Here is a 54,718-nt window from a genome sequence, read left to right as displayed (position 1 = left end):
CCTTCTTCTTCGGCAGCGAGATCACCAGTCCCTGCGGCTTGCTCGAGTTGTACTCGTGCGGGCCGAGCTCGATCGTCTTGGTCTGCCCCGCCTCGACCTTCACGTGGTCGAGCCAGCCGAGCTGCAGCTTGTCCCAGGTGCCGAGGTCCTGCGGCTTCAGCCCGATGCCGAGGTCGCCCTTGGCGCCGGACCGCGACTGCGCCATCACGCTCCACCAGTTCACCGGGTTCTGGCTCGGCTGCCCGGAGGTGTCGTAGTGGTCCGGCAGTCCGAGGTCGTGCCCGTACTCGTGCGCGAAGACGCTCAGCCCACCGTTCTCGGGCTGGATCGTGTAGTCGCCGATCCACAGACCGGTCGTGCCGATCTGGACCCCGCCGAGCTTGTTGGTGGCCGGACCGCTGGTGGTGTTCTGGTTCGCGTACCAGCGGTGGGACCAGATCGCGTCCTCGCCCTGGTGCGGATCGCCGTCGGCCTGGTCGCCGCCGGCGTGCACGATCTGGAAGTGGTCGAGATAGCCGTCCGGCTCGTTGAAGTTGCCATCGGCATCGAAGTCGTAGCGGTCCCACTGGTCGTAGGACCGCAGCGTGTCCCGGATCTGCGCGTCGGTCCGGCCGGCCCGCCGCTGGTCCTTCACCCATTGCGCGACCGCGTCGGTGATCAGCGCCCAGGTGTTGCTGCAGATCGAACCGTCGCACGGCGAGCCGTTGGACCGGCCGTACCGCGCCTCGTTGTAGGGCACCTTCACCCAGTCCGACACAGAGCCCTCGACGCTGTACCGGCCGGACGACTGCTTCTCGTAGTACGTCTTCACCGACTCGCCGGACCCGAAGTACAGGTCGCGGTAGTGCTGCGCGGAGTAGTCGGCCTGCCAGACCGTCGAGTTGTCGGTCTTGCGGTCCGGCGCAGGGATCGCGTTGTGCAGCGGACCGGCGAACGTCGTCGGGCCCGGGGTGTCGGGATCGGTGTCGCGGTCGGGGAAGTCCGGGTGCCGCTTGGTGCCGAACTCGGCCAGGATGACGAAGATCTTGTCGGTCTTTTCCCGCGCCAGCTCGACGTACTGCGCCTTGCGGTGCTCGGCGATCTTGATCCGGCCGCGGCTGTCCCGCGTCGCCGGTACGGCGACCTGCCGGCCGACCTTGACCACCTTGCTCGGCCCCCGCTGCTCGGCCTTCACCGAGCCGCCGAGCACGCCGGCCAGCGCCGCCTCGCGCAGCTCACGCCGCTTCTCCTCGAGCGGGTTGGCCAGCTCGTCGGAGTGCAGGCCGGCCGGAAGCGTCTGTCCTGTGGCCGGAACCGCGGCGGTCGCCCCGGCTGCCGGTACGCCAGTGATGTCGGCGACGGCCTTGCGCGGCGGAAGCTGCCCGATGCCGACCGCGACGGCGGCGGCCAGTCCTCCGACCGCCATGGTGCGTACGGGTGAGACGCGCACGGGTGCTCCTCCTGGTGGCCAACGGCAACTACCTCGGCAGACACTGTATGAGCACTGTCGGTGACCTCGGAGGCTGTGAAGCAACAGAGCGCCGACCGCAACACGATCGCCATCTCGCCGCCCGGGGACTATCGTCGGCGGATGAGCACCCCGCCCCCGGTGACCCTGCGCACGATGACCGACGCCGAGTACGTCGGCTGGCAGGACCGCAACGCCCGGTCGTTCGCCGCCGGGATCGGCCCGCTGCGCGGACTCGACGGCGAGGCGGCGATCGAGGTCGCCCACGCCGAGGTCGACCGGTTGCTCCCGGACGGTCTCGGTACCGACAAGCATCTGCTGTGGACCGCGTTCGGCGCGGACGGCACCGCGGTCGGCAGCCTGTGGATCAGCGTGCGGACACCGGTCCCGTTCGTGTTCGGCGTCGAGGTGGAACAAGCCCACCGCGGCAAGGGCTACGGCCGCTCGATCATGCTCGCCGCGGAGCAGGAGTGCCGTCGGCGCGGCTACGCCCAGCTGGACCTGAACGTCTTCAGCAACAATCCCCCCGCGATCAGCCTGTACGAGTCCCTGGGCTTCGAGACGGTCAGCCAGATGATGCGCAAACAGCTCTGACCCCGCCGCCAGGCCGAGGATCAACCGTGAGGAGCCGCCGATGAGAGCGTCGGAAGCCGCACCCGAACCGGAGCTGACGCCCGCTCGCCCGAGTGCCGCGGCGAGCGAGGCACCCGGCTGGTGGTTGCTGCACGTCGACATGGACCAGTTCATCGCCGCGGTGGAGATCCGGCGGCGGCCCGAGCTGCGCGGGGTGCCGCTGGTGGTCGGCGGGTCGGGCGATCCACAGCAGGCCCGGCAGGTGGTCGCGACCGCGTCGTACGAGGCGCGCGCGTTCGGCGTGCACTCGGGCATGCCGTTGAAGGCGGCGTACCGGAAGTGTCCGGAGGCGGTGTTCCTCCCGTCGGATCCGGCCGCGTACGAGGCGGCGTCGACGGAGGTGATGGACACGCTGCGGTCGTTCCCGGTGGTCGTCGAGGTGTGGGGCTGGGACGAGTGTTTCGTCGGCGCGACGACCGACGATCCGGAGCAACTGGCGGGCGAGCTCCGGGCCGCGGTGGTGGAACGGACCGGACTGACCTGCTCGATCGGAATCGGCGACAACAAGGTCCGGGCCAAGCTCGCGACCGGTTTCGCCAAACCCGGTCCCGACCAGCGCGCCGGCGACGGCGGGACCTTCCGGCTCACCCAGGCGAACTGGGCCGAGGTGATGAACCACCGCCCGGTGCGCGATCTGTGGGGCATCGGCGCCCGGATGTCGCAGAACCTGAACGAGCTCGGCCTGCACACCGTCGCCGACCTGGCCGCCGCGGACGGCGACCTGCTGCGCGAGCGGTTCGGGCCGAAGATGGGCACCTGGTACCTGGCGCTCGGCCGGGGCCTGGGCGACACCGAGGTCACCGACGTACCGCGGGAGCCGGTCTCGCGCAGCCACGAGGTCACCTATCCCGAGGACCTGTCCGATCCGCTCGAGATCCAGGAGAAGGTCCGTGAGATGGCCGAAGAACTGACCCGGTCGGTCGTCGCCGAGGGCCGCTGGGTCCAGCGGGTCCACGTGAAGCTGCGGTTCGTGAACTTCTACACGCCGATCAAGTCCCGCAAACTCCCCGCACCCACGCAGGACCCCGCCGTCGTCGCCGACGCGGCTCTGACCGTGCTGGCGAAGTTCGAGCTGCGCCGCCCGGTCCGGCTGCTCGGGGTCCGCGCGGAGTTCGCGCCACCGCCCGCGACCTGACCCGAACTTTCCGGGCCCTCCCGGCATCAAACCGCCGCCACCATCTCGGAAAGGCGGCCATGCCTCGCACCGTTTCCGCCCGTCGTTCCCGGACGCCGCTCGCCCTTGCCGCTGTTGCCGGTCTGGTCGTGGTCGGCACCGTCGTCGCACTGTTCTTGATCCAACCGAGCAACTCGACGGCAGCACCTGACGCCGCGCCTCCTCCGGGGCAGCCCATCTCGAGCCCCACTCCATCGCAGGTCCTTCGCCGCGCGGAGCCTCCGCTGACCACCGCAGGCCTGTCGTACGCCGCCCGTCCGTGGGGCGACCCGAAGACCGAGCTCGGTGTGATCGTGCCGATCCCCAGCACCTGGACGATGACTCGGTTGTCGACCTTCGAGTCGCGGTTCACCAGCCCGAACGGTCTGTGGACCCTGCGCGTCAACGGCGTGATCAACGAACCGCAGCCCCGCGCCGCCGTGGTCACCAAGAAGCTCGGCGAGCTGCGAACCGCCCCGGGCTTCCGCCTCGTCTCCCGCGTGGAGGGTTCGGTGAAGGCGGCCGGCCCGGTCTTCGCCGGTCTCACCTTCCAGCAGACGACGCTGACCTACACCCACACCGATCCCGCCCGCGGCACCCGGCTGGTGGTCAACCGCTTCGTCACCGTCGACGACGCGACCAGCACCGCCTTCGAGGTTGCCGCCGCCGGCCGCCCTGAGGACCTGGCGGCCTTGCAGGCGATCACCGACAAGGCCACCGCGGGCTACGCACGCGTTCCCTGATCGACCTCTCCAGGTCTCCCGGATCGCGCGGACGGCAAGATTCCCCCGGAAACAGGAAGTAATCCGCCCGTTCCGGTGCTGTAGTACTCGATCCTTCGTCCAGCACCGGGAGACACTTGATGACCAGCAAGGCCGAAAGCGCCATCGGCGCCCTTCGCACCGGCTATGACACCCTTGCCCGGATCGTCGGCGGGCTCCGGCCCGACGACCTGGTCGGCCCGTCGGCCGCGAGCGACTGGACCGTCGCGCAGGTGCTCAGCCACCTCGGCAGCGGCGCCGAGATCAACCTGGCCGCGCTCGAGCGGGCGATCGACGGAAGCGGTGCGGCCGCGCCGGACTTCAACACCTCGGTCTGGGCCCGCTGGGACAACATGACGCCCGCCGACCAGGCAGCGAACTTCCTCACCGCCAACGAGAAGCTGATCCAGCGGTACGAGGGCCTGGACGACGCACAGCTCGCCGATCTGCGCATCGACCTCGGTTTCACGCCGGAGCCCGTCGACGTCGCGTTTGCCGCGGGCATGCGGCTGAACGAGTTCGCCCTGCACAGCTGGGACGTCCGCGTGGCGCTCGACCCCGCCGCCACGGTCGCCCCCGAGGCCGTCGACCTCCTGCTCGACAGCGTCGGCGGTCTGCTCGGCTGGGCCGGCAAGGCCGACCAGTTGGACGGCAAGGCGACCCTCACCGTCCACACCACCGATCCCACCCGGACCTTCGGCCTGGCGATCACCGACTCGGTCGAGCTGGTCGACGCGCCCACCACCGACGACGGCACACTGACCGCCCCGGCCGAGTACGTCGTCCGCCTGCTCACCGGCCGCCACACTCCGGCCCACACCCCGTCGTCGGTGACCCTGACCAGCGAAACGGTCACCCTCGACGACCTCCGACGGGTCTTCCCGGGCTACTGAGTCACCTGGCCTACAGGTGGTAGGTCCGGCGGGCCGTTTCGCCGAAGATCTGATCGCGGTCGGCTGGAGTCAGCCCGGCGGTCAGGTCTTCGGCGGCCTGGACCACCTCCGCATAGGTCGCGGCCAGCAAGCAGACCGGCCAGTCGGAGCCGAACATCACGCGATCCGGGCCGAAGGCTTCCAGCACGACATCGGCGTACGGCTTGAGGTCGGCAACCGTCCAGTCGGTCCAGGACGCTTCGGTGACCATGCCGGAGAGTTTGCAGGTGACGTTGGGCTCGGCGGCCAGAACCCGGATGCCGCTCGCCCAGGGTTCCAGGTCGCCGCCGATCTCCGGTTTGGAGATGTGGTCGACGACGAAGGTCAGCTCCGGCAGCGCGCGGACCGTGTCCAGCGCGGCCGGCAGGTGCGGAGTTTTCGTCAGCAGGTCGTACACCAAGCCGGCCTCCGCGACCACCGCCAGCCCACGCCGTACGTCGGGACGGTTGAGCCACTCGACGTCGGGCTCGTCGTGGACCTGGTGGCGGATTCCCTTCAGCCATTCGCCGTCAGGACGGTTCAGCAGACCGGTGAGGGCGTCCTCGACGTCGTCGGCGGTCAGGTCGACCCAGCCGACCACCCCGGCCACCAAGTCGTTGCTCTCGGCAATGGCCAGGAACTCCGGGGTCTCGGCGGCCAGGCCGACGGTCTGGACCAGCACGGTCTGCGTGATGTCGGCGGCCGCGGCGAGCGGAGCCAGGTCGTCGATCAGGAAGTCGCGCCGGATCGGGTCCATCGCGGAGCCGGCCATCCAGCTCTGCTCCCGGACGCCCAGGTCCCAGACGTGGTGATGCGCGTCGACCCTGCTCATGCGGCTCCTTCACCTCTCGTACCGATCATGCGACCGCCCTCTCCGCGTGGATCAGGCGGATGACCTGCTGGCTCATCCGGTCGTAGTCGTGGTCGTTGGCGACCTCGCCCTGGACCCGGTGGTCGCGCATCACGACCACCCGATCGGCCAGTGTGATCATCTCGGGCAGGTCCGAGGTGATCAGCAGGATGGCCAGGCCGTTGGCGGCCAGGTCCCAGATCAGCGTGTGGAAGGCGTCCTTGGTCCGGACGTCGATGCCGACCGTGGGTTCGTCGATGATCAGGATCTCGGTCTGCGCGGCGAGCCATTTGGCCAGCGAGACCTTCTGCTGGTTGCCGCCCGACAGCGTGCCGGCCAGCTGGGCCGGCGACGCGATCCGGATGCCGAGCTGTTCGACGTACCGGGCGACGAGGGCGGACTCGGCCTTGGCGGGGACGTAGCCGAGCAGTTTGCTCAGCCGGTCCCAGATCGTGACGGCGATGTTGCGGCTGACCGACTGCTCGAGGAACACGCCTTCTTCCTTGCGGTTCTCGGTGACGTAGCCGATCTTGTGATTGCGCAGCGCATCGCGCACGTTCTTGATCCGGACCGCCCGGCCGCGGATCCGCACCTCGCCGGCAGTGATCCGGTCCAGCCCGAGCAGGGCCTTGGCCAGCTCGCTGCGGCCGGCGCCGACCAGTCCGTACAGCCCGACGATCTCGCCCGGCCGCACCGCCAGGTCGATGTCGGCGTGACCCGTCGCGGTCGAGACGCCGGACAGCTCCAGCAGCGGATCGACCGACCGGTCGACGGTCCGCGGCGGCAGGCTGAGCGCCTCGTGCACCCGGCCGACCATCAGGTCGACGACCTGGTCGCGGGTCAGGTCGGCCAGCGCGCCGGACTCCAGCACCGACGACCCGTCGCGCAGCACGGTGACGGTGTCGCAGATCTGGAAGACCTCTTCGAGCTTGTGGCTGACGAACAGCACCGCGCGCCCGTCGTTCTTCAGCTTGTCGACGACCCGGAACAGCCGGTCGGCCTCGTTCGGCGTGATCGACGCGGTCGGTTCGTCGAGCAGCAGCACGCGGCTCTCCACCGACAGCGCCTTCGCGATCTCGACCAGCTGTGCCTGCGCGACCGACAGCTCGGTCACCGGCTGATCCGGATCGATGTCGAGATCGAGCTCCGCCAGCCACCGGGAGGCCTCGGAGCGGATCGCCGCCCGGTCGACCAGCCCGCGGGAGGTCGGCAGCTTCTGGAGCAGGATGTTCTCCCCGACGGTGAAGCCCGGAATCAGGTTGCGCTCCTGGTGCACCACGCCGATGCCCGCCGCCGCGGACTCGTGGGGCGATCCGAAGGCGACCTCCGACCCGTCCAGGAGCAGCTTGCCGCCGTCCGGCCGGTAGAGCCCGGTGATCACCTTGATCAGCGTCGATTTGCCCGCGCCGTTCTCGCCGAGCAGCGCGTGCACGGATCCGGCCTCCAGCGCCAGCGTCACCCCGTCGAGCGCCCGGACGCCGGGAAACAGCTTGTCCACCCGCTCAGCCACGAACAACGTCATGACACACGTCCCGCCACCGCCGCGTCGGGCGCCTTCACGACCGTACGGCGCGACTGCCGGCGGGTCCGGACCTGTCCGAGCACGACCGACCCGAGCACCACCGTGCCGACGACGAAGTTCACCCAGCTCGGCTCGAGCGAGAACTCAGCTCGTGCCGTGTCGACGAACCGGACGATGAAGGCCGCCAGCACGGTCCCCAGCACCACCGCGGACCCGCCGGTGAGCAGGGCACCGCCGATGATCGGCGCCGCGAACGACGGCAGCAGCCAGTCGCCGCCGATGCTCTTGTTCACGCCCGGCGAGGACGCGACGGTCAGGATCGCCGCCACGCCGAGGATCGCTCCGGACAGCGTGTGCGCGAGGACCACGGACCGGTCGTTCGAGATGCCCGACAGCCGGGCCGCGATCGGATTTCCCCCCGAGGCCAGCAACTGCCGCCCCGGCACGGTCCGCCGCAGCATCACCGACAGCAGCCCGGCCACCAGCAGCGCGACCAGGAAGATCAGCGGCAGGACACCGAACACGGCGTACGACCCGAAGCTCTTCAGGCCCTGGGGATACGCGTCGACCGTGCGCGTGCCGACCAGTCGGTACTGCACGCCGAGCAGCACGGTCATCGTCGCCAGCGTGACGATGAACCCGTTGATCCGGGTCAGCACGACGAGCAGCCCGTTGGCCAGACCGGCCAGCGAGGCCAGGACGAAGCCGATCAGCAACGCCAGCGGCACCGGAACTCCGTGATCGGCCATCATCACCCCCATCGCGACTGCTGCGAATCCCCCGACGGCGCCGACCGCCAGGTTCAGCTGGCCCACGGCGAGGACCACCATTTGAGCCAACCCGATCAGGATGGGCACGGCAAGGAACTGAAGCAGCACTTTCAGGGAATTCGCCCCGACCAGGTCGCCGCCGGAGGCGATCACCAGGAAGACGAAGAACACCACGCAGATCACCAGCAAGGTCATCTCGGTCGTCTTCACGAAGCGCCTCATCGTTGTCGCACCTCCTGCCGTTCCGACAGCACGGTCCGGATCCGATCGGTGCTCAAGGCAACCAGCAGGATCAGGCCGAGATAGATGTTCAGGCTCTCCAGCCCGACCCCGAGCAGGTCGAGGCCCTTGCGGATCACCGACGTCAGCGCCGTACCGAGCAACGTGCCCCAGACCGAGATGAACCCACCGGCCAGCAACGTGCCGCCGAGGATCGGCCCGAGGAACGACGGCAGCATGAACTCCTCGCCGATCGTCGCCTTGATCGACCCGGTGCTCACCGCCAGCATGAACCCGGCCAGCGCCGCCAGACAGCCCGACATCGCGTGCGCGGTGATCACCCGCCGCGCGGTCGGAATGCCCGACAGCTCGGCCGCCTTCACCGACGTACCGGTCATCAGCAGCTCGCGGCCGAGCTTGGTCCGGCTGTAGATCCAGCCGACCACGACCATCGCGATCACCGCGAACAGCGCGAGCTGCGGCACCGCCGGGGAACCGCAGACGTTGCCGATGCAGATGTCGGCGAGCGAGTAGTTGCGCATCTCCCGCATGCCGTCGGGTTTGGTGACGAACGCCGCGTTGTCGGTCAGCCCGGTGTAGACCAGCGGGATCAGGCCGAGCAGCAGGAAGTCCAGCGCGAGCGTGACCACGAACGAGTTGACCCCGGTCCGCGCGATCACCCAGCCGGCCAGCGCACCGATCGCCGCGCCGGCGATCAGGCCGACCAGCAGACCGGCATACAGGCTGAAGTGCCACAGGTCGTAGGAGATGCCGGTGATCATCATCGAGAACGCGGCCATCCGCCCGACGGCCAGGTTCATGTGACCGATCGACAGCACGCACAGCTGCGCGAGGCCGACCACCGTGAACATCGCGATGTCGCGCAACAGCGGGAAGACCACCAGTTGCTGGTTGAAGAACGCAGGCCGCAGTACGCCGAACAACGTCGCCAGGAGCACCACCAGCACGAGCAGACCGATCCGCTGGTTGGCCCACCAGGGAGTCTTGCCGCCTCGCTGTGCAGGTGGCTGGTCCGGTTCCTGGAGGGCCGCGGTGGCGGTCTCCGAGACCGGAGCACTCACGAGATCCGCCGGTCGTCGATCGCGTCGCGGTCCCAGTCGATGCCCAGCCCCGGCTCGTCCGGCGCGACCGCGTGCCCGTCGGAGATCTCCATCTCGGTCCGGGTGATCGCCCGCAGCTGCGGGATGTGCTCGATGTACCGGCCGTTCGGTACGGCGGCCGTCAGGCTGACGTGCAGCTCCATCAGGAAGTGCGGGCAGACCGCCAGGTTGAAGGTCTCGGCCAGGTGCGCCACCTTCAGCCACGGCGTGATCCCGCCGACCCGGGCCACGTCCACCTGGACGATGCCGGCCGCGCCCGCGGCGACGTACTCGCGGAACTGGGAGATCGAGTACATCGACTCGCCCACCGCGACCGGGATCGACGTCGACTCGGCCAGCCGGACGTGCCCGGTCAGGTCGTCGGCCGGCAGCGGCTCCTCGAACCAGCTCAGGTCAAGCGGCTCGAAGGCCCGCGCGCGGCGCTTGGCCTCCGGGTAGGTCATCGACTGGTTCGCGTCGACCATGATGTCCAGCGCCGGACCGACCGCATCCCGTACGGCGTGCAGGCGCTCCAGGTCCTCGTGCACCCGCGGCTTGCCGACCTTGAGCTTCACGCCGGGCCAGCCTGCCTTCTGCGACGCGAGTGCGCCCGCCACCAGCTCGTCGGTCGACAGGTGCAGCCAGCCGCCTTCGGTGTCGTAGAGCGGCACGTTGCGGCGGAACCCACCGGCCAGCCGCCAGAGCGGTTCACCGGCCCGGCGGCAGCGCAGGTCCCACAGGGCGGTGTCGACCGAGGCCAGCGCGAGCGAGGTGATCGCACCGACCGTGGTCGCCCGGGTGGAGGCGAACAGGTCGAACCAGAGCCCTTCGACGTTGCGCGCGTCCGCACCGACCAGCCGCGGCAGCAAGTGGTCGCGCAGCATCGCCAGCACCGCCGTACCGCCGGTGCCGATCGTGTACGAGTAACCGAGTCCGGTGCCGCCGTCGGACGTCTCCAGCTCGACGAAGATCGTCTCCTGCTTGAGAAACGCCTGGACCGCGTCGGTCCGGACCGTCTCGACCTCGAGGTCGACCAGGAACGCCTCGGCCCTGGTGACGAGTGGCCCGGTCACTGGCAGCTCAGCTGGCTCGCGAACTCGGTCTGGAGCTCCTTGGTCTTGGTCTTGCGCTCGTCGTCGTAGGTGTCGACGTTGTCCTTGGTGACCACGAACGAGCCGGAGTCCACGATCACGCCGGGCGATTTCATCGTGCACTGCTTGGAGCCCAGCAGCGCGAGCAGCCAGCCGCCGACGTAGGCCTGACCGACCGGGTTCTGCGCCACCGTGGCCGAGACCCCGCCGGACTTGATCCCGGCCAGGATCTTCGCGTCGTCGTCGATCGCGACCACCTTGATCGGCAGCTTGCTGCCGGCCACGCCGTCGGCGGCCGCGACCGCCGGGTTGTACGCCGTGGTGACGATGCCCTTGATCTCCTTGCCCTTGCTGGCGAGCAGGTCGGCGACCGCCTTCTGCGCGGTCTGCAGGTCCTTGTCGATGTCGGTGACCACCGGCAGCTCGGTCACCTTGCCGCCGGTCTCGCCGACCGCCTTCTTCACCCCGGCGATCCGGCGCTGGGTGTTGGAGTCGACGTTGTTGCCGGTCAGGTGCACGATCGTGCCCTCGCCGCCGATCGCGTCGATGGTCGCCTTGGCCGCCTTGTACGCCGCGGCCTCGACGTCGGTGGACAGGCAGAAGTCGGCCGAGTTGGTGTTGCCGGCCGGGCAGGAGGCCAGCGAGCCGACCGCGAAGCCCTTGGCCTTCAGGTCCTCGAAGGTGGTGTTGATGTCGGTCGGCGACACGCCGAAGATGCCGAACGCGTTGAAGCCCCGCGCGGCCAGCGAGCTGATCACGTTGTTCTGCTTGCTCTGGTCCCATTCGCCGGTCTCGTCGAAGGTGACGTCGCCGAGCTTGAACTCGGTCTTGTCCAGCTCGGCGGTGGCCTTCCACGGCTGGAAGTAGGGGTGCGCACCGCCCGGGATCAGCGCCAGTTTCACGCTCGAGCCGTCCTTGAGGGTGACCGGACCGCCACTCGAGCCCGTCGACGCGTCGTCGCCGGCCGGATCGGCGGTACTGTCGTTGGAGCTCTTGGTGCTGCAGCCGCTGACGGCCAGGGCGACCACGGCCAGGCCGGCGACGGCTGTCCTTCGGTACCACAACGCGGACTTGGGCATGGGGCGCTCCCTCAAAGATCCTATAGGATATTGCGAACCTGATGCTGCCCCTTCACACTGGTGGCGTCAACCCTTGCCCGGGTAACGACTGAGCACGACCTGCCGGGCGGGCAGAATGAAGGCTTCGGGAGGAGCGACGGTGACGGATGCGCATGTGGGTCTGGCGGGGCAGCTCACGCGCCTGCCGCAGCGACAGGTACTGAGCGACGACGTCTACGAGACGGTCAAGGGCCTGATCATGGACAGCGTGGTCGCGCCGGGCACCCGGCTGAACATCGACGCGCTGACCCGGGAGCTGGGTATCTCCCAGACCCCGATCCGCGAGTCGCTGGCCCGGCTGGAGTCCGACGGCCTGGTGATCAAGGAACCGCTGCGCGGCTACCGGGTCTCCTCGACGCTGACCCGGGCCGAGTTCGAGGACCTGTTCGAGTACCGGCTGCACATCGAGCCGTGGGCGGCCGGCCGGGCCGCCGAGCGCAGCTCCGCCGAGGACCTGGTCCGGCTCAAGGACGAGATGCTCAGCTACACCGACGTCCCCGAGCGGCCCGACTACGACTCGTACAAGGCGATGGCCGGGCACGACCAGCGCTTCCACGACCTGGTGCTGGAGCTGTCCGGCAACGAGACGGCCCGGCAGTCCTTCGCCCGGACACACTGCCACCTGCACCTGTTCCGGCTGTACTACGGCGGCGGCATCGCCACCCAGGCGCTGCGCGAGCACAAGGCGGTCGTCACCGCGGTCCGCAAGGGCGACCCCGAGCAGGCCGCCGCCGCGATGCGTTCGCACATCGAAGCCTCCCGGGCGCGGCTGCGTCCGGTGTTCGACCAACAGTGATCCCCCTCTGAAGGAGATTTCGTGGAACTGCTGCGCCTCGGCGCGGTCGGTGCGGAGCGCCCCTACGTGCGCGGCACCGACGGCACCACCTACGACCTGAGCTCCGTCACCGCCGAGATCGACGGCACCTTCCTGGCCGCCGACGGGATCGCCCGGGCCCGCGCCGCGCTGGAGGCCGGCTCGCTGCCGGCCGCCGATGTCGAGGGCCTGCGGGTCGGTGCCCCGATCGCCAAGCCGGCCGCGGTGGTCTGCATCGGCCAGAACTACGCCGCCCACGCCGCCGAGTCCGGGGCCGAGCCGCCGAAGGAGCCGATCGTCTTCTTCAAGCACCCGAACACCGTCGTCGGCCCGTACGACGACGTGCTGGTGCCGCGGGACAGCCGCAAGACCGACTGGGAGGTCGAGCTCGCGGTGGTGATCGGCAAGACCGCCCGCTACCTGTCCTCGGACGAGGAGGCGCTGGCCTGCGTCGCCGGGTACGCGGTCTCCAACGACGTCTCCGAGCGCGCCTTCCAGCTGGAGGTGTCCGGCGGCCAATGGTCGAAGGGCAAGTGCTGCGAGACGTTCAACCCGCTCGGCCCGGCGCTGGTCCCGGCCGACGAGGTCGTCGACCCGCAGGCGCTGGACCTGAAGTCCTGGGTCAACGGTGAGCCCCGGCAGGACTCCAACACCCGCGACATGATCTTCTCGGTCGCCGCGCTGATCCGCGACCTGTCGCAGTACATGACGCTCGACCCGGGCGACATCGTCAACACCGGTACGCCGGAAGGCGTCGCGCTGTCCGGCCGCTTCCCGTACCTGGCGCCCGGCGACACCGTCGAGTGCGAGATCCAGGGCCTCGGCAAGCAGCGCCAGACGCTCCGCCAGGCCTGATCCGCAGCCGGCTGCCCGCCCAGCCGGTCCGGCGTCCGCCGTCGTTACCGCCCCGCCGCCGATTTTCCGGTGGCGGGGCGGACTGCCGTACGGCATCGTCGAGGACATGACCTCGACGGTGAGAACAGTGACGTTCGACGCGGCCGACCCGTACGGGCTGGCCGGTTTCTGGTTGCAGGTGTTCGACGCGCAGCGGCCGGCCGACGACGCCCCGGACGACAAGTACGCCGCGGTGGACACCGGAACGGTGAAGCTGCTGTTCGAGCGCAACCACGACCAGAAGCGGGCGAAGAACCGGGTGCATCTCGACCTGGAGCCGGACATCCCGCGCGACCAGGAGGTCGAGCGGCTGGTCGGGCTCGGCGCGACGATCGAGCACGATCACCGCGAGCCCGACGGCACCGGCTTCGTGGTGATGCTCGACCCGGAGGGCAACGAGTTCTGCGTGCTGCGATCGGCCGCCGAACGCGCAGCCACCAGTTAGCCGGTGATCTCCGGGGTCTGACCGGACAGGGTGAGGCGCCACTCGCCGTCCCAGCCGTGCACGACGATGCCGAAGCCGTCGCGGTTCGCCGACGCCCGGTGGTGCCCGCTCTCGACCGGCTGGACCTTCGCTTGCCAGCCGCGCTCGGTCAGCGCGGCAACGGCCGCCGCGACCTGGCCCTGCGGGTCGACGACCGCCGGATCGCCGTTCTCGACCGTGATCAGGCAGACCGTGGCCGGCCCGCTGCCGTCCTCCAGCACCCGCGGATTCACCGGCCCCACGTCGTGCGTGACGACGCCGTTGTGTCCCGGTACGGCGGCCGCGGCCACCGCGAGCAGTTCCTCGCGCAACAGGTCGCGGGCCTGCGTCAGCGTGATCATCGAGTGGGTCCTTCCGGTCGTTTGCTGACTCCTGGGCCCGGTGCACGCCGCGCCCGGACTCCGTCGGTGACAGGCCGCGGCGGCGGGCTGCTGATCTTCCCGAGCGCCCGTACGCCGTCGAACACCTTGGCCAGCGGTACGGCGGCCGGACTGGCCGCCGCCTGGCGCAGCGGCTCGGCCCAGGAGACGCCCGGCAGCACCCGGCTCTCCTCCTCCGCCGTGGTGCTCGTCCGCGTCACCGCCGCCAGGTCGCCGCGGATGATCCGGCCGATGTTCCGCAGCGACTCGCTGTCGTACTCGAAGTAGCTCAGGTGTCCGCGCACGGCCACCGTGCCGTCGTTGGTCTCGAACCGGATCGCGTCGGGGAACGACGCGGGGTCCGGCCCGTGCGGTTCGGCGTACGAGATGTAGTCGCCGGGTGCTCGCGCGACGAACAGCTGTACGCCGGGCGGTACGAAGTCGGCCGCGCTGCGGACGCCGGGATCGATGCCCGGGCAGCCGGTCAGGATCACCCGGTCGAAGCGCACCTGCTCGCGCAGCATCGCCTGGCCGGCCACCTGGCCACCGTAGCTGTTGCCGATCAGGGTCCGGTCGGTGCCGGGCGCCACCTCGGTGTCGAGCCCGGCCGCGAACCGGGCCAGCAGTGGCGCCGCCTCGATCGAGCGCTGTTTCGACATCGCGGCTTCGAGTCCGAGCGGAGCGTCGTACCCGAGCCAGACGATGGTCGCCGACCCCGGTCCGGCCTCGGTCTGCAGGTCCTGGGCCCGCGCCAGCTGCGAGCGGACCTTGTCGAGGTCGTTGTTCATCCCGGGCACCAGGACGGCGACCTGCTCGGCCCGGGCGAGATCGCCGAGCACCTCGACCATCCGGCCCTGTCCCTCGGGCTGCACCAGCAGGAACTGCCGGTGCACCGGTACGACGATCCGGTTGCCCTCGGCATCGACGTCCAGCCGCTGACCGACCGGCTGCAGCATCTCGGTCAGCGTGTTGAAGCGGAGCACCTCGTCCCGCGACGCCCGTCCGCCGGCGATCCGGTCACGCAGCCTCTCCCGCGCGGCGACGAGTCGCAGGTGGTTGGCCTGGTACCGCAGCTCGGCCGGTACGCCGTCCAGCCCGCCGAGCCGATCGGTACGGCTGGTCACGAGCGCCCTGGCCGCCGGCTCCGGCAGCGTGCTGAAGTGGGCCCGGACCTCCCGGGCCGCCTTGGCGGGCGGCAGGCTCGCCACCCGCGCGACCAACTGGTCGAACTGCGGTTCCGCGTCGGTCATCGTCATCCTCAGGGCGTCGGGATGCTTTGCCGAACGATAACCGGACCGGGTGCCATTCGGCAGCGTCCCGGCGTGGAGGAATCAGTGCAGGTTGAGTGACCAGGAGGTGGCGTGCGCGGAAAGGGTGACCCTCGCCAGCGGCCGGACGTCGACGTGCCGCAGTGACTCCGCGGGAGCCTCCAACGCGTAGAGCACCGCCGCCCGCACGACGGCCGGGTGCACCACGGCGACGACCGTACGGCGTACCGCGTGGTCGGCGTCCGTGGTGAGGTCGCCCAGCCAGTCGGCGACGCGGGCGATCAGGTCGTTGGCCGTCTCGCCGCCCGGCGGCGCCGTGTGGGGCCGCTCGAGCCACGCCGAGACCGCATCGGTCTCGGTGGCCAGCAGGTCCTCCAGGTCGCGGCCGGTCCACTCGCCGTACTCGCGGTCCCGGAGTGCGCCGAGCACGACCGGCTGGAGCCCGACCGCCTCGGCGGTCAGGATCGCGGCCGGCTCCGGCCCCGAGTACGCCAGGTCCGCGGTGATCTTCAGATCCCGGGCGGTCTCCAGGCTCGCCTGGTCGGGCGCGGGCTCGCCACCGAGAACGAGTCCGCGCAGGCCAGGCGTCAGCGCGTGGGCGACCAGGGTCAACGTGGTCACGCGGCGGCGCTTTCCGCCGGGGAGGTGACCTGGGTGCGACGATCCACCAACGCAGCGTAACCGATCAGGTACGCCGCGACGACGGTCGCCACTCAGCCGCGGGTCCGCCGGGCGGCGAGCACGCCGAGCAGCGCCAGGGCGGCCGGCAGGCCGAAGGCGGTCAGGTATGCGGTGGTCGGCGCGTGCGGCTCGATCGCCGCGAACAGCGAACCGCCGATCGCCAGCACTGTTGCTGTCAGCAACGAGTCGCTCAGCTGCAGCGCGGAGCTGTTCGCGCCTTGCTGCTCCAGGCTGGAGTGCTCCAGGACCAGCACCGACAAGGTCGGGAAGACGGTCCCCATGCCCAGGCCGGTGAGCGCCCAGCCGAGGATGCCGACCACGACCGGCACCCGGTCGTCGAGCGTGGCGGCCGCGATCGCGATGCCGAGCAGGATCGAGACCATGCCGGCCTGCAGGAAGACATGGGGCTCGAACGGCTGGTTCGGCCGGCCCCGGTACCACGACGCCGCGGTCCAGCTCAGCGCGCTGACAGTCAGCACCAGCCCCGCGAACGCCGGGGACAGACCGCGCTCCCGGGTCAGCATCAACGGCAGGAACACCTCGGCGCCGAAGCCGGCCGCCGCGACCAGGCCGCGCAGCGCGATCACCGACGGGAGCCCGGCGCGGATCGTGAAGGTGCCCTTCGGCAACAGCTTCGGCGCGAACGCGACCACCGCCGCCAGGCCGACCGCGACCAGGATCAGCTGAACGGAACCGTGCTGCTGACCGCCGTAGTGCAGCAGACCAACACCGAGCGCGGCGCCCACGGCGTACCAGGCCTGCTGGCTCCAGAGCTTGCCGGACCGGGCCACGTGCTCACCCTTGGACAACCCCGGCCGCATGATCAGCGCCGCCGGGACAGCGAGCACCGGTACGGCGAGGAAAACGATCCGCCAGTCGGTGTGCTCGACGATCAGCCCGGCGATCGCCGGCCCGACCAGCGACGGAACGACCCATCCGGTGGCGAAGGCGGCGAAGATCCGCGGCCGCAGTTCCGCCGGGTAGAGGTGGCCGACCACGACGTACAGAGCGACAGTGAGCAGCCCGGCGCCGAATCCCTGGATCACCCGGCCGACAACCAGGACCTCCATGGTCGGCGCGAGCCCGGCGATCACCAGACCGGCCAGAAACCAGCCCGTGCCGTGCCAGAGCGGCCGGGTCGGCCCCTTGAGGTCCGACCAGGTGCCGGAGACAACCATCGCGACGACTCCGGAGGCGAGCGGTCCGCCGAACGCCAGCGCGTACAGCGACAGGCCGTCCAAGGCCTGCGCGACGGTCGGCATCGCGGTCGTGACCGCGAGAGACTCGAACGCGACCAAGGTGATCAGCGCCACCATGCCGACGGTCAGCGCGCGGTACTGCGGGGCGAGAACTCCGGGCGGACGAGGTGCCGTGGTCGTCGTGGTCATGCCGAGTAGCGTCGGAGATGAAGTGCACTTGAAGTCAACCCGGCGGCTTCGAAGTCTTGATCACAGGACAGCGGCGAGCACCAGGGCAAGCAGCGGCGGTACGGCCTGGATCGCCGCGGACCGGGCCATCTGGCGATCGGAGCCGATCAGCACGAGACCGGCGCCGAGCATGCAGGCGCTGGAGAACAGCGCGATCGCGTGGCCCCGGTCGCCACCCGCGATCAGGCCGCCGATCGCGCCGGCCGCCAGGAACAGGTTGTAGAAGCCCTGGTTGAACGCCCACGGCCGCGCCGCCTGAGCCTCCGCCTCGGACCTGACCCGGAAGCGCTGCTGCACGCTCGGCTTGTGGAACAGCAGGCTCTCCAGCGCGAAGAAGACGAGATGCAGCACGCCGGCCAGGCCGACGAAGAGCTGCGCGACGGTGTTCATCTGCGCACGGTACCGCTCAGCAGCCGGTCCATCCGGTGAGCTGCGCGCGAGTCCGCGCCGTCATGTCCACGTGGTGGCGAAGGCTCGAGCCGGGTTGGCGACGAAGATCAGGTCGACGACGTCCGGCCCGAGGCGTCGCGTGAGCCGCGGGCGGAGGGTGTGCAGCAGGTACGGCATGCCCGGCCCTTCGCCGGTCGCGACGCGGGCGCGGGCCGTCGTCGTGTCACCGCCGACGAGCAGGCGGTCGGCGTACCCGGTCTCGGCCAGTGCGGCGAGGCAGTCCACCATCCGCCAGTCGGTGGCGTGGTTGGCCCGCGACGGTCCGTCGAAGGCGAGAAACGCGCCGCGGGCCGCCAGTTCCTGGTGCACCTGATGGTCCGGGAACCGGTTCAGATGCCCGAGCACGATCCGGTCGAGCGCGACCCCGTGTCCTTCGAGGCGATCCAGTACGGCGTCCGCGCCGGTCCCCAGCTCGTGGTGGATCGCGATCGGCGCGCCGGTCGCCTGCTGCGCCTCCGCGGCGGCGTCGAGGAACCACCTGGCGTGCTGGTCGAGCCCATGGAAGCCGCCGGCGATCTTGATCAGCCCGGCCCGGACCTCACTGTCGCCGATGCCCTGGGTGAGCTCTTGGACGAACAGCTCGGCCAGGTCCTGCTCCGGCAGCGCTGGGTAGTGCTCGGCTCGGTGCAGTCCCGTCGCGGCGACCACGTGAACACCGGTCTGCTGCGACAGCTCGGGCAGCAGGTCAGCGCGCCGGCCGAGCCCGTGCGGAGTCCACTGGACGACCGTCCGTCCGCCGGCCTCCGCGAACAGCGTCGCTTCGCTGACAGCGGCGTCGAAGTCGTCCAGCTCTTGCCCGGGCAGCATGACGCTGCGGAAGAAGAGGTGGTCGTGGGAGTTGCAGACGCCGAGCTCCTCAGGCGCCACATCCCCCAGCACAGTCCGTACGACAGCCATCCACACTCTCCCCTCAACGTAACCGAGCCCAGGCTGCCATGGGCTGCCTGGGCTCGGTCTGTGGGGTCAGTGGGTCAGCGACCGCGGCGGGCGCCGCCCGCGCGGGTGCCGGCCGAGAAGGCCGCCGCACCGGCCGGGCGACTGCTGGTGCCCGGCGTGGTCGTGGTGTAGCTCTTCGGTGCGCCGCCGGAGCCACTCCGGCCGCCCGAACCGCCGCGGCCGCCGCCACCGGAGCCGGCGCGTGCGCCACCGCTACGAGCTCCGCCGCCGGATGCGCGGCCGCCGCCGTTCGATCCGCCGCGAGCGGCGGGGGCGGACTGGCCCGGCCCGGACGCGCGCCGGCCGCGGCCGCCACGTCCCCGTCCGGACGACTCGCCACCGGTACGGCGAACCTGGTCGTTCTCCGACTTGGCGGGCGGCTCGACGAAGATCCGCTCACCCGGGGCGAGCTCGGCCAGCAGCGGGTCGCCGACACGCAGCTTGGTCACCTTCGGCGAGATCCCGGCCTTGCGGGTCAGGTCACGCACGTCGCTGACCTGGTCGTCGGTCATCAGCGTGACGACGGTGCCTTCGGCGCCGGCCCGCGCCGTACGACCGGAGCGGTGCAGGTATGCCTTGTGCTCGATCGGCGGGTCGGCGTGGATCACCAGCGAGACGTCGTCGACGTGAATGCCGCGGGCCGCGATGTCGGTCGCGACCAGCGTCCGGGCGGAGCCGTCCGAGAACGCCTCCAGGTTCCGGGTGCGGGCGCCCTGGGACAGGTTGCCGTGCAGCTCGACCGCGGGCACGCCCTGGGCGATCAGCTTCTTGGTGAGCGACTTGGCGCCGTACTTGGTGCGGGTGAAGACCAGCGTGCGGCCGGGAGCCGCGGCCAGGTCGACCAGCACCGGGAGCCGGCTGTCGGCCTGCAGGTGCAGAACGTGGTGGGTCATCTTCGAGACCGGCGACTGCGCCGAGTCGACGCTGTGCGTGACCGGGTTGCGCATGAACCGCTTGACCAGCACGTCGACACCGGCGTCCAGCGTGGCCGAGAACAGCAGCCGCTGGGCGTCGGCCGACGTCGCCTCGAGCAGCCGCCGGACGGCGGGCAGGAAGCCGAGGTCGGCCATGTGGTCGGCCTCGTCGAGCACGGTGATCTCGACCGCGTCGAGCTTCGCGTGCCCGGCCTTGACGTGGTCCTCGAGCCGGCCCGGGCAGGCGACGACGATGTCGACGCCCTTTCGCAGCCCGGTGATCTGCGGGCCGTGGCCGACGCCGCCGAAGATGGTCATCGTGCGCAGACCGAACGCGTCGGTCAGCGGCGTGATCGAGGCCTGGATCTGGGTGGCCAGCTCACGCGTCGGCGCCAGGATCAGCGCACGCGGCTGGTTCGGCCGGCGGCGGGTGCCGCTGGAGGCGAGCCGGGCGATCAGCGGCAGCACGAACGCGTAGGTCTTGCCGGAACCGGTCCGGCCGCGACCGAGCACGTCCCGGCCGGCCAGCGAGTCCCGCAGCGTGGCGGCCTGGATCGGGAACGGCTTGGTGACGCCGGCCTGGGCCAGCGCGGCGACGAGCTCGGCGGGCAGACCGAGGTCGGTGAAGGTCAGGTCGTCGGGGACCACGAGTGGCGCGACGTCGTCGTACGCCTCGGTGCTGGTCTCGACGGGCTGCGCGGCAGCGGGCTTCTTGCCGCCGCCGGAGCGCCGCCGGCGCTCACCTTGAGTGCGGCCGTCGTTGCTCTGCGCAACAGGCTGGGCGGCTGCCGCGGACTGGTTGCCTGCGGCACCTGTACGGCGGCGGCGGCGGGGGCGGGCCGAACCGTCCGGACGGGCGGAGCTGGATTCGGGCGCGGGCGTGGGCATGGGGCGGCTGACCGCCATCTGGTACTCCAAGAAAGTCGAAAAGGTCGTCCTGCCCGGCGCGGCATCGTGGGCCGCGGCGCGTGGGGGGTCGACTGCCAAATGGTCCGAGGCAGAACTGGGCGGACCGTCAACAACCAGCATACGGCATCGCGGCTCTCCTTCCTTGTGACGTCCGTCGCGGTACCGTCCTGGCTGTGACGACCGACGACTCCGCGCCGTTCCGTACCGATCCCCCGTCGACCGGTGACGAGCGGGCGATGCTGCAGGGATTTCTCGACTTCCACCGCGGCACCCTGCTCTGGAAGGTGTCCGGGCTGAGCGGCGCCGACCTGGTTCGGCCGGCGGTCGAACCGTCCGGGATGAGCCTGCTCGGACTGGTACGGCACCTGACCGAGGTGGAGCGCCACTGGTTCCAGCTCTGCCTGGACGGGCGGGCGGACGCGTTGAAGCTGTGGACGGACGAGCACCCGGACGGTGACTTCGACCTGGTGTCGGCCGCGGACGCGGAAGCCGACGTCGCGACGTTCCACCAGGTGGTCGCGGAGTCGGACGCGATCGCTCGCGGCTACGACCTCGACCACCACTTCACCCGCCCGCGCGGCGGCGAACAACTCTCGCTGCGGTGGCTCTACCTGCACATGGTCGAGGAGTACGCCCGCCACAACGGCCACGCCGACCTGCTGCGCGAACGCATCGACGGCCGCACCGGCGAGTGAAACTCGGCAACGCGGTGGTCGTGCGGGATCACCGCCGACCGAGGCAGGATGCAGTCATGCGGGAGAAGGACCTGGACAAGTGGGTCGGGCGGTACCGGCGGGCCTGGGAGACCAACGACCCCAAGGACATCGCCGCGCTGTGGACCGAGGACGCCGTGTTCTACCGGCGGCCCGACGAGGAGCCGGTGCATGGGCGGGACGAGATCGTGCGCGCCTGGCTGGAGGTCGCCGACGCGGCGGGCGAGACCACGTTCGAGTACGAGGTGCTCGGGTTCGGCGACGGTGTCGGGTTCGTTCGCGGCTGGACGACGTACCTGACCAATCCGCCGACCGAGTTCAGCAATCTGTGGGTGGTCCGGCTGGACCGTAGCGGGCGGGCGCACGAGTTCACCGAGTGGTGGATGCAGGCGCCCTGAAAGTTGCTGCGGGCAACTTCCCCGGGCTGGATCACGGACTGACGGCCAGGAAGAGGAAGGCGCTGAACACCATCAGGTGGACGGCGCCTTGCAACAGGGTCGCCCGGCCGGTCGCCAGCGTGAGTTGGCTGATCACCACGGTCAGGGCGAACAGCACCATCTCCTTGCCGCCGAGACCGAGCACGAGCGGACCGCTGAGCCAGATCGACGCGACCGCGATCGCCGGGATCGTCAGCCCGATGCTCGCGAGCGCGGAGCCGAGCGCCAGGTTGAGGCTGGTCTGCAGCCGGTTCCGCAACGCGGCCCGGACGGCGGCGACGGTTTCCGGCAGCAGCACGAGCAGAGCGATGACCACACCGACCACGGCGAGTGGAGCCCCGGCCGACTCGACCGCGGCCTCCAGCTTCGGTGACACCGTCTTCGCGAGGCCGACCACGGCGACCAGGCAGGCGAACAGCAGCGCCAGGCTGATCAGCGCCACCCTGCCGCTCGGTGCGGCGGCGTGCGCCTCCTCGTCGTCCTCCTGGTCCACGGCTTCCACGGCGACCTCGGAATCGCTGTCCGTCGCGTGCTCGACCGGGAGGAAGTAGTCGCGATGCCGGATCGTCTGCACGAACACGAACACGCCGTACATCACCAGCGACACCACACCGGCGAACGCGAGCTGCGCCCCGCTGAAGGTCGCGCCCGGCGTACTGGTGGTGAACGTCGGCAGCACCAGGCTGAGCGTGACCAGCGCGGTCATCACCGCCAGCGCACTGCCCGAGGCGTGCACGCGGAACTGCTGGGTCCGGTGCCGCAGCGAGCCGACCACGAGCGACAACCCGAGGATCCCGTTGCAGGTGATCATCACCGCGGCGAACACGGTGTCGCGCGCCAGCGACGCGGCCTTGTCACCGCCGGAGGCCATCAGCGTGACAATCAGCGCGACCTCGATCACCGTCACGGCCAGCGCGAGGATCAGCGTGCCGAACGGTTCACCCACCCGGTGCGCGACGACCTCGGCGTGGTGCACCGCGGCGATCACCGCCGCGCCCAGCCCGGCGCACACCAGCACCAGCAGGACCGCCCCGAGATCCCGCCCCCAGGACAGCACCAGTACGACGAGCGCGAGCGGGGGCACGGCCAGACTCCAGCGCGGCAACCCGTGGACCGTGGAGTTCGTCATCCCCGCTGATTCTATTCGGTTCCGCACAAAGGAGTTGGCATCCGCCGCCCACACCGTGATGCTTTTCGCATCGATCCCTGCCCGGGATCACCACCAGGAAAGGCGGAACAGGTGACGGTTTCATCGGCCGGCGGGACAACGACGATCCGGGTGCGGGACGCCCGCGCCGAGGACTGGCCGTCGATTTTGCCCTTCTTCCGCGAGATCGTGGACGCCGGGGAGACCTACGCCTACGACCCGGCCCTGACCGACGAGCAGGCCCGCGACCTGTGGATGTCGCCGTCCAGCGCGGTCAACAGCCGCACCAGCGTCGCGATCGATGCCGAGGGCACCATTGTGGGCAGCGCCAACATGTACCCCAACCGTCCCGGCCCGGGTTCCCACGTCGCCAGCGCCAGCTTCATGGTCGCCTCCAGCGCACGCGGCAAGGGCGTCGGGCGAACGCTCTGTGCGGACATGATCACCTGGGCCACCGAGCAGGGCTTCCGGGCGATCCAGTTCAACGCCGTCGTGGAGACCAACTCCGCCGCGGTCCACCTCTGGCAGTCCCTCGGCTTCGGCATCGTCGGCACCGTTCCCGAGGCCTTCCACCACCCTACCCATGGTTACGTGGGCCTGCACGTGATGCACCGCCCGCTGTCCACTCCCCAGCCGTAGCCCGTCCGGACACGGCATCCGCGCGCGGCGACGAGGAACGTGTTTGGATCGGGAGATGACCGAGACGCGGGCGCGGCGGCTGTGGCGCGTGCTGGAGCCGATTCACGCGGTGACCTACTTCGCGCCGGAGACCCGGCGGGCGACCGACGAGCTGGGGTTGCGGGGCGGGTGGATGAGCTACTTCGGCTGCCGTGCGGCCCCACTGGGGACGGTAGGCGCTGGGGTGGTCACCGCCGTGTTCTACAACTTCCACCCGAGCATGGTGGCGCGGGCGGTCCCGGACGTCTGGGGCTACGCCTCGCCGGAACAGTTGCTGGCCGCGCGCCTGCAGGCGGTCGACACGGCGGTGCGGCGGATGCTGCCGGACTGGGTCGCGAGTACGGACGTCCAGCGGGCAGCCGAGGTGAGCCGGGAGGCGGCGGAGAAGGCACCGGTTGCCGGCCGGCCGTTGGGCGCGGCCAACGCGGCGCTGGACTGGCCCAACGACGCGCATCTGGTGCTGTGGCATGCGTCGACGATCCTGCGGGAGTCGCGGGGCGACGGGCATGTGGCGGCGTTGGTCGCCGCGGGGCTCAGCCCGTGCCAGGCGAATCTGACGATCGCCGCGTCGGGTGGACCGTCGAAGGACGTGTACCAGCGCGACCGGCGCTGGAGCGACGACGAGTGGGACGCAGCCGCGGAAGATCTGCGCGAGCGTGGGCTGCTCGGTGCCGACGGCGAGCTGACCGAGCGAGGGGCCGCCGTACGGCGGGAGGTCGAGGCGACGACGGACCGGCTGGCCGAGCAGGGGTGGAAGGCGCTCGGTGACGACAAGGCCGAGCAGCTCGAGCGGTTGGTGCGCCCGGTCAGCAAGACACTGATGACCTCGGGGCTGATCCCAGCCGACAATCCGATGGCCTTGCGGTGGCCCGCGGCGGAACTGGTCAGCGTTTCTGAGGCCCGCGAAAGGTGACGTACAGCAGCGACACACCCAGGGCGGCGACGATCGGACCGGCGATGGCCCAGAACGAGCTGCCGGTCATCGAGCTGCCGCCGACGTAGCCGAGGCCTTGCAGGGTCCAGATCACGCCGGCGACGGTGAGCAGCACACCGAACGCGATCGCGACGATCTTCTTCACAGCGGGACGACCTTTCGACCGGGGTGGGGTGAGCCTAGCGGGCGAGCTTGGCGGCGATCAGCTGGATGGAACCGGCGATGTCCTCACCGCGCGGAGCCCGCTCCGGGTCGAACATCGTCAGCGCGACCACTCCGAGCAGCAGGGCCTGCAGGAACGATCCGACCCGCTGCGCGCTCGCCTCACCGGATTCCTCGGCCACGCCGAACAGCGTGGCCAGGCTCTCGCGTGCCTCGCCTTGCAAAGTGGCGACTGCCTGCAGCAGATCGGGCAGCTGTGATCCCTGACTGAGCACCTCGAACTGGGTCGTCCACAACGCGCGGCTCACCGGGTCGGACAACGTGTCGATCACCGATGCCCACGTCGCGGCGAAGCGATCCTGGGGAGCGCCCCCGGCGGCCGGTTCTGCGCTCATCGTGCGGCCCAGTTCGGCACTCCACTCGCCGAGCGCCTGGCGCATCGCCTCGTTCAGCAGGGCGTCCTTGGAGCCGAAGTGGTACCCGATCGCGGCCAGGCTGACCCCGGCCGCGTTCGCGATGTCCCGTGCGGTCGTCCGGGTGTAGCCCTTGTCCCGCAGGCAGAGCTTGGCGCCCTCGAGCAAGGCCTCGCGATTACCCATGCCGCGATCCTAGCGACGCCTCGGACAAGCGTCTGGTACGCGTGTTCAGGCGGTCCGGAGCCCGTCGGCCGCGGCCTGCTGGACCGCCGCCGTCAGCGCCTCGAGCACCGGCGAGTCGAGCTTCCAGTACTGCCAGTACAGCGGCACGTCGACGTACTTGCCCTGGGCAACTTCCACCAGCCGGCCGGCGGCCAGATCGGCTTCGACCACTTCTTCCTCGATCATGCCCCAGCCCAGGCCGAGCCGGATCGCCCGGACGAACGGTCCGGGCGCGGGAATCGAGTGCACCGGCGGATCCAGCCGCCGCCGGGTCACCTTGCGGATCAGCCGGTGCTGCAGCATGTCCTTCGCGTTGAACACCAGCAGCGGTGCTTCCGCGAGCGCGTCGGCGAGTGGACGGCCGGTGAGCCAACGGTCGGCGTACTCGGGGGTGGCGATCGACAGGTAGCGCATGCGGCCGAGCGGCACGACCCGGCAGCCCTGCACCGGTCGCGGGTCGGCGGTCACGGCCGCGAGCACGGCGCCGGCGCGGAGCAACTCGGCGGAGTGGTCCTGGTCCTCCTGCCGCAGGTCGAACGCCGTCACGAGCTCACGCGGTACGGCGAGCAGCGCCGGCAGGAACCAGCCGTTGAGGGAGTCGGCGTTGACCGCGATCGGCACGCGCAGGCCCTCCATCGCGCCCTTCATCGCCGCGATCGCCTCGACCTCGAGCAGCGCCACCTGCCGGGCCAGCCGCAGCAACGCGTCGCCCGCGGCCGTGGTCCGGGCCGGTTTGCCGCGCTGGATCAGCACCTGCCCGACCCGGCTCTCCAGCGCCTTGATCCGCTGACTGACCGCGGACGGCGTGATCCGCAACCGCCGCGCTGCCGCGTCGAAACTGCCTTCCTCGATCACCGCCGCGAAGGTGTCCAGCTGGGAGGAGTCGAGCTGCATGAAGCGATGCTAATGGCACTGAAGAATCTTTAGCTGGTTTACCGGCGCCGATCTGCCTACCGTCGAGGGTGTGAACCTCCTGGCCGGCTTTGCCACGACCTTGTCCATGATCGTCGCGATCGGCGCGCAGAACGCCTTCGTCCTGCGCCAGGGGCTGCGCCGCGAGTTCGTGCTGCCGGTCGTGCTGATCTGCGCGCTGTCCGACGCGCTGCTGATCACCGGCGGCATCGCCGGCCTCGGCGCACTGCTCACCGGCAACCCGACGGCCCTCGCCATCACCAAGTACGCCGGTGCGCTGTTCCTCTTCGGGTACGCCGCCGTCGCGGCCCGCCGCGCGTTCCGGCCGAGCACGTTGACCGCGGCGGATCACGCCCCGGCCGCCCTGCGCAGCGTGCTGCTGACCTGCCTGGGTTTCACCTATCTCAACCCGCACGTCTACCTCGACACCGTCGTCCTGCTCGGCTCCCTGGCGAACCAGCGCGGCACGGACGGCCGCTGGCTCTACGGAATCGGCGCGGTGGCGGGCAGCTTCTTCTGGTTCTTCTCGCTCGGCTACTTCGCGCGCAAGCTCGGTCCGGTGTTCGCCCGGGCCCGCGCCTGGCAGTTCCTCGACGGCGGGATCGCCGTGGTGATGACCGCACTGGGCGCCTGGATGCTGATCCCCTGAGCCCCAACAATGGCCGGATGGACGTGACCGTGCTGTGCGACGCCGTGGCAGTGTTCCCCGAGCCGATCGGCGATGCACTGCCCGGTTGGTCGGCGGAGCACCAGAGCTGGACCGAGTCGCAGGCGCCGGGCAACGTCGCATCCGATGGCGGCTGGCTCCTGCACTTCCACTCCTACCTGGTGACGACCGACCGGCACGCCGTACTCGTGGACACCGGCATCGGACCCGCCGGCGGCGAGGCGGCCCAGTGGCTCGGTACGGAGGGCCGACTACCCGGGCTGCTCGAGTCAGCCGGGGTTGGCGCTGCGGAGATCGACACGGTGATCTTGACCCATGTCCATCTCGACCACGCGGGCTGGAACACCGATGGCGACCAGCCGCGCTTCCGCAATGCGACGTACGTGGTGCAGCAGGCCGAGCTCGACCACGCGCGGGACAGTACGACGTACCGGAACCTGATCGAGCCGCTCGGATCGCAACTGCGGGCGGTGGACGGACAGGTGTCGGTGGCCGGGCTCACCTTGCTGCCGACGCCCGGGCACACTCCAGGGCACCAGTCGGTGCTGACCGATCGAGCACTGCTGGCTGGGGACGTGCTGGTGCATCCAGCTCAGGCCCGATGGCCTGAGCTGGTCTACGTGTACGAGCGGGAGCCTGCGGTGGCTGTCACGTCCCGGCGCGAGGTACTACGACTTGCCGCCGAACTGGGTGTGCGGGTCGAGGCTGCGCATCTGAGCTGCGATCAGCGGTAGCCGGTGGTGTCGGCAGGCTTGCCCGGGTCCTGGACCTCGACGATGTAGCGCCAGGCGTCCGGCTGACTGCCGTCGACGTCGGTGAAGCCGTAGACCTGGGCGAGCTGACCGCTGGACAGGGACTGCCCGTTCCAGCGCGCGACGTCCGGGTCGGCGGCGAGTGCGGCGACTGCGCGGCCGACGTACAGGGGTGACTCGGAGATGGCGAAGTGCGGGATCCGCTCCGTCGCGTCCCGCCAGTTCTGCTCGGTGACGCCGAACTCGTCGAGCATCGCCTCCGACCGCAACCAGCCGGGGGTGAGCGAGAGCGCCGTGGCGCCGTGCGGTGCGAGCTCGTGCGCGAGGGAGAAGCCCATCCGGTTCACCGCCGCCTTGGCCAGGTCGTAGAAGAACGAGACCCGGTAGTTGGTCGCGTTGTACTCGTCGGTACCGTCGGTCATCTCGATCACCAGGCCGCCGGGCTGCTTGATCAGCAGCGGCAGCGCGAAGTGGCTGGTGATCGCATGTGTCTCGACCGCGAGCCGGAAGGTCCGCAGCCCGATGTCCAGCGAGGACTCCCAGACCGTCTTGTCCCACTCCATCGTGGTCAGGCCGAAGATGTCGTTCACCAGGAGGTGCAGGGCGCCCTGCTCGCGCTCGATCCGGGCGACCAGGTCGCGGACCTGATCCTGCTCGAGATGGTCGACCTGCACCGCGATCCCGTGCCCGCCGGCCTGGTCGACCAGCTCGGCGGTCTGCTCGATCGTCTCCGGCCGCTGCATCTCCGACTGCTGGGTGCGCGTGGTCCGGCCGGTCACGTAGACGGTCGCCCCGGCTTCTCCCAGGGCGATCGCCGTGCCGCGTCCGGCGGCTCGGGTGCCACCCGCGACCAGCGCGACCTTGCCTTCCAGCGGCTTGCTCATACCCGCACCTTCCTTGAAACCATACGTTGTACGATTCCGTTACCATACGATGTATGAATACTGCTGGCAAGCCCGGCCGGCCGCGGGCCGGGGCGGAGCGGCTGAGCCGGGACGCGATCCTGGCGGCCGCGCTGCGCATCGTCGACGACGAGGGCGTCGAGGCGATGACGATGCGCCGGCTGGCCGGCACGCTCGGCGTGAACCCGATGTCGATCTACCACCATCTGCCGAACAAGGCGGCCGTGTTCGCCGGGCTGGCCGAGGTCGTGTTCGCGGGTCTCGAGTCAGTGCGGCCGCAGCCCGGGTTGTCGTGGCAGGACGAACTGAAGGACGCGGCCCGGGCCTACCGGGCCGCACTGCGAGCGCACCCCAACCTGGCGCTGCAGGTGCTCTCGGATCCGTCCGCCGTGTCGGACGTCGTGGTGGTGACGGTCGAGCCGTTCTACCGGGCGCTCGACCGTGGCGGGCTCGCGCCGCGCGCGATCTTCGAGTCGGTGAACACGATCGTCGACTTCGTGCACGGCTTCCTGCTCGGCGAGCTCTCGGTGCGCGCCGCTACCTTCGACCTCGCGCCCGACCTGGTCGACCGGGTGGAGAAACTGCCCGACGGCCAGGCGCCGACGTTGACCCGCGTCGTGCGCAGCCTCGGCCGCGAGGGGCTGCACTACGACTTCGACAGCGGCTTCGAGTCGGCGTTGACGGTGCTGGTCAACGGCATCGAGTCGACCGTGCGCTGACCGCTCTTCAGCCGTGAGATCGCGACGCCGAGCAGGCAGAGCGCGCCGCCGGCGTACGCGAGTGGTGCTGGTGACTCGTCGAGCAGCAGCCAACCGAGGAAGATCGTGAGCGGCGGTACGAGGTACGTCGTCGCGCCCATCCGGCCGGCACTCGTCCTGGCCAGCGCGTAGGCCCAGGTCGTGAAGGCGAGCGCGGTCGGGAACGCGCCGAGAAACACGACCCACCAGATCGTCGAAGGTCGCGCGGCGGCGGTCTCGCGAAGCAACGTGGGCGCGAACGGCAGACAGCTGATCGCACCGATCGTGCAGGCGATCCAGGTGACCTCCAGCGCGGGAAGCCTGGCCAGCAAGGGCTTCTGGGCCACCACGCCCACGGCGTACGCGACGGCGGCGAGAACGCAGAGGATCACTCCCCACGTCTCGGCCTGACCGCCGGACGACGACGTGCCGATCAGGAGTACGCCGGCGAACGCGACGGCGCTGCCGATCACCAGGCGGCGCGGGAATCCCTCGCTGAGCAGCAATCCGGCGAGAACCGCGATCAGCAGCGGGCCGATGTTGACCAGCATCGCGGCCGTCCCGGCGTCGAGGCGTTGCTCCGCTTCGTTGAGCGCCACGTTGTAGACGCCGAACCAGAGCAGGCCGCAGACCACCAGCAGCTTCCAGTCCCGCTTGGCGGGCAGGCGTCGCGGCCGGGTGAAGACGAGGCCGCCGAGCAAGAGGCTGCCGATCACCAAGCGGCCGAGGGACAGCGCGCCGGCGGAGAACTCGTGGCCGACGTGGCGGATCGCGACGAACGCCGAGGCCCACAGCACGATGGTCACGGCAGCCGCGCCTGCGGCGAGGACTGTCTGTCGCCGGTCCGTCATCGGGAACACCTCGTTTCGTCGGCCATCCGCCGACTGTAGGTCCGGAACACTTCGGCCGGCGCCGAAGCCGCCGTCCCTTCAGGGAACGGACGGCGGCGCCGTTGTGTGAGTCACCAACTGTCGGCGGGACCGGGCAGAGCGCCGGTTGTGCGGTCGTCCTCCTTCATCGGTGGTGGTGGCAGGGCTGTCGGAGTGATCAGTGCGGTCAGCAGGACGGGAACGGTCAGCCCGGCGACGAGGATCGGCAGGCTCACCCACACTGCGCCGAGCGCGAACCCGGCATACACCGCGACCGCGAAGACCTCGGCGAAGAAGCCGGACACCGACGTCACGGTCGCGCGGGCCGGACCTTCGATCGTGTCCTGCAGGCGGGCGTCCGCGACGACGATGACGAGCTGCATCACGCCGTACCCGAGCGCGATCGGGACGAAGCCCGCCGCCGTGCCGCTCAGCGATCCCCAGGCGATCAACCCCGCCGTCGCGCCCAGGCCCACCGCGAACACCGACGCCGCCAGCCGGTACGCCGGTCCGGCCAGCGCGCCACCGATCGCCTGCGCCGCCACCGTCCCGGCGATCAGCAGCGGCACCAGTGCGTTCGACGCGCCCACTCCCCTGGCCAGCAACGGGAAGTACTCGTCGAAGGCCAGGAACCCACCGAGCAGTGCCACCAGCAGCACGGCCTTTCGCACCGCCGGACTGGTGGCCGCCTCCGCGAGTCCGGCGCGCAGCATCGCCAGGTATCGCTCGAGCGCACCCCGCCAACCACCACCTGTAGCCCCGTCGGCGGCTTCGAGGTCATCGGCTGTTTCGTCGGCAGAGGCCACCCGGGCTGCTTCCGGGAGTGACGCGGCGACAAGTAGTTGCGCGAGGCAACTCAACACGCTGACCGCCCCGGCCAGCAGGTAACCGCCGTAGGCGAACAGCGGGATGGCGAGCAGCGTGGCGGTCAGGTTCGAGAGCAGGGCGGCCGACCTGGCCTTGCCGAGCAGGCCCGCGTACTTGCCGGTGGAGCCGCGCGCCGCCAGTTCGTCGTACACGAAGGCTTCGTAGGTGCCGGAGATCAGGGCGGAGCCCGCACCCCAGAGCACGAAACCGAGCGCGAAGGCGCCGTACGACGGCCAGGCGATCCAGGCCGCGTAGCCGAGACCGGTCAGGGCAGGGCCGAGCATCAACAGCTTGCGGCGGGAGAACAAGTCGGCCAGAGCACCGGACGGGATCTCCAGCACGAACGCCGTCGCCGACCAGATGATGAACAGCGTCGAGATCTGGGTGGACGACAACCCATGATCGGTGAACAGCAACTGGTACAGCGGATACAGCGGGATCAGGTCCTGCAGCGCCTCGTAGGCGACGATGCGGACCGAGAGGCGGTCAGGGCGTCAAAGGAACGGGCTCGAAAGTCTCATGCCCTGAATTTACCCGGCCACGGGCTCGGCGAGCAGCTCTTTTGTGCCGGGTGTGGACAAGTGCAGCACCTGGTACCGCGTCCCGGGCACGATCCCCGGCTCGCCGCTCCACAGCGTGAACTGCACCAGCTCCCACCGGGACGGATCGATCGCGATCGCCGAGCTGTGCACGCCGGGCAGCCGGGCGGTGTCGCGCAGGTTTTCCACAGCCTCGGCCACCGGGCCGGCCGGATCCACGTCCGGCGGCAGGAAGAGCGTGTTTTTCGTCGCCGCCACGGCCGGCTGGTCGACGTCCGGTCCGGGCAGCGAGTCCACGCCGGTCCAGTGCCGCACGGCCGGCCTGCCGAACGACTGGCAGATGCCGGTGAAGAACCCGCCGCCCCACAGGAACCGGGCCATGCCCGCCGTCTCGTTCCACAGGTAGAACGGCGCGTACTGGTTGACCGCGGCGCCGTGGGCCTGGTCCTGGACCAGGTAGGCCTTCAGCGCAAGGCCTTCGAAGTCGTCGGTGGCCCGGCCGCGTTCCAGGACCCGGCGCCGGATGATCCCCATGTCGTAGTCCGCCGGCAAGGTCACTTCGTACTGCATCGCGTACACGGCCTGGTCCCCTCTCGGTCAGCGTCCCGAACATACTAGTAGGTACAGACGAAATTGCCGCGCGCCGATCCCACCTTTCGGTCAGGGTTGAGTCATGAGCGATCGAATCTGGGCGAAGCTCCCCGCGGGCAGCCGGGAGGCGCTGGTCGACGGGTTGAGCCCGTCCGACCTGCAGAGTGCGCTGCTGGAGGTCAGCCGGGAGCGGGCCGCGAAGGTGACTCCGGCCCGCCTGATGGACCGCTGGCGCAAGGATCGCTTCGTCCAGCCGTCGCAGGTCGACCCACGGGCGCTGGTCCGGACCCAGGCTCGCCTTTGGGACTTGCTGCCGGAGCGGTTCGCCGGTGTCGAGCTGTCGCCGGTCACTCCGCTCGGCACGTGCTCAGCCGTCGCCACGATCCACCAGAACATGGTCCTCACCACCGTGCGCAACACCGAGGTCGCCAGCGACCCGACCAACGAGCTCGCCCTCGAAGCCGCCGTACGGCGTCGTGCCGGGGCCGAGCGGGTCGACCTGGCGACCTGCCAGCGCGTGGTCCGGGCTCAGCTGAACGACGGCCCGGGGATGTTCGCGCACTTCCAGCTGTTCGCGCTGGTGTCGTCGGCCCGGGACACCGGGTCGGGCCGCACGGAGGCGGAGCTGCTGCTGGATCACCTGCGCTACTGGTACGCCGTACTGGGTGAGCGGGCGGAGTTCACGTTCACCACGTTCGCGCCGAGCGCGGTCCGGGAGCGGATCGACGACACGGTGCGGCCGGGGCTGCCGGTGAAGCTCGAGGAGGATGCGGGGCGGACCCAGGGCGCCGGCTACTACGCCGGCACCGCGATCGGGATCGGCGTCGACGGCAACGAGCTGGGCGACGGTGGCTTCACCCGGTGGACGGCTGACCTGCTGGGTGATGCCAAGGAGCGCTGCCTGATCTCCTGCGTGTCCACCGAGCGGCTGACGGCGATCAGCGGAGTTTGAGCAGCGCCGCGTCGGTGGGGGTGAAGCCACACGCGTCGACGTAGAAGCCGGCGAGGTGCGGTTCGTAGTCGACGTGCAGCCACTCGCAGCCCGCCGCCCGCGCCTCGTCGGCGGCTCGGGCGACCAGTTGTGCGCCGATCCCCTGGCGACCGTGGTCGGGATGCACCGCGGTGTCCAGCACGAAGGCGTGGGCGCCGCCGTCCCAGCAGACCTGCACGAAGCCGATCAGCGTGTCGTTGTCGAAGGCACCGACCCAGGTCAGCGCGTGCCGCTCCAGCCGGGTGGCCCAGGGCTCGACGGTGCCCGGTGACGACCCGAAAGCCAAGGCATGCAAGGCCGAGAGCACCTCGTCGTCGACAGGGAATCGAACTCGCAGCTCCATCTAGCGCCCCTCCGTGCTGATCAGTACGACGGTGCTGTCGCCGGACAGGTCCAGCGAGTCGCGCGCAGCACGCAACCCCGCCAGCGTGGCCGCACCACTCGGCCCGGACGAGATGCCCAACGCCGTCAGGTCTTCGACGGCCTGCAGCGCCTCCGCGTCGTCCACAGTGACCGAGGCGTGCAGACCGTCTCGCAGGACCGGCCAGGCCAGGCTGGACGGCGTACCGCAGTTCAGGCCGGCCATGACGGTGCTGCTGGTTTCGACTGTCACCGGGTGACCGGCCAGCAGGCTGCTGGTGATGCAGGCCGCGCTGCTGGGCTCTACTCCGAGGACGCTGGTGCAATGGGTGACGGCAGCTTGGGCGACCGAGCCGACTCCCATCGGTACGACGAGCAGATCGGGCTCCATGTCGAGCTCGTGGAACAGCGTCGAGTAGCCGTCGACGATGAGCTGCGGGATCACCTCGTAACCGGGCCAGGCCGAGTCCTGGATCAGCAGGCGCCCAGCGGTCACCGAGTCGGCGGCGGCCGCCACTGCTTCGTCGTACGAGGCGGTGAGGACGGAGACGGTGGCTCCTTCGGAGCGGATGGCCTCGATGGCCGCGGCACCGACCACGTCGGGGATGAAGACGTGCGAGCGCAGGCCGAGCATGCGAGCACGGCGGGCAACCGCGCGGCCGTGGTTGCCGTCTGTCGCGGTGACCAGCACCTCGGTGTCGGGCTGCAGCGCGCGGTGGATCGCCCACCACGCGCCGAGCGCCTTGAACGCCGGCAGACCGAGCCGCTGCGACTCGTCCTTGACCAGGACGCGCCCGACGCCCAGCTCAGCCGCCAGCGCCGGTACGTCGTGCAGCGGGGTCGGCGCGTAGTCGGCCAGGCTCTGGTGGAACGCCAGCACCTCGGCGGGCGCCGGACGCGGCTGCGATGAACGGGCCGTGCCGGAGCGGTAGAGCACTCCTAAGCGACCAGCGCGAAGGCCTGGGCCGAGGTGGAGTACGTCTGCGGCGAGGAGGTCCCGATCCGCTGCGGGGCCGACTCCTGGACCCGGATGGCCGCCGTCTGCAGGCGGACCGGCAGCGTCGACCTCATGGCAGTGGCGAGGTCGAACTGCACCTCGGCCAGCAAGTCGGACAGCTCCAGATCGAGCGCCCGGCAGATCGCGGCCAGGATCTCCGAGGAGGGCTCCTTGCGGCCGCGCTCGATCTCGGACAGATAGGGCACCGACACCTGGGCCACCTCGGCGAGCTCGCGCAGGGTGATCCCCCGCTCGCGCCGCAGCCGGCGGAACACGTTCCCGATCACCTGGCGTAGCAGCACGTCCGGTCCTCCTCGACTCGCGTGGTCCTTGTACCGAGTGTGCCATCCCGGCCGGGTCTGCGGTGGGCAGATCTGCCACGGGCAGATTCCGGCGACGCCGGGCCCGGTCGCGGTCAGGCTGGGGAGCATGAGCGACACCATGCGAACCACCGACCTCGACCAGCACATCTACCAGCGACTGCTCTGGCAGCGGATCGTCGTCCTGCGCGACGAGATCAAGGACGAGAACGCCAACGCGCTGTGCGCCCAGCTGATCCTGCTGAACGCGGAGGACCCGAAGGCGGAGATCTCGCTCTACATCAACTCGCCCGGCGGCTCGGTGTCGGCCGGGCTGGCGATCCTGGACACGATGAACTTCATCAGCAACGACGTGTCGACGTACGCGATGGGGCTGGTGGCGTCGATGGGTCAGGTGCTGCTGGCCTGCGGTGCGCCGGGCAAGCGGTTCAGCCTGCCGCACGCGCGGATCATGATGCACCAGCCGTCCGGCGGAATGGGCGGCACCGCCAGCGACATCAAGACCCAGGCGGAGCAGTCGCTGCTGGCCAAGAAGCAGCTGGCCGAGCTGTTGAGCGAGCGGACCGGCCAGAGCGTCGACCGGATCACCACGGACTTCGACCGGGATCGCTGGTTCACGCCGGAGCAGGCGCTCGACTACGGCATCGTCGACCGGGTGCTGACCCAGCCGGTCAGCGTCTGAGCCGGCGCCCGCTCCCCCGAGGCGCGGGCGCCGGTGGTCGCTAGGCCAGCGCCTGGTCCAGGTCTCTGACCAGGTCCTCGGGGTCTTCGAGGCCGATGCTGAGTCGGAGCAGGTGCTGGTCCGGCTTGGCGTCGTCCGCGACCAGGCGGTGGGTCAGTGCGGCCGGGCGCTGGATCAGCGTGTCCACACCGCCCAGGGACACCGCATGCGTGATCAGCTCGAGCTTGGCCAGCAACTGGTCGGCCCGAGTCGTCCGGAACGCCAGTACGGCGCCCGGACCGGCCTGCTGCCGACCGACCAGCCCACGCGGATCGCACTCGGGCAATCCGGGGTAGTGCACCTTGTCCACAGCCGGATGGGTGCTCAGCCAGTCAGCCACCTTCGCCGCACCTGCCTGCTGCGCACGAACGCGAATCGGCAGCGTCTGCAGTCCCCTGTGCAGCTCGTACGCCGCCAGCGGGTAGAGCAGAGCTCCGGTCACCGCACGCACCTGGCGGAGCCGCGCGACCCAGTCCGTCGTCCCGGCGACCAGGCCACCCATCAGGTCGCCGTGACCGCCGAGGTACTTCGTGGCCGAGTGCAGCACGAGCGTGGCGCCGTGCCGAGTGGGCTGCTGCAGCACCGGGGTGGCGAAGGTGTTGTCCACAGCCACCGGTACGCCAGCCGCCTGGCGGACCACATCGGCGATGTCCGTGAGTTCGACGGTCGGGTTGGCCGGGGTCTCGAGCAGCACCAGCCCGGTGTCCGTGCGGATCGCCTCAGCGACGGTCTGCGCGGTCGCCCAGCTGACCGTCGCACCGAGCAAACCTGTGGACAACAGGTGGTCGGAGCCGCCGTACAGCGGGCGGACGACGACCACGTGCGGCTTCCCCGCGGCGACGGTTGCCAGCAGCACCGCCGTCAGCGCGGCCATCCCGGAGCTGAACGCGACTGCGCCGTCGGCGCTCTCCAGCTCGGCCAGCGCGGTTTCGAGGCGGGCGACGTTCGGGTTCCACAGGCGTTGGTAGACGAGGCTGCCGTCGCCCGGGTCGCCCCCGCCCGCCAGCCGGTCGTACGCCGCACCGCCTGCCGTGGTGCCGGACAGCGGGTACGTCGTACTGAGGTCGATCGGGGGGACGTGCACCCCGAGGGCGGTCAGGTCGTCGCGGCCGGTGTGCACGGCGCGGGTGTCCGACACGGTCATCGGGCCTCCTTCGGTCCGTCTGCGGTGCGGACAGGATGAAATCTTCTGCGAGAGACCGGCAAGAGTTCCGAAGAAAATTCGTCCACAGGTCTGTCCACACGCTGTGGATTCTGTGGATGGCCCTTACAGTGATGTCATGCCGAAGGATCGTCGGACCCCTGGACCGGCGCCCCGGCCGGTTCCCGCGGGGCTCGACGAGGTCGACCTGGAACTGGTCCGCCTGCTCACCGTGGACGGCCGGATGCCGAACAACGCGCTGGCCGAGGCGACCGGGATCGCGCCGTCGACCTGCCTGGCGCGGGTCCGGGCGCTGCGCGAGCGCGGCGTGATTCGCGGCTTCCACGCCGACGTCGACCTGGCCGCGCTCGGGCGCCCGCTCCAGGCGATGGTGGCGATCCGGATCGGCGCGCACTCCCGCGACGAGATCGACCGCTTCCGCGCGATGGTCCCGCGGCTGCCGGGCGTGCTGTCGCTGTTCCACGTCAGCGGCGCGAACGACTACCTGCTGCACGTGGCGGCGGAATCACCCGACGCGCTGCGTGACTTCGTGCTCGACCACCTGACCGCGGATCCCGCGGTGGTGCACGCCGAGACGAGCCTGATCTTCGAGCACGTCCGGGCGTGAAAGGCCCCTGTGGATAACTCTCGGGTTATCCCCTGCCTGTGGACAACCGCGGGTCAGCGGGGCTTCAGGCCCCAGGCTTCCGCGAGCAGGTTGTAGGAGTGGCGGCGTTCGGCCGGGTCGTGGATCGAGGTGGTGATGATCAGCTCGTCGGCGCCGGCGGACTCGGCGCGGTGGCGCAGATCGGCGGTGACCTGGTCGGGGGTGCCGACGGAGACCAGCCCGGACCACTCCTCGACGGCGGCCTTCTCACCTTCGGACCACGGGTACGCCGCGGCTTCCTCCGGCGACGGCATCGGGCCGGGGCGGCCGGAGCGCAGGCGGAGGATCGAGAGGGCGTTGGCGAGCGCCAACTGCTCGGCGCGTTCTTCGGTTTCGGCGACGATCGCGGCCAGGGCGAGGATCGCGTGCGGCTGCGACTGGTCGGGCGAGGGCTGGAACTGCTCGCGGTAGGTGCTGATCACGCCGGACGGGTCGAGCGTGCCGAAGTGGCCGGCGTACGCGAAGCCGGTGCCCAGGGCGGCGGCTGCCTGGCCGCCGTACGTGCTGGAGCCGAGGATCCAGACCGGCGGCAGCGGGACGTCGTCGGGCTGCGCGGTGATCGGGGCGAAGGGGTGGCCGGCCGGGAAGCCCTCGGCGTACGCGCGCAGTTCGGCGTACTGGTCGGGGAAGTCGTCGGCGGACAGCGCCTCGCGGCTGCGGCGCAGCGCGAGCGCGGTGCGCTGGTCGGTGCCGGGAGCGCGGCCGATGCCGAGGTCGATGCGGCCGGGGTGCAGACCGGCGAGCACGCGGAACGTCTCGGCGACCTTCAGCGGGGAGTGGTTCGGCAGCATGATGCCGCCGGAGCCGACCCGGATCGTCGACGTGACGGCGGCGACGGCCGCGATCATCACCTCGGGCGTCGAGCTGACGACGCTCGGGATGTTGTGGTGCTCGGCGAGCCAGAAGCGGTGGTACCCGGCCGCCTCGGCGGTCTTCGCCAGCTCCAGCGTCTCGTGCAACGCCTCCGACGGCTTGGTCCCGGTCGGCACCGGGGACAGGTCGAGCACGGACAGCGGCATCGCTTCACTCGTCACGTACAACCGCAACCGCCGGGAACGGATTCCTATTCCACCGTGACGTCGGTGCAGCCCGTGATCGAGTACGCCGGCTCGCCGCCGACCACCCGGTTGCCGGTGAAGACCAGTCCCCCGACGCTCTTCGCGCGCAGCACCTCACCGTCGCCGGCCAGCTGGAACTCGTTGTCCTCGATCAGTACGCCGCGGTGCACCGGCTCACCCTCGACCTGGTTGGTCGGATCGAACCAGATCACCGGCGTCGCCGGCCGCAGGAACTGGTTGCCGCGGACGACGAGATCGCGCACCGGCCCCGACTCGTACCACTGGTGCGCGTCGGCCGAGACGTAGATGCTCGCCATCGACAGCTGGTCGAACACGTTGTGCTCGATCACGCTCGGCCCCCGCGTGGTGAGCAGCACGCCCCGCGTCGGGATGTTGCGGAAGGTGTTGCCCGCGATTCGCACCGACGGGGTGTAGCTCACGTTCTCGACGACGTACGCGCCAGACTCGACAGTCTCCGGTACGGCGCGGTCGAGCGTGATCGTCATCGTGGTCAGCGGTTTGCTGCTGTCCGTCCCGGTCGGTCCGTCGACCGCGACCACCGTCGCCTGACCGGCCCCGGCCAGCGTCAGCTTGTCGACGAACTCGACCAGGTCCCCGGGGTGGAACTGTGGAAAACCCGCCGTCTCGGGGTGCATGTACTGCAGCCCAACCCGGTCGCCCGCGACGTCGACGACCTCGAGATAGGTGCCGTGCACGTTGATCGGGTCGTCGTGCGCGCCGTCGAACAGGTTGCCGGTGATCGTCACCGTGCCGCGGACCCCCGACATCTGCAGGATGTCCGCGAACGCCGCCGTACTGCGGCCGATCGAACGGTCGGCGTGGAACTCGTTGTCCGCCACGGTGATGTCCGTGCTGAGCTGGCCGACGATGCCGAAACCGTGCAGGTAGCCGGCCTTCAGGTTCGTGACCGTGACCTGCGACGACTCCCAGATGAATCCGGCCGCGGTGTCGCGGGTCGGTTCACGCAGCTGGTAGACGAGGCCCTGGTCCTCGGTCGTGAGCTCGGACAGATAGTCGACGCGGATCCGGTGATCGCCGAGATCGGTCAGCCGCGCGACGCCGGTGAACAGCGGGTTGTCTCCCCGCCAGATCCGCTGCGCCACCGGGTCGTGGATCTGGCAGTACCAGAGCTCGTCGGTGCTGTGCCGCCAGTACGGCGTACCGGTGGCTGGGCTGGTCTCGCCGAGGAACGTGAGTTGGTCATCGCCCACCAGGTAGGGATTGCCGGGCGGAACGCTGAGCACCCGGTACGCCGGACCGGTCTCCGCGACCGTCACGTCCACGACCTTCGGCGCCGAGTGGTCGAAGGCGAAGTTGCTGATCGTCACCCGCTCGGAGCGCACTACGGCGAACAGGCCCAGCAGGCCGTGCAGCTGAAAAGTGGAGCCGTCGCCGTCGACGGTGAGGTCGGCGAGGTCTTCGAGCAGGAACGCGAAACGCTTGTGCCGGTGGGACTGGTCGGCGCCGACGGTGTTGGAGATGTAGAACTCTCGCTCGATCGCCTGCTCCGGGTAGAACTGGTAGATACCTCGGGGGAAGAGCAGCCGGACCGGGCCGCCGAGATTCCGCGCGTGGGCGATCGCGTCGACGACTGCCGGGGTGCTGTCCTTCACGCCGCTGCTGTCCGCGCCGAACGCGGTGACGTCGACTACCTGGGTCACGAGGGTCTAGCTAATCAGGCGGGGTACGGCGTGGTGGTGCGGGCGTCCCGCAGTGCACGGGCCCACCAGGCGAGCTGGTCGAGCATGGTCGTGGCGGCTACTGCCGTCGCGGGGTCGGCGAGCTCGGCGGTGTCGACGGCGCCGGGGAGCTGCTGGAAGCTGAGCGTCTCGCGGATGGTGACCGCGTGCAGCTCGCCGAAAACGAGCCGCAGTTGCTCGGCGGCCCGCAGCCCGCGCGAGCGGCCGCCGTACACGACGAAGCCGACGGGTTTGCCGTACCAGGGCTCGCGGACCGAGTCGATCGCGGTCTTCAGGTCGCCGGGATAGGCGTGGTTGTACTCCGGCGCGAGCACGACGATCGCGTCGGCCTCCGCGATCCGCGCGGGCAGGTCGCCGGCGATCGATAGATCGACCAGGTCGAGCTTGAAGTCGTCCCGGCCGTCGACCTGCCGGCTGAACCAGGTCATCAGCGCTCGGCAGAACGGGCTGGCCTCCGCGGTACGCACGAGCAGGGCGAGACGGAGCGGATGAACGGTCACGTCCAGCGACGGTAGTACCTCAACAACACTTGAGGTCAAGCTGCCGGTGGAGAAAGCGGCGAAATGCCGTAAAATCGAGGATTTGTGGCGACCGGAAGAAATGTCACGGGAGCCAACGCGGTGCATTTTATCACGAGGGGCTGGAATTGCAGAATCCGGTGCAGTCGGAACAGATTCACCTGACCACGTTCTACGCGGCACTGGACCGCGAACGTGAGCAGGCTCAGACCCGTCGCCGCGGCGAACAGGTGGCCGGGACGCGCAATGCCCAGGCCCTGCACCAGCGCGACGGCCGGGTCCGCGACCTGAACGCCCGGCTGGCCCGGCTGAACGCCGCCGAGGAAGGCCTGTACTTCGGCCGCCTGGACGACAGCAACGGCGAGGTCCTGCACCTGGGCCGGATCGGCCTGCACGACGAGGACTACGAACCGCTGCTGGTCGACTGGCGTGCTCCCGCCGCGCGGCCGTTCTACGTCGCGACCGCGGTGCACAACCAGGGCGTCGTCCGGCGCCGGCACATCCAGAGCCGGCTGCGGCGGGTGATCGACGTCCAGGACGAGCAGCTCGACCTCGGGCGGACGGCGGCCGGCGAGTCCCGGCTCGGTACCGGCGTGATGGGCGAGGCCGTCCTGCTGAAGGCGCTGGAGGCCCGGCGGACCGGCACGATGGAGTCGATCGTGCAGACCATCCAGGCCGACCAGGACCGGATCATCCGGTCCGAACTGCCGGGGATTCTGGTCGTTCAAGGTGGTCCGGGGACCGGAAAGACCGCCATTGCGCTGCACCGGGCCGCTTATCTGCTCTACACCCATCGTGACCAGCTGGAAAAGCGCGGAATTCTTGTCGTCGGCCCCAATCCGACGTTCCTGAAGTTCATCGGGCAGGTGCTGCCGTCGCTGGGTGAGGACGGCGTCCGGCTGGTCACGCTGGCCGAGCTCTACCCCGGGCTGACCGCGACCCGGCCGGAGTCCGCCGAGGCGGCCGAGGTGAAGGGCCGGGCGGTGATGGCCGACGTGATCGCGCAGGCGGTCGCCAACCGTCAGTGGGTTCCTTCGAAGCCGCTGGAAGTGACAGTGGACCGGACCGTGCTGCGGCTCGACCCGGTGGTCGCCGAGGAGGCACGCGCTAGGGCGCGCGAGCGGCGGCTGACGCACAACCAGGCCCGGCCGTTCTTCCTGACCGAGATCGTCGACACGCTCACCGAGCAGTACGCCGAGATCATCGGCGCCGACCCGCTCGGCGGCGAGAACCTGCTCGACGACTACGACCTCGCCGAGCTGCGCAAGGAGGTCATCGCCGAGCCGGCCGTCCAGGAGTTGCTGCATCGCCTCTGGCCGAACCTGAGCCCCCGCGAACTCCTTGTCGACCTGTACGGCGACGAGCAGCGGCTGGCGGCGGCTGCTCCGCAGCTGAGCGAACTGGATCGCGAACACCTACTGCGGTACGGCGACGACTGGAGCCCGGCCGACGTGCCGCTGCTCGACGAAGCGGCCGAGCTGCTCGGGGACGACGGCCAGGAGGCGGCCCGGTTGAAGGCGGAGCGGGCGCGGGCGATCGCCTACGCGCAGGGCTCGCTCGACGTACTGTCCGGGTCGGGCTCGACCGACTTCGACGAGGACGACGAGTCGGAGGTGCTGACCGCCCGGGACATCCTCGACGCCGAGGCGCTGGCCGAGCGGTTCGAGGCCGACGACGACCGGACGCTGGCCGAACGCGCCGCGGCGGACCGCCGCTGGACGTACGGGCATGTGATCGTCGACGAGGCGCAGGAGCTGTCGCCGATGGCCTGGCGGGCGATCGCGCGACGCTGCCCGCTGCGGTCGATGACGCTGGTCGGCGACGTCGCGCAAACGAGTGCGGCCGGCGGCGGGACCAGCTGGCGGCAGGCGCTCGCGTCGACCTTCGGCGATCGCTGGCGGCTGGCGGAGCTGACGATGAACTACCGCACACCGGCCGAGGTGATGGAGCTCGCCGGTCAGGTGCTGCAGCTGGTGGACCCGCAGGCGAAGGCGCCGCAGTCGGTCAGGTCGACCGGCGTGAAGCCGTGGCACGTCGACGTCGCGCCGGCCGAGCAGGCGGCGTACGTGAGCAAGGTTGCCGGCGAGGAGGTCCAGCACGGGCAGGTCGGGGTGATCACCTCGCGCCTGCGGCTGGAGCTGGTGCAGGAGGCAGTCGGAGACCTGGCCGACGTGACCGTCCTGACCGTCGCGGGCGCCAAGGGGCTTGAGTTCGACTCGGTGCTGGTGGTCGACCCCGAGGGCATCATGCTCGAGTCACCGCGAGGCCTGCGCGACCTGTACGTCGCACTGACGCGCTGCACGCAGCGCCTCGGCGTGATCGGCGAACTGCCCGAGGTGCTGGCGGATTCGGACGCTTGGGATGTCCGGCGTTAGGGCGTGTCTCCCAATTCCGCGCCGTAGCGAGCAGGTGCCCGGTGCGGTGGCTCGGTGTGCGGGAGACGAGGGTGGCGATGCGAAGCATCGTGCCCTTGGCGCCCGTGCAGCGAGGCGCCGTGCCGGGTGCCGCGCAGTAGGCGGGGAATTGGGAGACACGCCCTAATGGTCCGAGCAGCACTTGTGCTGGTGTTCGGCCTCGAAGGGGATGAGGACGCCGCCGGCGGCGGGCTGGACCTGGAGGATGACCTGGCCTTCGCGGCGTACCGGGCGGACGAAGTCTCGGGTGTCGATCACCGTGTCGTCGGTGACCGGTAGGCCGCCGAGCGCCTCGACGTAGTCGATGCCTGCCTTGGCGCGCAGAGCGGCAGCGGTCTGTACGCCGTACGCGTGCTCGCAGCCGGGCCAGCGGACCAGGCGGCCGGCGCCGAGTGCGCTCTCCACGGCAGCGACGTACGCGCCGCGGACCAGCGGGCTCGGTCCGGCGAGGTCCGGAGCGGTCGCACCGGACCGGGTGAACGCGGAGCCGGCGCCGTGGTCGGCGCACCACCTGCGGACGTGCGCCTCGAGTTCGTCGGTCGCCGCGGCGATCGAGACGGCGAGGTGCGGGGTGTCTCCCCCGGTGATCGCGTGGGTGCACGCGATCACCGGGATCGCCGCCGGGGCGAGCAGTTCGTGCAGAACGTGCTCGGCCTCGGCGGTGTCGCGGCTGGCCGCGTCGACGGCGATGATCATCGGGTCGGCGTCACTTCTTCGGGAGCACCCAGATCGGGTTCGTGTAGAACCACAGGTCCGACCACGGGTCCGCGTCGCCGACCACGTCGAGCTGCGGGCCCGCCGGGTCGATCGCCGCACCGAGGTACCCCGGCTGGCTGCGGTTGCCGTCGGTGCCGCGGACCCGGACGTAGAACGGCTCCTCGGCCCGGCCCAGCGGCAAGACCAGCTCGAACGTGCCGCGCTTGCCCGAGGTGTCCCACTGCCGGACCACCTTGGTGTCCGGCGCGGTGAACGTGTCGCGGTTGCTGACCGTGCCCTTGACCGCGCCGCGAATCGCGTCGACCCGGTTCAGCTTCGGCACGAAGTTCGCCCAGTTCGGCATCGTCTGGGTGGTGATCCGGACGACCAGCTCGACCGCGCGGCCGCGGCGTACGGTGAGCGCGCCGCCGAGCGGTTCGCCGTACCGCTGACCGACCTCGCGGACCTCGACCTCGACGCCCTTGGCGAGCATGCCGTGGTCGACCCACATCCGGCCGGCCCGCAGGCCCTCCATCACCGACAGGTAGTCGCGGCGGTCGGCGCCGACGTGGGTGCGGCTGTAGTAGCCGGGCCAGAAGTCGCCCGCGGTCCGGTTCACGGTGTTGCCGTAGACCGGGTCCATGTAGCGGCCGTCGCGGTCGAACTGCGCCTGGTCGGAACCGTCCGGACGGCGGGCCGTCTCGTTCCAGTTCACGTGGCTGTCGGAGTTCGCGCTGATCCACCAGGGCTTGCCCTCGGCGAGCAGGCTGTCCCACAGGCCGCCGACGGTCGAGGTCATCCAGTCGAAGCCGCCCCAGGTCCGGTAGGACTCCAGCGGGTAGCCGGGGAACGAGTTCGCGCCCGGGGCGTTGCCGTAGTAGCCGCGGGCCTGGGCACCACCGATCGGCGCGGGCAGACCGGCGGCCTGGTGACCCGGCGCGCCTTCGAAACCGATCGCGATCCGCGGGTCGGCGTCGCGCCAGTTGCGGATCTCGTGCGGGCTGTCGATGCCGTTGCGGGCCGGGTGGTTGGCCAGGAACAGCGCGTCCTGGACGCGGCGCCGGTCGACCTGCTGGCCGAGCCACTGGATGCCCGAGACGGCCAGCGCCTCGTTGGCCGGGCTGTTGCCGCTGGCCCCCTTCACGCTGCCGTCGTAGCTGTTCTCGAACTGCTTGAGCACCTCGACCTCGCGGCTGCCCGGCGCGACGAACACCGTGCCGTGCTCGGCGGACGGGATGTTCCACTCCAGGCCCTGGAAGATCAGCGTGTTCTTCAGCTCGCTGCGCGCCGCCTTGATCTGCGGGTTGACCAGGTCGACACCGATCCGCGCGTGGGTGGCGCCACCGTGGTCGGTGATCACCAGCCAGTCCAGCCCGTATGCCGCGGCGTGGCGCGCCTGGTCGATGACCCGGTACAGGCCGTCGGAGCTCATCTGGGTGTGGATGTGGTGGTCGCCGGCCAGCCAGACGTTCGGCCGCTTGTGCTGCTGGAAGATCCAGCCCGGCACGTTCTTCGGCGCCGCGGCGGCGGCCGCCTGCGCACCCGTGACGGCCAGCGCCGCCGTGCCTCCGAGAATGCCGGCGGACCGCAGCAGCGACCGGCGGCTCACCTCGGTCGGCGAAAGGTCGGAGTCCGGGATCGACTCGTCCAGCGCGGCCAGCGTCGCGGCGTCCAGTTCGGCGTTCGGGTGGTGGTGATCGTGGTCGTGCCCGTGGCCGTGTCCGTGCCCGTGGCCGTGGCCGTGATCGCTGTGGTCGTGGGAGTGTCCCATCGTGCGTCCTCTCGGATGGCGGAATCCGGCGCGATCATCGCCTTTCCGGATGACGCGCAGGTGTTGTCCGGGTGAACCACTGCCGCCACCCCTGGACAAACCCGCACCGCGGTGCCTCACTGGACCGTGGGGGGAAGATCATGGGGAGATCACCACAACCGGGGACCGGTCGTGCCGCCGCGCTGCGCGCCGTTGGCGGCGGGATGGCGGTCGGCGTACTCGCCATACTGGCCACGTTCGCGGTCGTGCGCGCGACGTACGAAACCGGCGCACCCGCCAAGGTGGCCAACGCGCCGACCCCGGCGGCCCGCACGACACCCGCCGGCGCCCCGGCCACGCCGGTGAGGCTGCGGTGCGAGGAGTTGGTCGCGCGTGGTTACACGTACGCGGGCGTGGTGGGCTACTGGCGCGCGTACGGCCGACCACCCGAGATGGATGCTGACGGCAACGGAATTCCGTGCGAGGAGGAGTACGCACCGCCGGCCGTCGACCAGTTCTGGCAGCAGTGAGTCCGGCCCCACCCCTGGACAAACACGAACGGTGATGACTTGATGGGCCGTGGGGGGAAGACCATGGCGCAAACGCCACAGAAAGTGATCAAACGCTTCACCGACGACGGCAGTACAACACTGGTCGCACTCGCCGGAGTTGCCGTCGGTGTCATCGCGGTACTGCTCACCTGGTTGGTGGTGCTGACGATGAACAAGGCTGAGCCGGTGCGGGACAGCAGCGCGCCGGCTCGGGACTCTACGCCACCGGCGGCGGCGTCGGCGCCTGCGATTGTGCCGCCGACCGCAACGGTCACGGTGGCGCCGCGGCCGACCGCGACGGTGCCGCGGCCCGGGGATGTGCGTGGGCTACCGGGTGGCTTGTTCTGCCGGGACCTGAAGGCGCGGGGGTACAGCTACGTCGCCGCCGTCGACTACTGGCGGGGGGAGGGACAGCCGAACCAGATGGATGCTGACCGCAACGGAATTCCGTGCGAGACGGTCTACGCGCGCAGCGATGTGGGGCAGTACTGGCGGGGACGTGAGGTGCGGGCCGTGGCCTCGGTGCCGGTGAACCTGTTCTGCCGGGACCTGGTCGCGATGGGGGCGTCGTACGGTGAGTCCGTCACCTACTGGTGGTACTCGGGCATGCCCACCCGGATGGATGCCGACGGCAACGGGATTCCGTGCGAGACGGTGTACTCCGCGGTGGTCGTCAACGCGTTCTGGCGCCAGTGAGAGGTCGATCGGCGGGGATCTTCGGGGCGGCGGTCGTCGGGGTGACGGCCGTGGGGCTCGGGGTGTTGTCGGCGCTGGGGGTGCTGGATCGCGCGGCGGTTGAGCGACCGGGCGCGCAGGCTACGGTCACGCCGGTCCCGGCGTCTCCTTCGACGGTGAGCTCGTCACCCGCGGCAGTGCCCGTCCCGACCGCCAGCCCGACCCCCAGGACGACGGCCACCCCGACAGGCCGCACGACCGCGACGACCCGCGCGACGCCGAAGATCTCGGTCCGCCCGCCGCTGCGGTACGTCTTCCCGGTCCAAGGCTGTCCAGCCTCCGCGTCGCAAGCGCATCACGATTACCCGGCGGCCGACATCTTCACCCGCGTTGGATGCCGGTTCGTCGCACCGGTCGACGGGCGGGTGGACGAGGTGATCCGGGTCGACCGTTGGAGCCCGAAGACCAATGTCGCCGCAGATCGCGGCGGACTGGCGGTCTCGATCGTCGGGCGGGACGGCGTCCGGTACTACGGTTCGCACCTGTCGGCGATCACCGCTGGGATCCGTCCGGGCCTCGCCGTCCGCGCGGGTCAACCGCTCGGGCTGACCGGGCGGACCGGCAGTGCCCGATCGACTCCGGCGCATCTGCATTTCGGCATCAGCTGGCCCACCCCGGCCGGGCGGTGGTGGATCCGGCGCGGGATCGTGCCGCCGCAGCGGTTCCTGGCCGGGCTGAAGACCGGCAACCCGAGCTCGCCGGCGGCGATGGTCGAGCGAGCGAAGACGGCGTACGGGGTCGACCGCGGCTGCCGGGCGTACTGCTAGCGCAAACGGCGGCAGAAGGTTCGCAGGTCCTCGACCAGTAGGTCGGGTGCCTCCAGGGCGGCGAAGTGGCCGCCTCGGGGGTGTTCGGTCCAGTGGGTGAGGTGGTGGGTGCGGGACAGGATGTGGCGCATCGCGGGGTCGGTGGGGAAGACGGCGACGCCGGTGGGCACGGACGAGGGCTCGGGCGGGGGCGTGCTGGGCTCGTAGTAGAGGTTGGCCGACGTAGCACTGGTGTTGGTGAACCAGTACAGGGAGACGTCGGTCAAAATGTGGCCCAGGGCAACGTCTGTCAGCGGCCGGGACGGGTCGGACCAGTCGTGGAACTTCTCCAGGATCCAGGCGAGTTGGCCGACCGGGGAGTCGCTCAGGGCGAAGGAGATGGTCTGCGGCTTGCTGCCCTGGAGTTCGGCGTACGCCGTACCGGTGGCTCGGACGTGGTCGGCGAAGGTGAGCTTGGCCTGGTCGTTCGGGCTGAGGTCGTCGAAGTCGCCGGGCCGGTAGCCGGGATCGGTGGACGGGTGGGCGAGGCCGCCGTTGATGTGGACGCCGAGGACGTGGCCGGGGGCGACGCGGCCGAGCAGGGGTGAGACGACCGAGCCGGTGTCGCCGCCCTGGGCGACGTACCGCTCGTAGTCGAGGCGGTCCATCAGGGTGGCCCAGGCGTGGGCGATGCGCAGATGGTTCCAGCCGGCGTCGTTGAGCGGGATCGAGAAGCCGTGGCCGGGGACCGAGGGGGCGACGAGATGGAACGCGTCCGCCGGATCGCCGCCGTGGGCTCGCGGGTCGGTGAGCGGGCCGACGATCTCGAGAAACTCGGCGATCGAGCCGGGCCAGCCGTGCGTGAGGATGAGCGGGAGCGCGTCCGGTTCGGACGAGCGGACGTGCAGGAAGTGGATCGGCTGGCCTTCGATCATGGTGACGAACTGAGGGAACGCGTTCAGCCGGGCTTCCCACGTGCGCCAGTCGTAGTCGTCGAGCCAGTGCCGGACGACCTGTTGCAAGACCTCGACCGGGACGCCGCGGGACCAGTCGTCCGCGGCAGGCAGCACGCGCGGCCAGCGGGTCCGGCGCAGGCGGGAGCGGAGGTCGTCGACGTCCTCCTGCGGAACGGCGATCCGGAACTCGTCGATCATGGCTCCAGCGTACGGACGGCGCCGGCGAGAAGGCTGATGCCCTCAGCAACTGATTGCTCGGTCAGACCGCCGTAGCCGAACACCAGACCGGGTGGACCGGGCGGGTTGAACCAGTACGGCGTGAGCGGGTGGACGCCGACGTCCCGGGTGCGGGCTGCCTCGGCGACGGTTTCGGCGGGGAGGTCGGGCGGCAACCAGGCGAGCACGTGCAGGCCCGCCGAGATCCCGACCGGCTTGAAGTCGGGCAACTGGTCCGCGAGCTGCTCGACAAGGAGATCGCGGAGGCTGCGGTAGCGGGGACGCATCCGGCGGAGATGGCGGTCGAACTCGCCGCGGACGATGAAGTCGGCGAAGGTCAGCTGGTCCAGGACCGACGAGCCGCGGTCGTCGGTCAGCTTGGCGGCCGCGAGCGGCTCGACCAGGGCGTCGGGCAGGATCAGCCAGCCGAGGCGGAGCCCGGGCGCGAGCGTTTTGCTCGCCGTACCGGCGTAGACGACGCGGTCCGGAGCCAGACCCTGGATGGCGCCGATCGGTTCGCGGTCGTAGCGGTACTCCGCGTCGTAGTCGTCCTCCAGGATCAGCGCGTTCCGGCGGACGGCCCACTCGACCAGCGCGGTCCGGGTCTCGGGCGACGCGACGGCGCCGGTCGGCATCTGGTGAGCGGCGGTGACCAGGACGAGGTCCGCACCGGACCGGTCGAGCGCCTCGACGTCCACGCCGGAGTCCAGAACCGGTACGCCGACGGTCTCCAGCCCGGCCGTGACCGCGACGTCGCGGACGTCGTTGTCGGACGGGTCCTCCAGCGCGATCCGCCGGTAGCCGGCCGCGACCAGCACCTGGAAGAGCAGCCGTGAACCCTGCGCGAACCCGTGGCAGATCAGCATGTTCTCCGGCCGGGCCGACGTCCCGCGGACCCGGTTGAGGTAGTCGGCCAGCGCCTCGCGGAGCTCGAGCGCGCCCTGTCCGCTGAGATAGGAGAAGGTCCGGTGCGGCGTCTCGTTCAGCACCCGCCGGAACGACCGCAGCCAGGCCGCGCGCGGGAACTGCGTGACGTCGGGATGGCTGTACCGGAAGTCGATCCGCGGCGGTCCGGCGACCTTCTGACCGGCTCGAGCCGCCTGCAGGCTGCGCGCTGCCGCCTGCGCGACCTGGGTGTAGCCGCCGGCCCGGCTCACCAGGTACCCCTCGGCGACGAGCTGCTGGTACGCCTCGACCACGACGCCGCGCGACAGTCCCAGGTCGGACGCGAGCGCGCGGGACGACGGCAGGACGGCGTCCGCACGGAGCAGGCCCTCGCGGATCCGCTCCCGGATCCCGGTCTCCAGCTGCTGGTGCAGCGGCACGGTGCTGTCCCGCTGGATCTCGACCAGCAGCTCACCGGTACCGGAACCGGTCCTGGAACGGCTCATGGAATTGGACCTTATCCGCGCGCCGGGGCGCTGTCAGGGTTTGTGTACCAGCACTTCAGCGAAGGAGTCCGCCGATGACCACGATCGAGATCCAGACGCCGGTGCTGCTGCAGGCCGGCGACAGCGGGTACGACGAAGCCCGCACGGTGTGGAACGCGATGGTCGATCGCCGCCCGGCCGTGATCGCCCGCTGCGGCAGTACGGCGGAGGTCGCCGCCGCCGTCCGGCACGCACGGAGCCGGTCGCTGGAGATCGGCGTGCGGTGCGGCGGGCACAACATCGCCGGCCTCGCGGTGCCCGACGGCGGGATGATGATCGACCTGACGCCGATGGGCGGCGTACGGGTCGATCCCGTTCGGCGGCTGGCGTGGGTGCAGGGCGGGGCGTTGCTGGGCGAGCTGGATCGGGCGGCGCAGCAGTACGGGTTGGCGACCACGGCCGGGAACGTTTCGCACACCGGCGTCGGCGGGCTGACGTTGGGCGGCGGGATGGGGTGGCTGGCTCGGCAGCACGGGCTGGCCTGCGACAACGTCGCGTCGTACGAGGTGGTGACTGCCGAGGGTGAGATCGTGCGCGCCAGTGCGGAGGAGAACGCCGAGCTGTTCTGGGGCTTGCGGGGTGGCGGTGGCAACTTCGGCATCGTGACGGAGTTCGAGTTCCGGTTGCACGAGGTTGGGACGCGGACGCTGGTGGCGGAGTTCGAGTTCGCGGCTACGGAGGGGTTCGACGTACTGACCGGGTGGCGATCGTTGAACGCGACGGCGCCGCGCGAGGCGACGTTCACGGCGAACGTGGTCGGGGACGAGGTCCGGGTCGGCTTCGTGTGGGTCGGGGACCCGGCCGACGGCGCGAAGCTGCTGCCCGCCTTCCGCGCGCTGGGGACCGTGGTCGCGGAATCGGTCGAGGAGATGCCGTACCTGACCCTGCAGACGCGGGACGACAACGTGCAGGGACACCGGTACCGGCGGTACTGGAAGGGGCACTACTTCAAGACCCTGCCGGACGACGCGATCCGGGCGCTGCTGCGGAATCCGGGCGTCGGTGCGAGCCTGCAGGCCTACGGCGGCGCGATCGCCGACGTACCGGACGCGGACGCGGCATTCAGTCATCGGGACACGGTGTTCGAGTTCGTCACCGCGACCCGGTGGGACGATCCGGCCGAGGACACCGACCGGATCGCCACCGTGCGCGAGTACGCCGCCGGGCTCGCGCCGTACGCCGGGGGCGCGTACGTGAACACGCTCAACGGCGAGCCGGTCCGGCGCGCGTTCCCGGCGGCGAAGCTGGCGCGACTGCGGGCGCTGAAGGCGACGTGGGACCCGGCGAACGTGTTCCATCTGAACCAGAACATCCTCCCGGCCTGACAGCCACTCGCCGCGTCCCCCATTTCGACGGTCAACCATCGAAATGCGGGGGAGGCGGGGGTGGGTCAGCGGTTGGCGTAGTACTCGGGTTTCATCTGGATCAGCTGGACGTAGTTGCCGTCGGGATCGGTGAGCGTCGCGAACTTGCCGATGCCGCGGTCCTCGGGCTCGACCAGCCAGTCGACGTCCAGCGTGCGCAGGTGGCCGGCGGTGGCCTCGATGTCCTCGACGGCGAAGTTCACGATGAACCGGCCGGGCTCGGGAGCGGTCGCGGCGACGTCGTCGCGGTGCTCGATCACCAGGCCGAACCCGCCGAGGTCGAGATTGCCGTAGCCGTCGACGCGGGCGTGGAAGGCGTCGCGGTACCAGGTCTTCAGCCGGTCGGGGTCGGTGCTGCCGAGCAGCATGCTGTTCAGAACGGGCCGGTCCATCGGGTTCTCCTCGGGTCGTGGGTCGGTCACGCCGGGGACGTCGGAACCGGCGGCCGGGGCTCGACACGGGATCGGCCGGAACACAAGGACCCGCCCGCACCCGGCCTTGTGGGCCGTGGTGCGGACGGGTCCGTCGTCGTACTCGTGGTTCGCACTGGGTCGATCAAGTCGTGCTGCGGCAACAGGGAGTGCCGCAGTACGGCGGGTCGGGCTTCAGCGCGGGGCTACATCCCACATGCGCTCGCCGGGCAGGGGGTCGGGGAGCCGGTCCACGGCGGGCATCGGGTCGTTGGTGACCCGGAGTCCGGCGAAGCGACGGCTCATGGCCTGGGCGTACCGCTCGGCCAACGCCGGCTCGGCGTTGTAGTCGGCGATCACGTGCTCACCGAACCAGACTCGGACGCGTCGGCGCTCTGACGTCTGGGTGGCGGTGGCGGTTGTCACTGGTCCTCCTGAGGCAGATCTGAGGGGTGGTCGGCCTGTGAACGCGGAGCGAGCGCGATGACGGCTAGCCGTGTGTTCACCGTCACGTCAGGTGCAACGCACGACCGGGATCGGAGGTCACGCCCGGTTCGCGATTTCTGTGCACAAAAGATGGATTTTCTGATCACTTCGATCGAACAGTTGTTCCCTTGTTTTGTTGAATCGCTGAGATTTGCGCGGGAATTGTCGGCGACTGGTGCGATGCTGCGGCGATGCGATCGTCCGTGCGTTCCGTCCACCAGTTGGTCGCCGCCCTCGAGCCGGCCGACGAACACGAGGCCGCCGACCGCGACTGGACCCTGCGCTGGCTCGCGAGCACCGACGACATCTGGCGCCGGGTCAAGCCGGCGACGCCCTCGCCACACCTGGTCTCGTACGCCGTCGTCGTCGACCCGGCCGACAGCAGCGTGCTGCTCGTCGACCACGTGAACGCGCGGCGCTGGCTGCCGACCGGTGGTCACGTGGAGGTCGACGAGCATCCCGCCGACGCCGCGGCGCGGGAAGTCCGGGAGGAATTGGGGATCGATGCCTTGTTCAACGATCGCGAGCCGGCGTTCCTCACCGTCACCGACACCGTGGGGATCGACAACGGGCACACCGATGTGAGTCTGTGGTTCGTTTTCGCCTGGCGGCGGGACCTGCCGGTGGTGGACGCCTCGGGCGAGTTCGCGGAGATCCGATGGTGGGACCGGGACGAGATCGCCGACGGCCAGGGGCAGTTCGACCCGCAGTTCGGCCGGTTCCTGCGCAAGCTCGACGGTCGAACACGTGATCGAGTGTTCCGCCGGACCGAATTCACAGCGTTTCCTCAGGAACGACACGCCGAACTGTCAGCGCCGATCCGTAGGCTGGAAGAGTGACCATCGAAGAGACGGAAACCAGGGCACTGGCCGTGCCCGAGCGGGACGTGCCGTTGACCGGGATCGCGACGGTGCAGACCGAGCAGCTGATCGGTGACGTCGGGGACGCGCTGCGGTTGCTGGACGCGGTCGAGCGGGTCCGGGGCCACGCGCACCCGCTGATCCTGGGGCTGCAGGACGCCGTCGGCATGAAGATGCCGGCCGCGCTGGTGCTCAGCGCGATCTCCAACGGCCGGGACTCGGCGGCCGCCGTGGCCGAGCAGGTCGGCACGACGACCGGCGAGGCCGAGCTCGCGATCGCGGAGCTGGTCGGGCTCGGGCTGGTGAAGACCGAGCCGGCGCTCGCGGTGACCGGGCTGGGTCAGGCGCGGCTCTCACAGCTCGACGCGCTGACCGTCCGGGTGCTGGATGTGGTGACGGGGATTCTGGGGCCGACCGACGCGGCGCACCTGGTGCGGCTGCTGCACACGGTGGCCGACGGGCTGGAGACCGCCGCGGTGACGGCCAGGGTCAACCAGGTGGTTCCGCCGGCTCTGAACAACTAGACGGATCAGGACGCGGGGATCGGATCGTCGTACTTGCCCAGCCGGCCTTCGTAGCGTCGGCCGTTGCGGAAGGGCCAGGCATAGGCGATGCAGCCGTGCAGGCCGAGCGTCTGCTGCTGCATCACCGGCGCTGGCTGACCGGGGCCGGGGCAGAGCTCATGGGCCTCGCCCAGGCGGTGACCGGTCTCGTGGTTGAGCATGTACTTGCGGTACTCGGTGAGTGAGGCGCCGTAGTTCGGGACGCCGTGCACCCAGCGGGCGATGTTCAGGACGACGCGTTCGCCGATCCGGCAGCTGGTGTATTGGTCGTAGCCACCGCCGCAGATCAAATCCCTGGTCGCGGGAGTGACGAACATGAGCTTGAAGTCGGAATTCTGGCCGGGGCCGACCTGACGGAACCGCCACTTGCCGCCGGCGGTCCAGCCTTGTGGCGCGCCGTACGTCGCGCGGACGAAGCGGGACAGCTCGGCCGGATTGATGCCTTTGATGCCGTTTTCGATGTCGATTTCGAAGGTGAGCAGGCGCCCGGCGGTGCCGATCGTTTCCGGGGCGCCGGGGAGAACGGTGTAGGAGACGCTGCCGCGCCGCGGGTAGGTGATGACCGGGCCGGGCGTGGGTGAGCCGGGTTTGGTCACGGCGGCGCGGGGCTTGTTCGCGCTGGTGCCGGGTTTGTTCGCGCCGGCCGTCGCCTGGCGGTTCGGCGTACCGTCGGCGGAGGGCTCGTCGGCTGGGTCGCCGTCGTGCGTGGCGGGGTCGCCGAGCTGATCCGAGTCGGCGGCCACGCTGGGAGCGCGATCGGGCAGGTCGTGCCGGTCGAACGGGCTGGCCGG

At 70.3% G+C, this 54,718-nt stretch carries 60 protein-coding genes (2 of these 60 cut by a window edge); 24 read left to right on the top strand and 36 right to left on the bottom strand.

Going from position 1 to position 54,718, the window contains the following annotated elements; all coding sequences use genetic code 11:
* A protein-coding gene (locus BWI15_RS33490; protein WP_083751156.1) for an immune inhibitor A domain-containing protein crosses the window boundary here: on the bottom strand, window positions 1–1,429 show its 5' portion. Its footprint begins 992 nt before the window's first position; only the first 1,429 of its 2,421 coding nucleotides appear in the window; it begins with the start codon at window positions 1,427–1,429; its stop codon lies beyond the left edge, outside the window.
* 141 nt (window positions 1,430–1,570) lie between these two features.
* On the opposite strand from BWI15_RS33490, the gene BWI15_RS33485 reads away from it, so the two are divergent.
* From BWI15_RS33485 to BWI15_RS33470, 4 genes are all read left to right on the top strand, one after another.
* Window positions 1,571–2,041: a GNAT family N-acetyltransferase gene (locus BWI15_RS33485; RefSeq protein WP_077019469.1), complete on the top strand. Its 471-nt coding sequence runs from the start codon at window positions 1,571–1,573 to the stop codon at window positions 2,039–2,041.
* 40 nt (window positions 2,042–2,081) lie between these two features.
* On the top strand, window positions 2,082–3,215 hold the full coding sequence (locus tag BWI15_RS33480) for a DNA polymerase IV (protein WP_077018501.1): 1,134 nt from the start codon (window positions 2,082–2,084) through the stop codon (window positions 3,213–3,215).
* 59 nt (window positions 3,216–3,274) lie between these two features.
* Window positions 3,275–3,976 (top strand): hypothetical protein, encoded by a 702-nt coding sequence (locus tag BWI15_RS33475; RefSeq protein ID WP_143466062.1) that lies wholly within the window; start codon window positions 3,275–3,277, stop codon window positions 3,974–3,976.
* A gap of 119 nt (window positions 3,977–4,095) precedes the next feature.
* Window positions 4,096–4,887 carry a maleylpyruvate isomerase family mycothiol-dependent enzyme gene (locus BWI15_RS33470; protein WP_077018499.1) on the top strand — a complete coding sequence of 264 codons (792 nt, stop codon included), beginning with the start codon at window positions 4,096–4,098 and terminating at the stop codon, window positions 4,885–4,887.
* Between the two features lie 10 nt (window positions 4,888–4,897).
* On the opposite strand, the gene BWI15_RS33465 is transcribed toward BWI15_RS33470, so the two are convergent.
* Genes BWI15_RS33465 through BWI15_RS33440 form a run of 6 tightly spaced genes read right to left on the bottom strand, consistent with a single transcriptional unit; the run spans window position 4,898 to window position 11,536 of the window.
* Window positions 4,898–5,737 (bottom strand): amidohydrolase family protein, encoded by an 840-nt coding sequence (locus BWI15_RS33465; RefSeq protein WP_077018498.1) that lies wholly within the window; start codon window positions 5,735–5,737, stop codon window positions 4,898–4,900.
* Window positions 5,738–5,762: 25 nt separating this feature from the next.
* On the bottom strand, window positions 5,763–7,277 hold the full coding sequence (locus BWI15_RS33460) for a sugar ABC transporter ATP-binding protein (RefSeq protein WP_077018497.1): 1,515 nt from the start codon (window positions 7,275–7,277) through the stop codon (window positions 5,763–5,765).
* Complete coding sequence (locus BWI15_RS33455) at window positions 7,274–8,269, bottom strand: ABC transporter permease (RefSeq protein WP_077018496.1); 996 nt, start codon at window positions 8,267–8,269, stop codon at window positions 7,274–7,276. Before BWI15_RS33455 ends, BWI15_RS33460 begins: the two co-directional genes overlap by 4 nt.
* The gene (locus BWI15_RS33450; RefSeq protein ID WP_077018495.1) at window positions 8,266–9,348 is read right to left on the bottom strand and encodes an ABC transporter permease; all 1,083 of its coding nucleotides are present in this window, start codon (window positions 9,346–9,348) and stop codon (window positions 8,266–8,268) included. The genes BWI15_RS33455 and BWI15_RS33450 overlap by 4 nt, the downstream gene beginning before the upstream one ends.
* Entirely contained in the window at window positions 9,345–10,439 is a 1,095-nt protein-coding gene (locus tag BWI15_RS33445; RefSeq protein WP_077018494.1) for a mandelate racemase/muconate lactonizing enzyme family protein, read from the bottom strand. Before BWI15_RS33445 ends, BWI15_RS33450 begins: the two co-directional genes overlap by 4 nt.
* Window positions 10,436–11,536: a sugar ABC transporter substrate-binding protein gene (locus BWI15_RS33440; protein WP_077018493.1), complete on the bottom strand. Its 1,101-nt coding sequence runs from the start codon at window positions 11,534–11,536 to the stop codon at window positions 10,436–10,438. The genes BWI15_RS33445 and BWI15_RS33440 overlap by 4 nt, the downstream gene beginning before the upstream one ends.
* Before the next feature lie 139 nt (window positions 11,537–11,675).
* Between BWI15_RS33440 and BWI15_RS33435 the strand changes: the two genes are divergently transcribed.
* From BWI15_RS33435 to BWI15_RS33425, 3 genes are all read left to right on the top strand, one after another.
* Window positions 11,676–12,371: a GntR family transcriptional regulator gene (locus BWI15_RS33435; protein ID WP_077018492.1), complete on the top strand. Its 696-nt coding sequence runs from the start codon at window positions 11,676–11,678 to the stop codon at window positions 12,369–12,371.
* Window positions 12,372–12,392: 21 nt separating this feature from the next.
* Entirely contained in the window at window positions 12,393–13,244 is an 852-nt protein-coding gene (locus BWI15_RS33430) for a fumarylacetoacetate hydrolase family protein (RefSeq protein ID WP_077018491.1), read from the top strand.
* 106 nt (window positions 13,245–13,350) lie between these two features.
* Window positions 13,351–13,728 carry a VOC family protein gene (locus tag BWI15_RS33425; protein WP_077018490.1) on the top strand — a complete coding sequence of 126 codons (378 nt, stop codon included), beginning with the start codon at window positions 13,351–13,353 and terminating at the stop codon, window positions 13,726–13,728.
* Here BWI15_RS33425 and BWI15_RS33420 read toward each other — a convergent pair.
* From BWI15_RS33420 to BWI15_RS33390, 7 genes are all read right to left on the bottom strand, one after another.
* Complete coding sequence (locus BWI15_RS33420) at window positions 13,725–14,108, bottom strand: hypothetical protein (RefSeq protein ID WP_237771571.1); 384 nt, start codon at window positions 14,106–14,108, stop codon at window positions 13,725–13,727. The two genes, BWI15_RS33425 and BWI15_RS33420, sit on opposite strands and share 4 nt — an antisense overlap.
* Window positions 14,105–15,376, bottom strand: coding sequence for an alpha/beta hydrolase (locus BWI15_RS33415; protein WP_168197414.1), 1,272 nt, complete (start codon window positions 15,374–15,376; stop codon window positions 14,105–14,107). The genes BWI15_RS33420 and BWI15_RS33415 overlap by 4 nt, the downstream gene beginning before the upstream one ends.
* Before the next feature lie 81 nt (window positions 15,377–15,457).
* Window positions 15,458–16,015 carry a histidine phosphatase family protein gene (locus BWI15_RS33410; RefSeq protein WP_077018489.1) on the bottom strand — a complete coding sequence of 186 codons (558 nt, stop codon included), beginning with the start codon at window positions 16,013–16,015 and terminating at the stop codon, window positions 15,458–15,460.
* A 92-nt stretch (window positions 16,016–16,107) separates the two neighbouring features.
* Window positions 16,108–17,463, bottom strand: a complete 1,356-nt coding sequence (locus BWI15_RS33405) for an MFS transporter (RefSeq protein WP_077018488.1) — start codon at window positions 17,461–17,463, stop codon at window positions 16,108–16,110.
* Between the two features lie 60 nt (window positions 17,464–17,523).
* On the bottom strand, window positions 17,524–17,892 hold the full coding sequence (locus tag BWI15_RS33400) for a DUF1304 domain-containing protein (RefSeq protein ID WP_077018487.1): 369 nt from the start codon (window positions 17,890–17,892) through the stop codon (window positions 17,524–17,526).
* Window positions 17,893–17,952: 60 nt separating this feature from the next.
* Window positions 17,953–18,849, bottom strand: coding sequence for a phosphotriesterase family protein (locus BWI15_RS33395; protein ID WP_077019466.1), 897 nt, complete (start codon window positions 18,847–18,849; stop codon window positions 17,953–17,955).
* A gap of 74 nt (window positions 18,850–18,923) precedes the next feature.
* Complete coding sequence (locus tag BWI15_RS33390) at window positions 18,924–20,708, bottom strand: DEAD/DEAH box helicase (protein WP_237771570.1); 1,785 nt, start codon at window positions 20,706–20,708, stop codon at window positions 18,924–18,926.
* Between the two features lie 176 nt (window positions 20,709–20,884).
* Here BWI15_RS33390 and BWI15_RS33385 point away from each other — a divergent pair, with 176 nt between their 5' ends.
* Window positions 20,885–21,406 (top strand): DinB family protein, encoded by a 522-nt coding sequence (locus BWI15_RS33385; protein WP_077018486.1) that lies wholly within the window; start codon window positions 20,885–20,887, stop codon window positions 21,404–21,406.
* 56 nt (window positions 21,407–21,462) lie between these two features.
* Window positions 21,463–21,822 carry a YybH family protein gene (locus BWI15_RS33380; protein WP_077018485.1) on the top strand — a complete coding sequence of 120 codons (360 nt, stop codon included), beginning with the start codon at window positions 21,463–21,465 and terminating at the stop codon, window positions 21,820–21,822.
* A 31-nt stretch (window positions 21,823–21,853) separates the two neighbouring features.
* On the opposite strand, the gene BWI15_RS33375 is transcribed toward BWI15_RS33380, so the two are convergent.
* Window positions 21,854–22,990, bottom strand: coding sequence for a calcium:proton antiporter (locus BWI15_RS33375; RefSeq protein ID WP_077018484.1), 1,137 nt, complete (start codon window positions 22,988–22,990; stop codon window positions 21,854–21,856).
* 111 nt (window positions 22,991–23,101) lie between these two features.
* Between BWI15_RS33375 and BWI15_RS33370 the strand changes: the two genes are divergently transcribed.
* Together BWI15_RS33370 and BWI15_RS33365 are read left to right on the top strand one after the other, a co-directional pair.
* Entirely contained in the window at window positions 23,102–23,647 is a 546-nt protein-coding gene (locus BWI15_RS33370; RefSeq protein ID WP_237771569.1) for a GNAT family N-acetyltransferase, read from the top strand.
* Window positions 23,648–23,702: 55 nt separating this feature from the next.
* Complete coding sequence (locus tag BWI15_RS33365) at window positions 23,703–24,599, top strand: SCO6745 family protein (RefSeq protein ID WP_077018483.1); 897 nt, start codon at window positions 23,703–23,705, stop codon at window positions 24,597–24,599.
* Here BWI15_RS33365 and BWI15_RS33360 read toward each other — a convergent pair.
* The 3 genes from BWI15_RS33360 to BWI15_RS33350 are packed head-to-tail and all read right to left on the bottom strand — an operon-like array spanning window position 24,571 to window position 26,314.
* Entirely contained in the window at window positions 24,571–24,765 is a 195-nt protein-coding gene (locus BWI15_RS33360; RefSeq protein WP_077018482.1) for a hypothetical protein, read from the bottom strand. The genes BWI15_RS33365 and BWI15_RS33360 overlap by 29 nt on opposite strands.
* 34 nt (window positions 24,766–24,799) lie before the next feature.
* Entirely contained in the window at window positions 24,800–25,381 is a 582-nt protein-coding gene (locus BWI15_RS33355) for a TetR/AcrR family transcriptional regulator (protein WP_077018481.1), read from the bottom strand.
* A gap of 45 nt (window positions 25,382–25,426) precedes the next feature.
* Entirely contained in the window at window positions 25,427–26,314 is an 888-nt protein-coding gene (locus BWI15_RS33350) for a LysR family transcriptional regulator ArgP (RefSeq protein ID WP_077018480.1), read from the bottom strand.
* Window positions 26,315–26,384: 70 nt separating this feature from the next.
* On the opposite strand from BWI15_RS33350, the gene BWI15_RS33345 reads away from it, so the two are divergent.
* Window positions 26,385–26,981 carry a LysE/ArgO family amino acid transporter gene (locus tag BWI15_RS33345; RefSeq protein WP_077018479.1) on the top strand — a complete coding sequence of 199 codons (597 nt, stop codon included), beginning with the start codon at window positions 26,385–26,387 and terminating at the stop codon, window positions 26,979–26,981.
* Between the two features lie 17 nt (window positions 26,982–26,998).
* A complete protein-coding gene (locus BWI15_RS33340; RefSeq protein ID WP_077018478.1) occupies window positions 26,999–27,733 on the top strand; it encodes an MBL fold metallo-hydrolase in 735 nt (244 codons plus the stop codon).
* Here the strand turns inward: BWI15_RS33340 and BWI15_RS33335 are convergent.
* Window positions 27,724–28,635 (bottom strand): SDR family oxidoreductase, encoded by a 912-nt coding sequence (locus tag BWI15_RS33335; protein WP_077018477.1) that lies wholly within the window; start codon window positions 28,633–28,635, stop codon window positions 27,724–27,726. The two genes, BWI15_RS33340 and BWI15_RS33335, sit on opposite strands and share 10 nt — an antisense overlap.
* Before the next feature lie 53 nt (window positions 28,636–28,688).
* On the opposite strand from BWI15_RS33335, the gene BWI15_RS33330 reads away from it, so the two are divergent.
* Window positions 28,689–29,372, top strand: coding sequence for a TetR/AcrR family transcriptional regulator (locus BWI15_RS33330; RefSeq protein ID WP_077018476.1), 684 nt, complete (start codon window positions 28,689–28,691; stop codon window positions 29,370–29,372).
* Here the strand turns inward: BWI15_RS33330 and BWI15_RS33325 are convergent.
* From BWI15_RS33325 to BWI15_RS33315, 3 genes are all read right to left on the bottom strand, one after another.
* Complete coding sequence (locus BWI15_RS33325; RefSeq protein WP_077019463.1) at window positions 29,300–30,241, bottom strand: DMT family transporter; 942 nt, start codon at window positions 30,239–30,241, stop codon at window positions 29,300–29,302. The two genes, BWI15_RS33330 and BWI15_RS33325, sit on opposite strands and share 73 nt — an antisense overlap.
* Before the next feature lie 110 nt (window positions 30,242–30,351).
* Window positions 30,352–31,560, bottom strand: a complete 1,209-nt coding sequence (locus BWI15_RS33320) for an MFS transporter (protein WP_269087208.1) — start codon at window positions 31,558–31,560, stop codon at window positions 30,352–30,354.
* Window positions 31,561–31,656: 96 nt separating this feature from the next.
* Window positions 31,657–32,235 carry a DUF4865 family protein gene (locus BWI15_RS33315; protein ID WP_202817787.1) on the bottom strand — a complete coding sequence of 193 codons (579 nt, stop codon included), beginning with the start codon at window positions 32,233–32,235 and terminating at the stop codon, window positions 31,657–31,659.
* Window positions 32,236–32,338: 103 nt separating this feature from the next.
* On the opposite strand from BWI15_RS33315, the gene BWI15_RS33310 reads away from it, so the two are divergent.
* A complete protein-coding gene (locus BWI15_RS33310) occupies window positions 32,339–33,208 on the top strand; it encodes a hypothetical protein (RefSeq protein WP_077018473.1) in 870 nt (289 codons plus the stop codon).
* Here BWI15_RS33310 and BWI15_RS33305 read toward each other — a convergent pair.
* The 3 genes from BWI15_RS33305 to BWI15_RS33295 are packed head-to-tail and all read right to left on the bottom strand — an operon-like array spanning window position 33,195 to window position 35,035.
* The gene (locus BWI15_RS33305; protein ID WP_077018472.1) at window positions 33,195–33,590 is read right to left on the bottom strand and encodes a GNAT family N-acetyltransferase; all 396 of its coding nucleotides are present in this window, start codon (window positions 33,588–33,590) and stop codon (window positions 33,195–33,197) included. The genes BWI15_RS33310 and BWI15_RS33305 overlap by 14 nt on opposite strands.
* A complete protein-coding gene (locus BWI15_RS33300; RefSeq protein WP_077018471.1) occupies window positions 33,591–34,544 on the bottom strand; it encodes a pyridoxal-phosphate dependent enzyme in 954 nt (317 codons plus the stop codon).
* Window positions 34,545–34,546: 2 nt separating this feature from the next.
* A complete protein-coding gene (locus BWI15_RS33295) occupies window positions 34,547–35,035 on the bottom strand; it encodes a helix-turn-helix domain-containing protein (protein ID WP_237771567.1) in 489 nt (162 codons plus the stop codon).
* On the opposite strand from BWI15_RS33295, the gene BWI15_RS33290 reads away from it, so the two are divergent.
* Window positions 35,034–35,606 carry a ClpP family protease gene (locus BWI15_RS33290; protein ID WP_077018469.1) on the top strand — a complete coding sequence of 191 codons (573 nt, stop codon included), beginning with the start codon at window positions 35,034–35,036 and terminating at the stop codon, window positions 35,604–35,606. The two genes, BWI15_RS33295 and BWI15_RS33290, sit on opposite strands and share 2 nt — an antisense overlap.
* Before the next feature lie 40 nt (window positions 35,607–35,646).
* Here BWI15_RS33290 and BWI15_RS33285 read toward each other — a convergent pair whose 3' ends face one another.
* Window positions 35,647–36,789 (bottom strand): trans-sulfuration enzyme family protein, encoded by a 1,143-nt coding sequence (locus BWI15_RS33285; protein ID WP_077018468.1) that lies wholly within the window; start codon window positions 36,787–36,789, stop codon window positions 35,647–35,649.
* Between the two features lie 136 nt (window positions 36,790–36,925).
* On the opposite strand from BWI15_RS33285, the gene BWI15_RS33280 reads away from it, so the two are divergent.
* Window positions 36,926–37,414, top strand: a complete 489-nt coding sequence (locus BWI15_RS33280) for an Lrp/AsnC family transcriptional regulator (protein ID WP_077018467.1) — start codon at window positions 36,926–36,928, stop codon at window positions 37,412–37,414.
* Between the two features lie 53 nt (window positions 37,415–37,467).
* Here BWI15_RS33280 and BWI15_RS33275 read toward each other — a convergent pair whose 3' ends face one another.
* From BWI15_RS33275 to BWI15_RS33265, 3 genes are read right to left on the bottom strand one after another with little or no spacing between them, the layout of a single operon-like run.
* The gene (locus BWI15_RS33275; RefSeq protein ID WP_237771566.1) at window positions 37,468–38,487 is read right to left on the bottom strand and encodes an LLM class flavin-dependent oxidoreductase; all 1,020 of its coding nucleotides are present in this window, start codon (window positions 38,485–38,487) and stop codon (window positions 37,468–37,470) included.
* 29 nt (window positions 38,488–38,516) lie between these two features.
* Entirely contained in the window at window positions 38,517–40,193 is a 1,677-nt protein-coding gene (locus BWI15_RS33270) for a right-handed parallel beta-helix repeat-containing protein (RefSeq protein WP_077018465.1), read from the bottom strand.
* Between the two features lie 14 nt (window positions 40,194–40,207).
* Window positions 40,208–40,732, bottom strand: a complete 525-nt coding sequence (locus BWI15_RS33265; RefSeq protein ID WP_077018464.1) for an NADPH-dependent FMN reductase — start codon at window positions 40,730–40,732, stop codon at window positions 40,208–40,210.
* A 158-nt stretch (window positions 40,733–40,890) separates the two neighbouring features.
* Between BWI15_RS33265 and BWI15_RS33260 the strand changes: the two genes are divergently transcribed.
* Window positions 40,891–43,125 carry a HelD family protein gene (locus tag BWI15_RS33260; RefSeq protein WP_237771565.1) on the top strand — a complete coding sequence of 745 codons (2,235 nt, stop codon included), beginning with the start codon at window positions 40,891–40,893 and terminating at the stop codon, window positions 43,123–43,125.
* Between the two features lie 162 nt (window positions 43,126–43,287).
* Here BWI15_RS33260 and BWI15_RS33255 read toward each other — a convergent pair whose 3' ends face one another.
* Together BWI15_RS33255 and BWI15_RS33250 are read right to left on the bottom strand one after the other, a co-directional pair.
* Window positions 43,288–43,860, bottom strand: a complete 573-nt coding sequence (locus BWI15_RS33255) for a hypothetical protein (RefSeq protein ID WP_077018462.1) — start codon at window positions 43,858–43,860, stop codon at window positions 43,288–43,290.
* A gap of 10 nt (window positions 43,861–43,870) precedes the next feature.
* Window positions 43,871–45,631 carry a PHP domain-containing protein gene (locus BWI15_RS33250; protein WP_077018461.1) on the bottom strand — a complete coding sequence of 587 codons (1,761 nt, stop codon included), beginning with the start codon at window positions 45,629–45,631 and terminating at the stop codon, window positions 43,871–43,873.
* A gap of 140 nt (window positions 45,632–45,771) precedes the next feature.
* Between BWI15_RS33250 and BWI15_RS33245 the strand changes: the two genes are divergently transcribed.
* The 3 genes from BWI15_RS33245 (at window position 45,772) to BWI15_RS33235 (ending at window position 47,663) form a co-directional block, all read left to right on the top strand.
* Complete coding sequence (locus BWI15_RS33245) at window positions 45,772–46,140, top strand: excalibur calcium-binding domain-containing protein (protein WP_143466060.1); 369 nt, start codon at window positions 45,772–45,774, stop codon at window positions 46,138–46,140.
* A gap of 63 nt (window positions 46,141–46,203) precedes the next feature.
* Complete coding sequence (locus tag BWI15_RS33240) at window positions 46,204–46,857, top strand: hypothetical protein (protein ID WP_143466058.1); 654 nt, start codon at window positions 46,204–46,206, stop codon at window positions 46,855–46,857.
* Window positions 46,858–47,012: 155 nt separating this feature from the next.
* The gene (locus BWI15_RS33235) at window positions 47,013–47,663 is read left to right on the top strand and encodes a M23 family metallopeptidase (protein ID WP_202817786.1); all 651 of its coding nucleotides are present in this window, start codon (window positions 47,013–47,015) and stop codon (window positions 47,661–47,663) included.
* Here the strand turns inward: BWI15_RS33235 and BWI15_RS33230 are convergent.
* Window positions 47,660–48,796 carry an epoxide hydrolase family protein gene (locus BWI15_RS33230; protein ID WP_077018457.1) on the bottom strand — a complete coding sequence of 379 codons (1,137 nt, stop codon included), beginning with the start codon at window positions 48,794–48,796 and terminating at the stop codon, window positions 47,660–47,662. The two genes, BWI15_RS33235 and BWI15_RS33230, sit on opposite strands and share 4 nt — an antisense overlap.
* Window positions 48,793–50,205, bottom strand: a complete 1,413-nt coding sequence (pdxR, locus tag BWI15_RS33225; protein ID WP_077018456.1) for a MocR-like pyridoxine biosynthesis transcription factor PdxR — start codon at window positions 50,203–50,205, stop codon at window positions 48,793–48,795. Before pdxR ends, BWI15_RS33230 begins: the two co-directional genes overlap by 4 nt.
* 74 nt (window positions 50,206–50,279) lie before the next feature.
* Between pdxR and BWI15_RS33220 the strand changes: the two genes are divergently transcribed.
* Entirely contained in the window at window positions 50,280–51,569 is a 1,290-nt protein-coding gene (locus BWI15_RS33220) for an FAD-binding oxidoreductase (protein ID WP_077018455.1), read from the top strand.
* A 65-nt stretch (window positions 51,570–51,634) separates the two neighbouring features.
* Here the strand turns inward: BWI15_RS33220 and BWI15_RS33215 are convergent, their stop codons facing one another.
* Window positions 51,635–52,000: a VOC family protein gene (locus BWI15_RS33215; RefSeq protein WP_077018454.1), complete on the bottom strand. Its 366-nt coding sequence runs from the start codon at window positions 51,998–52,000 to the stop codon at window positions 51,635–51,637.
* A gap of 213 nt (window positions 52,001–52,213) precedes the next feature.
* On the bottom strand, window positions 52,214–52,444 hold the full coding sequence (locus BWI15_RS33210) for a hypothetical protein (protein ID WP_077018453.1): 231 nt from the start codon (window positions 52,442–52,444) through the stop codon (window positions 52,214–52,216).
* Window positions 52,445–52,695: 251 nt separating this feature from the next.
* Between BWI15_RS33210 and BWI15_RS33205 the strand changes: the two genes are divergently transcribed.
* Together BWI15_RS33205 and BWI15_RS33200 are read left to right on the top strand one after the other, a co-directional pair.
* Window positions 52,696–53,343: an NUDIX hydrolase gene (locus tag BWI15_RS33205; RefSeq protein ID WP_077018452.1), complete on the top strand. Its 648-nt coding sequence runs from the start codon at window positions 52,696–52,698 to the stop codon at window positions 53,341–53,343.
* The gene (locus tag BWI15_RS33200) at window positions 53,340–53,888 is read left to right on the top strand and encodes a MarR family transcriptional regulator (RefSeq protein WP_077018451.1); all 549 of its coding nucleotides are present in this window, start codon (window positions 53,340–53,342) and stop codon (window positions 53,886–53,888) included. The genes BWI15_RS33205 and BWI15_RS33200 overlap by 4 nt, the downstream gene beginning before the upstream one ends.
* A 5-nt stretch (window positions 53,889–53,893) precedes the next feature.
* Here the strand turns inward: BWI15_RS33200 and BWI15_RS33195 are convergent, their stop codons facing one another.
* Window positions 53,894–54,718, bottom strand: partial view of a DUF3152 domain-containing protein gene (locus tag BWI15_RS33195; protein WP_083751154.1) — the 3' portion only. Its footprint extends 69 nt past the window's final position; 825 of the gene's 894 nt are visible here — the last part of the coding sequence; its start codon lies off the right edge, out of view; the stop codon is at window positions 53,894–53,896.

This window comes from Kribbella sp. ALI-6-A, from assembly GCF_001984195.1.
Classification (GTDB): Bacteria; Actinomycetota; Actinomycetes; order Propionibacteriales; family Kribbellaceae; genus Kribbella.
The sequence above is the reverse complement of the archived record's forward strand: the minus strand, read 5'-3'. Positions and strand labels throughout refer to the sequence as shown.

Bases quoted from the DNA above. Each gene is read 5' to 3' on its own strand.
- BWI15_RS33380 (WP_077018485.1), top strand. From the start codon at position 21,463: ATGCGGGAGAAGGACCTGGACAAGTGGGTCGGGCGGTACCGGCGGGCC.
- BWI15_RS33470 (WP_077018499.1), top strand. From the start codon at position 4,096: ATGACCAGCAAGGCCGAAAGCGCCATCGGCGCCCTTCGCACCGGCTAT.
- BWI15_RS33335 (WP_077018477.1), bottom strand. From the start codon at position 28,635: ATGAGCAAGCCGCTGGAAGGCAAGGTCGCGCTGGTCGCGGGTGGCACC.
- BWI15_RS33220 (WP_077018455.1), top strand. From the start codon at position 50,280: ATGACCACGATCGAGATCCAGACGCCGGTGCTGCTGCAGGCCGGCGAC.
- BWI15_RS33440 (WP_077018493.1), bottom strand. From the start codon at position 11,536: ATGCCCAAGTCCGCGTTGTGGTACCGAAGGACAGCCGTCGCCGGCCTG.
- BWI15_RS33425 (WP_077018490.1), top strand. From the start codon at position 13,351: ATGACCTCGACGGTGAGAACAGTGACGTTCGACGCGGCCGACCCGTAC.
- BWI15_RS33460 (WP_077018497.1), bottom strand. From the start codon at position 7,277: ATGACGTTGTTCGTGGCTGAGCGGGTGGACAAGCTGTTTCCCGGCGTC.
- BWI15_RS33395 (WP_077019466.1), bottom strand. From the start codon at position 18,849: ATGGCTGTCGTACGGACTGTGCTGGGGGATGTGGCGCCTGAGGAGCTC.
- BWI15_RS33400 (WP_077018487.1), bottom strand. From the start codon at position 17,892: ATGAACACCGTCGCGCAGCTCTTCGTCGGCCTGGCCGGCGTGCTGCAT.
- BWI15_RS33315 (WP_202817787.1), bottom strand. From the start codon at position 32,235: ATGCAGTACGAAGTGACCTTGCCGGCGGACTACGACATGGGGATCATC.
- BWI15_RS33475 (WP_143466062.1), top strand. From the start codon at position 3,275: ATGCCTCGCACCGTTTCCGCCCGTCGTTCCCGGACGCCGCTCGCCCTT.
- BWI15_RS33480 (WP_077018501.1), top strand. From the start codon at position 2,082: ATGAGAGCGTCGGAAGCCGCACCCGAACCGGAGCTGACGCCCGCTCGC.
- BWI15_RS33355 (WP_077018481.1), bottom strand. From the start codon at position 25,381: ATGGGTAATCGCGAGGCCTTGCTCGAGGGCGCCAAGCTCTGCCTGCGG.
- BWI15_RS33375 (WP_077018484.1), bottom strand. From the start codon at position 22,990: ATGACGAACTCCACGGTCCACGGGTTGCCGCGCTGGAGTCTGGCCGTG.
- BWI15_RS33455 (WP_077018496.1), bottom strand. From the start codon at position 8,269: ATGAGGCGCTTCGTGAAGACGACCGAGATGACCTTGCTGGTGATCTGC.
- BWI15_RS33240 (WP_143466058.1), top strand. From the start codon at position 46,204: ATGGCGCAAACGCCACAGAAAGTGATCAAACGCTTCACCGACGACGGC.
- BWI15_RS33295 (WP_237771567.1), bottom strand. From the start codon at position 35,035: ATGCTCCCCAGCCTGACCGCGACCGGGCCCGGCGTCGCCGGAATCTGC.
- BWI15_RS33285 (WP_077018468.1), bottom strand. From the start codon at position 36,789: ATGACCGTGTCGGACACCCGCGCCGTGCACACCGGCCGCGACGACCTG.
- BWI15_RS33325 (WP_077019463.1), bottom strand. From the start codon at position 30,241: ATGACGGACCGGCGACAGACAGTCCTCGCCGCAGGCGCGGCTGCCGTG.
- BWI15_RS33310 (WP_077018473.1), top strand. From the start codon at position 32,339: ATGAGCGATCGAATCTGGGCGAAGCTCCCCGCGGGCAGCCGGGAGGCG.
- BWI15_RS33350 (WP_077018480.1), bottom strand. From the start codon at position 26,314: ATGCAGCTCGACTCCTCCCAGCTGGACACCTTCGCGGCGGTGATCGAG.
- BWI15_RS33330 (WP_077018476.1), top strand. From the start codon at position 28,689: ATGAATACTGCTGGCAAGCCCGGCCGGCCGCGGGCCGGGGCGGAGCGG.
- BWI15_RS33215 (WP_077018454.1), bottom strand. From the start codon at position 52,000: ATGGACCGGCCCGTTCTGAACAGCATGCTGCTCGGCAGCACCGACCCC.
- BWI15_RS33465 (WP_077018498.1), bottom strand. From the start codon at position 5,737: ATGAGCAGGGTCGACGCGCATCACCACGTCTGGGACCTGGGCGTCCGG.
- BWI15_RS33245 (WP_143466060.1), top strand. From the start codon at position 45,772: ATGGGGAGATCACCACAACCGGGGACCGGTCGTGCCGCCGCGCTGCGC.
- BWI15_RS33250 (WP_077018461.1), bottom strand. From the start codon at position 45,631: ATGGGACACTCCCACGACCACAGCGATCACGGCCACGGCCACGGGCAC.
- pdxR (WP_077018456.1), bottom strand. From the start codon at position 50,205: ATGAGCCGTTCCAGGACCGGTTCCGGTACCGGTGAGCTGCTGGTCGAG.
- BWI15_RS33230 (WP_077018457.1), bottom strand. From the start codon at position 48,796: ATGATCGACGAGTTCCGGATCGCCGTTCCGCAGGAGGACGTCGACGAC.
- BWI15_RS33365 (WP_077018483.1), top strand. From the start codon at position 23,703: ATGACCGAGACGCGGGCGCGGCGGCTGTGGCGCGTGCTGGAGCCGATT.
- BWI15_RS33485 (WP_077019469.1), top strand. From the start codon at position 1,571: ATGAGCACCCCGCCCCCGGTGACCCTGCGCACGATGACCGACGCCGAG.
- BWI15_RS33305 (WP_077018472.1), bottom strand. From the start codon at position 33,590: ATGGAGCTGCGAGTTCGATTCCCTGTCGACGACGAGGTGCTCTCGGCC.
- BWI15_RS33280 (WP_077018467.1), top strand. From the start codon at position 36,926: ATGCCGAAGGATCGTCGGACCCCTGGACCGGCGCCCCGGCCGGTTCCC.
- BWI15_RS33390 (WP_237771570.1), bottom strand. From the start codon at position 20,708: ATGGCGGTCAGCCGCCCCATGCCCACGCCCGCGCCCGAATCCAGCTCC.
- BWI15_RS33415 (WP_168197414.1), bottom strand. From the start codon at position 15,376: ATGACCGACGCGGAACCGCAGTTCGACCAGTTGGTCGCGCGGGTGGCG.
- BWI15_RS33205 (WP_077018452.1), top strand. From the start codon at position 52,696: ATGCGATCGTCCGTGCGTTCCGTCCACCAGTTGGTCGCCGCCCTCGAG.
- BWI15_RS33255 (WP_077018462.1), bottom strand. From the start codon at position 43,860: ATGATCATCGCCGTCGACGCGGCCAGCCGCGACACCGCCGAGGCCGAG.
- BWI15_RS33290 (WP_077018469.1), top strand. From the start codon at position 35,034: ATGAGCGACACCATGCGAACCACCGACCTCGACCAGCACATCTACCAG.
- BWI15_RS33340 (WP_077018478.1), top strand. From the start codon at position 26,999: ATGGACGTGACCGTGCTGTGCGACGCCGTGGCAGTGTTCCCCGAGCCG.
- BWI15_RS33405 (WP_077018488.1), bottom strand. From the start codon at position 17,463: ATGACCACGACGACCACGGCACCTCGTCCGCCCGGAGTTCTCGCCCCG.
- BWI15_RS33420 (WP_237771571.1), bottom strand. From the start codon at position 14,108: ATGATCACGCTGACGCAGGCCCGCGACCTGTTGCGCGAGGAACTGCTC.